The sequence below is a fragment of the Paenibacillus sp. J22TS3 genome, from assembly GCF_018403205.1.
In the GTDB taxonomy this organism is placed as follows: domain Bacteria; phylum Bacillota; class Bacilli; order Paenibacillales; family Paenibacillaceae; genus Fontibacillus; species Fontibacillus tuaregi.
The window spans coordinates 403,700-461,370 of the sequence record NZ_BOSF01000004.1 but is presented as its reverse complement, the minus strand read 5'-3'; the positions used below and the strand labels follow the sequence as shown (position 1 = coordinate 461,370).

General features: G+C 50.1%; 45 protein-coding genes (2 of these 45 running past the window's edge). 38 read left to right on the top strand and 7 right to left on the bottom strand.

Annotated elements, in window-relative coordinates:
- The 4 genes from KJS63_RS15550 to KJS63_RS15535 form a co-directional block, all read left to right on the top strand.
- Positions 1-491: the 3' portion of a response regulator transcription factor gene (locus KJS63_RS15550; RefSeq protein WP_213619925.1), read on the top strand. 298 nt of this gene lie to the left of the window's left edge; the window shows 491 of its 789 coding nt (coding positions 299-789); its start codon lies off the left edge, out of view; it ends in the stop codon at positions 489-491.
- Between the two features lie 182 nt (positions 492-673).
- Positions 674-2,011 (top strand): extracellular solute-binding protein, encoded by a 1,338-nt coding sequence (locus KJS63_RS15545; RefSeq protein WP_213619924.1) that lies wholly within the window; start codon positions 674-676, stop codon positions 2,009-2,011.
- A 54-nt stretch (positions 2,012-2,065) separates the two neighbouring features.
- Positions 2,066-2,947, top strand: coding sequence for a carbohydrate ABC transporter permease (locus KJS63_RS15540; protein ID WP_213619923.1), 882 nt, complete (start codon positions 2,066-2,068; stop codon positions 2,945-2,947).
- A gap of 33 nt (positions 2,948-2,980) precedes the next feature.
- Entirely contained in the window at positions 2,981-3,850 is an 870-nt protein-coding gene (locus tag KJS63_RS15535; protein ID WP_213620083.1) for a carbohydrate ABC transporter permease, read from the top strand.
- A 146-nt stretch (positions 3,851-3,996) separates the two neighbouring features.
- Here KJS63_RS15535 and KJS63_RS15530 read toward each other — a convergent pair whose 3' ends face one another.
- Positions 3,997-4,377, bottom strand: a complete 381-nt coding sequence (locus KJS63_RS15530) for a DUF1259 domain-containing protein (RefSeq protein WP_213619922.1) — start codon at positions 4,375-4,377, stop codon at positions 3,997-3,999.
- A 231-nt stretch (positions 4,378-4,608) separates the two neighbouring features.
- On the opposite strand from KJS63_RS15530, the gene KJS63_RS15525 reads away from it, so the two are divergent.
- From KJS63_RS15525 to KJS63_RS15505, 5 genes are all read left to right on the top strand, one after another.
- Entirely contained in the window at positions 4,609-4,716 is a 108-nt protein-coding gene (locus tag KJS63_RS15525) for a sporulation protein YjcZ (RefSeq protein WP_213619921.1), read from the top strand.
- Positions 4,717-4,868: 152 nt separating this feature from the next.
- Complete coding sequence (locus KJS63_RS15520) at positions 4,869-5,513, top strand: TetR/AcrR family transcriptional regulator (protein WP_213619920.1); 645 nt, start codon at positions 4,869-4,871, stop codon at positions 5,511-5,513.
- 169 nt (positions 5,514-5,682) lie between these two features.
- A complete protein-coding gene (locus KJS63_RS15515) occupies positions 5,683-7,215 on the top strand; it encodes a carboxypeptidase M32 (RefSeq protein ID WP_213619919.1) in 1,533 nt (510 codons plus the stop codon).
- An 18-nt stretch (positions 7,216-7,233) separates the two neighbouring features.
- Positions 7,234-8,118, top strand: a complete 885-nt coding sequence (locus KJS63_RS15510) for a GNAT family N-acetyltransferase (protein ID WP_213619918.1) — start codon at positions 7,234-7,236, stop codon at positions 8,116-8,118.
- 27 nt (positions 8,119-8,145) lie between these two features.
- Entirely contained in the window at positions 8,146-8,700 is a 555-nt protein-coding gene (locus KJS63_RS15505) for a GNAT family N-acetyltransferase (protein WP_213619917.1), read from the top strand.
- A 123-nt stretch (positions 8,701-8,823) separates the two neighbouring features.
- On the opposite strand, the gene KJS63_RS15500 is transcribed toward KJS63_RS15505, so the two are convergent.
- Complete coding sequence (locus KJS63_RS15500; RefSeq protein ID WP_213619916.1) at positions 8,824-9,588, bottom strand: carbohydrate-binding protein; 765 nt, start codon at positions 9,586-9,588, stop codon at positions 8,824-8,826.
- A gap of 331 nt (positions 9,589-9,919) precedes the next feature.
- Here KJS63_RS15500 and KJS63_RS15495 point away from each other — a divergent pair, with 331 nt between their 5' ends.
- Both KJS63_RS15495 and KJS63_RS15490 read left to right on the top strand, forming a co-directional pair.
- A complete protein-coding gene (locus KJS63_RS15495; RefSeq protein ID WP_213620082.1) occupies positions 9,920-10,342 on the top strand; it encodes a GNAT family N-acetyltransferase in 423 nt (140 codons plus the stop codon).
- Positions 10,343-10,528: 186 nt separating this feature from the next.
- Positions 10,529-10,984, top strand: a complete 456-nt coding sequence (locus tag KJS63_RS15490) for an acyl-CoA thioesterase (protein WP_213619915.1) — start codon at positions 10,529-10,531, stop codon at positions 10,982-10,984.
- 314 nt (positions 10,985-11,298) lie between these two features.
- Here KJS63_RS15490 and KJS63_RS15485 read toward each other — a convergent pair whose 3' ends face one another.
- Positions 11,299-11,583 carry a DUF4183 domain-containing protein gene (locus KJS63_RS15485; protein WP_068614876.1) on the bottom strand — a complete coding sequence of 95 codons (285 nt, stop codon included), beginning with the start codon at positions 11,581-11,583 and terminating at the stop codon, positions 11,299-11,301.
- Positions 11,584-11,703: 120 nt separating this feature from the next.
- Positions 11,704-12,414 carry a DUF4183 domain-containing protein gene (locus tag KJS63_RS26440; RefSeq protein ID WP_213619914.1) on the bottom strand — a complete coding sequence of 237 codons (711 nt, stop codon included), beginning with the start codon at positions 12,412-12,414 and terminating at the stop codon, positions 11,704-11,706.
- A gap of 547 nt (positions 12,415-12,961) precedes the next feature.
- Between KJS63_RS26440 and KJS63_RS15475 the strand changes: the two genes are divergently transcribed.
- The 18 genes from KJS63_RS15475 (at position 12,962) to KJS63_RS15390 (ending at position 42,793) form a co-directional block, all read left to right on the top strand.
- Entirely contained in the window at positions 12,962-14,668 is a 1,707-nt protein-coding gene (locus tag KJS63_RS15475; RefSeq protein ID WP_213619913.1) for an amylo-alpha-1,6-glucosidase, read from the top strand.
- A gap of 143 nt (positions 14,669-14,811) precedes the next feature.
- Positions 14,812-16,554 (top strand): sensor histidine kinase, encoded by a 1,743-nt coding sequence (locus tag KJS63_RS15470; RefSeq protein ID WP_213619912.1) that lies wholly within the window; start codon positions 14,812-14,814, stop codon positions 16,552-16,554.
- Positions 16,541-17,758, top strand: coding sequence for a response regulator transcription factor (locus KJS63_RS15465; protein WP_213619911.1), 1,218 nt, complete (start codon positions 16,541-16,543; stop codon positions 17,756-17,758). Before KJS63_RS15470 ends, KJS63_RS15465 begins: the two co-directional genes overlap by 14 nt.
- Before the next feature lie 115 nt (positions 17,759-17,873).
- Positions 17,874-19,136, top strand: coding sequence for an ABC transporter substrate-binding protein (locus tag KJS63_RS15460; protein ID WP_213619910.1), 1,263 nt, complete (start codon positions 17,874-17,876; stop codon positions 19,134-19,136).
- A 26-nt stretch (positions 19,137-19,162) separates the two neighbouring features.
- Positions 19,163-20,149 carry a carbohydrate ABC transporter permease gene (locus KJS63_RS15455; protein ID WP_213619909.1) on the top strand — a complete coding sequence of 329 codons (987 nt, stop codon included), beginning with the start codon at positions 19,163-19,165 and terminating at the stop codon, positions 20,147-20,149.
- Positions 20,149-20,961: a carbohydrate ABC transporter permease gene (locus KJS63_RS15450; protein WP_213619908.1), complete on the top strand. Its 813-nt coding sequence runs from the start codon at positions 20,149-20,151 to the stop codon at positions 20,959-20,961. The genes KJS63_RS15455 and KJS63_RS15450 overlap by 1 nt, the downstream gene beginning before the upstream one ends.
- A 290-nt stretch (positions 20,962-21,251) precedes the next feature.
- Complete coding sequence (locus KJS63_RS15445; RefSeq protein WP_213619907.1) at positions 21,252-24,566, top strand: glycoside hydrolase family 2 TIM barrel-domain containing protein; 3,315 nt, start codon at positions 21,252-21,254, stop codon at positions 24,564-24,566.
- Positions 24,567-24,580: 14 nt separating this feature from the next.
- Positions 24,581-25,363, top strand: coding sequence for an SDR family NAD(P)-dependent oxidoreductase (locus KJS63_RS15440; RefSeq protein WP_213619906.1), 783 nt, complete (start codon positions 24,581-24,583; stop codon positions 25,361-25,363).
- Positions 25,364-25,671: 308 nt separating this feature from the next.
- Complete coding sequence (gene gcvPA / locus KJS63_RS15435) at positions 25,672-27,075, top strand: aminomethyl-transferring glycine dehydrogenase subunit GcvPA (RefSeq protein ID WP_244862620.1); 1,404 nt, start codon at positions 25,672-25,674, stop codon at positions 27,073-27,075.
- Between the two features lie 28 nt (positions 27,076-27,103).
- The gene (gene gcvPB, locus KJS63_RS15430) at positions 27,104-28,663 is read left to right on the top strand and encodes an aminomethyl-transferring glycine dehydrogenase subunit GcvPB (RefSeq protein WP_213619904.1); all 1,560 of its coding nucleotides are present in this window, start codon (positions 27,104-27,106) and stop codon (positions 28,661-28,663) included.
- 328 nt (positions 28,664-28,991) lie between these two features.
- The gene (locus KJS63_RS15425) at positions 28,992-30,242 is read left to right on the top strand and encodes an MFS transporter (RefSeq protein ID WP_213619903.1); all 1,251 of its coding nucleotides are present in this window, start codon (positions 28,992-28,994) and stop codon (positions 30,240-30,242) included.
- 117 nt (positions 30,243-30,359) lie between these two features.
- Complete coding sequence (locus KJS63_RS15420; RefSeq protein ID WP_244862618.1) at positions 30,360-32,204, top strand: S-layer homology domain-containing protein; 1,845 nt, start codon at positions 30,360-30,362, stop codon at positions 32,202-32,204.
- Positions 32,205-32,506: 302 nt separating this feature from the next.
- The gene (locus KJS63_RS15415) at positions 32,507-32,773 is read left to right on the top strand and encodes a metal-sensitive transcriptional regulator (protein ID WP_068614914.1); all 267 of its coding nucleotides are present in this window, start codon (positions 32,507-32,509) and stop codon (positions 32,771-32,773) included.
- 268 nt (positions 32,774-33,041) lie between these two features.
- On the top strand, positions 33,042-33,764 hold the full coding sequence (locus tag KJS63_RS15410; RefSeq protein ID WP_244862617.1) for an HAD family hydrolase: 723 nt from the start codon (positions 33,042-33,044) through the stop codon (positions 33,762-33,764).
- Positions 33,765-33,811: 47 nt separating this feature from the next.
- Positions 33,812-35,578, top strand: coding sequence for an ABC transporter ATP-binding protein (locus tag KJS63_RS15405; protein WP_213619901.1), 1,767 nt, complete (start codon positions 33,812-33,814; stop codon positions 35,576-35,578).
- Positions 35,559-37,391, top strand: coding sequence for an ABC transporter ATP-binding protein (locus tag KJS63_RS15400; RefSeq protein WP_213619900.1), 1,833 nt, complete (start codon positions 35,559-35,561; stop codon positions 37,389-37,391). Before KJS63_RS15405 ends, KJS63_RS15400 begins: the two co-directional genes overlap by 20 nt.
- Positions 37,392-37,484: 93 nt before the next feature.
- Positions 37,485-38,111 carry a spore coat protein gene (locus KJS63_RS15395; RefSeq protein ID WP_068614926.1) on the top strand — a complete coding sequence of 209 codons (627 nt, stop codon included), beginning with the start codon at positions 37,485-37,487 and terminating at the stop codon, positions 38,109-38,111.
- A 239-nt stretch (positions 38,112-38,350) separates the two neighbouring features.
- Entirely contained in the window at positions 38,351-42,793 is a 4,443-nt protein-coding gene (locus KJS63_RS15390) for an S-layer homology domain-containing protein (RefSeq protein WP_213619899.1), read from the top strand.
- A gap of 144 nt (positions 42,794-42,937) precedes the next feature.
- On the opposite strand, the gene KJS63_RS15385 is transcribed toward KJS63_RS15390, so the two are convergent.
- Complete coding sequence (locus KJS63_RS15385; RefSeq protein WP_213619898.1) at positions 42,938-44,077, bottom strand: zinc-dependent alcohol dehydrogenase; 1,140 nt, start codon at positions 44,075-44,077, stop codon at positions 42,938-42,940.
- Between the two features lie 213 nt (positions 44,078-44,290).
- Between KJS63_RS15385 and KJS63_RS15380 the strand changes: the two genes are divergently transcribed.
- The 3 genes from KJS63_RS15380 to KJS63_RS15370 all read left to right on the top strand — a co-directional run bounded on the left by KJS63_RS15380 (position 44,291) and on the right by KJS63_RS15370 (position 46,549).
- Complete coding sequence (locus tag KJS63_RS15380; protein WP_280520818.1) at positions 44,291-45,286, top strand: Gfo/Idh/MocA family protein; 996 nt, start codon at positions 44,291-44,293, stop codon at positions 45,284-45,286.
- Positions 45,287-45,394: 108 nt separating this feature from the next.
- Positions 45,395-45,838 (top strand): hypothetical protein, encoded by a 444-nt coding sequence (locus KJS63_RS15375; RefSeq protein WP_213619897.1) that lies wholly within the window; start codon positions 45,395-45,397, stop codon positions 45,836-45,838.
- A 114-nt stretch (positions 45,839-45,952) separates the two neighbouring features.
- Entirely contained in the window at positions 45,953-46,549 is a 597-nt protein-coding gene (locus tag KJS63_RS15370; RefSeq protein ID WP_213619896.1) for an SLOG family protein, read from the top strand.
- Between the two features lie 225 nt (positions 46,550-46,774).
- Here KJS63_RS15370 and KJS63_RS15365 read toward each other — a convergent pair whose 3' ends face one another.
- A complete protein-coding gene (locus KJS63_RS15365) occupies positions 46,775-49,381 on the bottom strand; it encodes a winged helix-turn-helix domain-containing protein (protein WP_213619895.1) in 2,607 nt (868 codons plus the stop codon).
- A 270-nt stretch (positions 49,382-49,651) separates the two neighbouring features.
- Positions 49,652-50,401, bottom strand: a complete 750-nt coding sequence (locus tag KJS63_RS15360) for an SDR family oxidoreductase (protein ID WP_213619894.1) — start codon at positions 50,399-50,401, stop codon at positions 49,652-49,654.
- A gap of 206 nt (positions 50,402-50,607) precedes the next feature.
- On the opposite strand from KJS63_RS15360, the gene KJS63_RS15355 reads away from it, so the two are divergent.
- The 6 genes from KJS63_RS15355 to KJS63_RS15330 all read left to right on the top strand — a co-directional run.
- Positions 50,608-51,423 carry a helix-turn-helix transcriptional regulator gene (locus KJS63_RS15355; protein ID WP_244862616.1) on the top strand — a complete coding sequence of 272 codons (816 nt, stop codon included), beginning with the start codon at positions 50,608-50,610 and terminating at the stop codon, positions 51,421-51,423.
- Between the two features lie 67 nt (positions 51,424-51,490).
- Positions 51,491-52,507, top strand: a complete 1,017-nt coding sequence (locus tag KJS63_RS15350) for a TIR domain-containing protein (protein WP_068621975.1) — start codon at positions 51,491-51,493, stop codon at positions 52,505-52,507.
- Positions 52,504-52,677 carry a hypothetical protein gene (locus KJS63_RS15345; protein ID WP_157692457.1) on the top strand — a complete coding sequence of 58 codons (174 nt, stop codon included), beginning with the start codon at positions 52,504-52,506 and terminating at the stop codon, positions 52,675-52,677. Before KJS63_RS15350 ends, KJS63_RS15345 begins: the two co-directional genes overlap by 4 nt.
- Positions 52,678-52,925: 248 nt before the next feature.
- The gene (locus KJS63_RS15340; protein WP_068614953.1) at positions 52,926-53,552 is read left to right on the top strand and encodes a DedA family protein; all 627 of its coding nucleotides are present in this window, start codon (positions 52,926-52,928) and stop codon (positions 53,550-53,552) included.
- Between the two features lie 283 nt (positions 53,553-53,835).
- Positions 53,836-55,830, top strand: a complete 1,995-nt coding sequence (locus KJS63_RS15335; protein WP_213619893.1) for a methyl-accepting chemotaxis protein — start codon at positions 53,836-53,838, stop codon at positions 55,828-55,830.
- Between the two features lie 294 nt (positions 55,831-56,124).
- Positions 56,125-57,671: the 5' portion of a transglutaminase domain-containing protein gene (locus tag KJS63_RS15330; protein WP_213619892.1), read on the top strand. Its footprint extends 835 nt past the window's final position; only the first 1,547 of its 2,382 coding nucleotides appear in the window; its start codon is at positions 56,125-56,127; its stop codon lies off the right edge, out of view.

Sequence of the window (57,671 nt, the reverse complement as noted above, 5' to 3'; positions counted from 1 at the left end):
TCAATTACCTGCTGAAGCCGATTGAGAAGCAGGAACTGTTGGAGGTTGTCCGGCAGGCATTGAAGCTGGAGGAGGAGCGCAGCCGGGTCGGCATGATGGAAAGGCTGGTGGACCCGAAGCTGCTGGAGCTTGAGGAGCAGCACGGAAGATTCGGCGAGCCGGTTAAGGAGGCGGTTGAGTACATCGAGAAGCATCTGGAGGAGCCGCTGACCTTGGCGCATCTGGCAGCACGCCTCCATTTGAATGCCAGCTATTTCAGTGTGCTGTTCAAGGAGCAGACCGGCATCCCGTATACGGAATATATAACCCGCAGACGCATTCAGCGGGCGAAGGAGCTTCTGGCTCAGACCCGGCTTCCGGTAGGTGAAATTGCGGAACGTGTCGGTTACCGGACGGATAAATATTTTATTAAAGTGTTCAAGCAGCAGGAGCGTGTCAGCCCGAGCCGTTACAGACAGGAAATGAGCGAAGAATCCGAACGATTAGGTTAATCCGTCTCTTGCATATCGTTCTTGAACATAACTGGCTCACCACCTTCAGGGTGGCCCGCCACAATCCAATCATAGTGGAATTTTACCTAATCACAGTGACCTTATAGGGCGGGAATCCCTTTGCTACAATCAAATTGTTAGCGGTTACACGAAGATTGATAATCATTCAAGGGGGTCAATCCATGTTCAAGAAAATGACGGTGTCCGGCCTGCTGCTGGCTTTAAGCATCCTGGTAGTCTTATCGGGATGCGGAGGAGCGAAGGGGACTGACGAGACGGGGAATACCGGCTCTAGCTCCGGCGGATCTGGAAGCGATCGGGTTACGCTGAAGATGATGCATCTGTGGCCAGCAGGCAGCTCGGCACAGCAGAACAAACTCGTGACGCAAATTATTGATCAATACCAGAAGGACCATCCCAATGTAACGATTAAGACAGAGATTATGGATAACGAGCAGTACAAGAACAAGCTCAAAGTTCTGTCGGCCTCCAATGAGCTGCCGGATGTCGGGATCACCTGGGCGGCGGGCTTCCTGGAGCCGTATGTAAAAGGGAATTTGTTCGCGCCGTTGGACGATATCCTTGGTGGGGCACAGCTGAAGGACAAATTCGTGCCCGGCACAGCCGAAGCTTATGCGATTAACGGCAAGACTTATGCGCTGCCGATTGAGCTGAATATCACGCCAATCTACTACAACAAGGATTTGTTCGCAAAGCACAATTTGCAGGTCCCAACCACCTATGAGCAATTTAAGCAAGTGGTTAAGACGCTGTCCGAGGCGGGAGTGGAGCCGATTGCCCTCGGCAATAAGGACCGCTGGACAGGTTCCTTATGGTACATGTATCTGGCTGACCGGATTGCCGGCAGCGATACGTTGAAGAAAGCGATGGACGGTTCAGGCAGCTTCGAAGATCCGACTCTGATTCGGGCTGCCAGCGAGGTGCAGAGCCTCGTGGACATGAATGCCTTTAATAAAGGGTTCAACGGCTTGTCCAACGATGAAGGCAAATCGGAATTTATGAACGGCAAAGCCGCGATGTATCTGATGGGGACGTGGGAGATTCCGAACTTCACCACAAATCCGGATATTCCACAGGAGTTCAAGGATAAGGTAGGCTTCTTCAAGTTTCCTACTGTCGATGGCGGTAAAGGAAATGGGGACAGCTGGGTTGGCGGGCCGGGTGTGGGGTTATTTGTGGCCGAGAACTCGAAGGTGAAAGAGGAAGCCAAAAAGTTCGTAGAGTATTTCGTCGCCAAATGGGGTGAGCAGTCCGTGAAGGATGCTGGTGTGATTCCGGCAACGAAGGTTGATACGGCGAATATGAAGCTGCCGCAGATGTATGTGGATCTGCTTGGTGAACTGAACAAGGCAAGCAATATTACCTTATTCGCGGATGTCCAGTTGAAGCCTGATGCTGCACAGACGCATCTGGACATGATTCAAGCCCTGTTCGGCAAGGCTGTGACGCCGGAAGAATTCGCCAAGAAGCATCAGGCGGCGGTGCAGGCGGGCAAATAGCCCGCCCGCTTCGCTGACCAGCCGAGTCCAAGTAGAGAAAGAAGTGAATTCCCCATGGATAAAGTGATGTCCAACAAAGGCGTGATTGCGCTGTATGTGCTCCCGTCACTCCTGCTGCTGCTCTCCATTGTCTACATTCCGATCGTGCTGACAGGGTACTATGGACTTAACAAATGGGACGGAATCAGTCCAATGTCCTTTATCGGGTTTGATAACTACAAAACGCTGGTTCAAGACCAGGCATTCTGGCAGAGCGCGTATCACTCCCTGCTGCTGGCTGTGTTCTCTGCGATCAGCCTGATCGGGTATTTGGCGATTGCCCTGGTGCTCTCGGGAAAAATCAAAGGCGCGAATCTGCTGCGTAAAATTTACCTGATTCCCATGCTGCTCTCCTCCGTGGCCATAGCACAGCTGTGGATCAAAATCTATCATCCTTCAAACGGGGTACTGAACACGTTTCTGAACTCCATTGGAATCAGTGATCCGCCTTCGTGGCTGGCTGATCCCAAGGTTGTGCTGTTCTCTTTGTTCGTGCCCATTGTATGGCAGTATGCGGGATTCTATATCCTTATCTATTATGCCGGACTGAAGAATATCCCGGAAACGCTGACGGAAGCGGCGCGTATTGACGGGGCTAACAGCTGGCAGATTGCTACGCGGATCAAGCTTCCGCTTGTAACTGAAATTATTAAGGTAACCGTCGTGTTATCTGTGGTAGGTTCTTTGAAATATTTTGACTTAATTTATGTAATGACGGACGGAGGACCCAACGGCGCCAGTGAAGTCATGGCTTCGTATATGTATCACAAAGCGTTCCGCAGCTTTGACTTCGGTTACGGCAGTGCCATCGGCTTCTTCCTGCTCCTGATCTGTCTGCTTGCCACGTATCTGATCCGGAAGGCTACCGCCACCAAGGATACGGTTCAATTTCACTAGGGAAAGGAGAGGATATTCGTGAAGACGGAAGTGATGCCCGCGTATCCGCTCGGAGCCCCTGGTGCTGTTCGGCAGGCAGGACGCAGAGCCGGTATGGGGCTAATGTATTTGGCGCTTATTCTTGTGGCTGTTCTTCAAATTCTGCCGCTGATATGGCTCATGCTGTTCTCCCTGAAGAATAACCAGGAAGTGCTTGGCGCTCCACCGTTCTCGATTCCCACGAACCCTCATTGGGAGAATTATGTGAATGTGTGGGAGAGCGGGAACATTGGTGTTTATTTTCTCAACAGTGTATGGATTACGGCAGGTGCGCTGATTCTGACTGTACTGCTCGCCAGCTTTGTGACGTATGCGGTAACCCGGATGAAGTGGAGGGCACGCTCGTTTGTCCTGGGCTTGTTCATGGTGGGGCTTATGATCCCTGTACACTCCACACTGATTCCGCTGTTCAGCACATTTCAAAAGCTGCATCTGATTGACAATCCGAGCTCGCTGATTTTATCGTACACCGCCTTTAATTTGCCAACGACCATTATGATTCTGCTGGGCTTCTATTATGCGCTGCCCCGAGAGGTGGAGGAAGCCGCCATTATGGACGGCTGCTCGGTCAACCGGATGTTCCTCAGGATCATCCTGCCCATGACCTCTTCGGTGCTGGCAACCACGGGGATCATCAATATGATCTATAACTGGAACGAATTTATCTTCGTGAATACCTTCATCAGTTCGGATGTATACAAGACACTCACAGTCGGAGTTCAGAACTTTATCGGACAGTATACGACCGATTGGGGGGCGATCGGGGCCACATTAATGATCAGTATTCTGCCGATCCTGCTGGCATTCCTGATCATGAGCGAGCGGATTGTGGAAGGAATCTCTGCCGGATCGGTTAAAGGATAGAGCTTTGTGCAAGCTGGCGCAGGGAGGCTATACTCGCGCCAGTTTGCTTCATTACTTTGCCAGTTTGCCTCATTACCTTATAGTTATCTTCAGTCATAAATTAGGATCTGCCTCTAGAGAGCATAGTGATTCAGCAGTCCACGGGATTATTTAAGACGTCTAATAAGGGATGCTAATTTTCTGGCAAAGACAATCGGATTTTCGACTGACTCAACATGCACGTACATCAGCCGGGGTTTGTCAAACAGCCAGTGATTGTGCACTGCGGTTACCTTTAACCCTAATTTCACGGCTTGACGGATAAATGACTGAACTTCCCTCTGCAATAAGGTGATTTCCCCCGTATTCAGAGATTTTCCATTTTTCAAGGACTGAATTACAATTTCATGCTCGGTATCGTACTTCTTTCCCAGGATCGTGGCATTCAGATTGCGTTTAACTGTGATAGAGCATTCGTTACTCTCATGCTGTCCTTTTCCACCAAGAATACGTGCCAGACGCCGGCAAAGAGTCTCTGTAATCCCCATTCAGCTCAACCTCTCTCTTTCAGAAGTAATACAGCATACTCTTCCGAAAAAGATAGAGTGCTAGACAGAATTATCATCTTTAACTATTGCATAGATTTCAGCATTCAACTGGTATTTGCGGGTACCTAAAGTTCCGGATTTATGTTAAACGCCTTTACCAAAAGTATATGTCCTACATAAATTGTATAGTTCCCAAGGGGACATAAGCAGAGCGTAAAGGAGGAGAGGTTGATGAGTGAAGTAGCTGGAGGATACGGCGGCGGAATGTTTACATCTACTGGAGCAATTCTGGTTCTTTTCATATTGCTTGTGATTGTCTCCAAAACAATTCTTTATTAATTACATTGATTAACTCATTGCTCGAAACCCAACCCCCGCTTGGTCTAATTCAGTGGGGGTTTTTATATGCCATGCGCTTTGGCAGGGATGGAGATCCAGAGATGAGTGTTTGTACAGGTGTAAGTTCTGTGCTAAATTGAACTGGAAGATACATGATCGCTACCCAGGAAGAGGAGGTGGCTGATGTGCCGCCTGTGGTATCCGAGGATTATAAAGTGAAGAAGAAGCAGGAGATTCTGTCCAGCGCGCTGATTTGTTTTGCCAAGAAAGGCTATCAGCAGGCCACGATGGATGATATTGTAGAGCATTCGGGTTTTAGCAAGGGGGCCATTTATAACTATTTCAAATCAAAGGAAGAAATTTATTTTGAGGCTGTGAACGAGAACACCTCCAGCATGCATAATACGGTGAAGGATAAGCTGGCACAGCTGTCCACCTCATTGGATAAGCTGGCTTGCCTGTTCGATACTTATATTAACAATGATCATAGCGATCCGGCTGAAAAGGCCCTGTTCCAGGTGTATTACGAATTCCGCCTGCAGTCCTGCCGGGATGAGAAAATTGCCAGCTACCTTACGCGGAGGCGCCAGGAATCCTTCATCAGTCTGATCGTGGATATTGTCCAGGAGGGTCAGAAGAAGGGAGAGATCCAAAATGATCTTGAACCGCTCATCTTGGCGCATACGTTCTGGGGGATGATCGATGGGGCCTCCATCTGTATTGTGACAGACCCGGCATACCCATATAAGCAGGCTTTAAGTCAGATGAAAGAGATGTTTGTTGCTTATCTTACATGAATAGGACTGCACTCCAAGCCTAATTTTGGCGTATACCTGAATTAGGTTTTTTTGTTGTATATAACATTTGGAAATAAATTGAACACAGGTAAAAAATGTGATTAAATTAAATAGACTAATGAGTCTATTTTGGACCCCGGTCTAATTTTCTTTTTGGGAGGCTTATAATATGGAACAGAAAACCCTTGATCCGGCAGTTCAGGCAGCCGTTGACCAGTACAAAGCTTTAGAAGAGAAACTCGCTCATTTCCTCAGCATATCCAGTCTGCTCGAATGGGATCAGAAGGTAACCGCTCCCAAGAAAGGCAGACCGATCTTCGCCAAAGCGATTGGCACATTCCGTACAGAGGAGTTCAAGTTGTCCGTGTCGGATGAAATGGGAGAATTGTTGAATACGCTATCAGCTCCTGAGGTATACGCGAACCTGGATGAAATTACGCAGGCCCAAATTCGTGAGCGCAAGGAAGAGTACAGCCGTTCCAAAAAGATTCCGGCAGACATGTACCGGGACTATGTTGTGCTGACAGCCCGGGCCAATGATGCCTGGGAAGAAGCCAGGGAGACGAATAACTTCAGTATCTTTGAGCCCTTTTTGGAGAAGATTGTTGACTATAACCGCAAAGTAGCCGGGATCTTTGGTTATGAGCATCACCCTTACGATGCGCTGCTGCATCAGTATGAACCAGGCTTAAGCGTGGCCGTTCTGGACCCCTTGTTTGCGAAGCTCAGAGAGTCCAGTGTGGCTCTGCTGGAAAGGATTAAGCAATCCGGGAGCAAGCCGAATGCAGGGATTTTTGAGCAGTCTTATGATGTGGAGCAGCAGAAGAAATTCAATCAGTATCTTCTACCACTGATCGGGTTTGATATGAACGCAGGAAGACTTGATGAGACCGTGCATCCGTTCGCGCAGCCGATGAATACCGGAGATGTCCGGATTACAACAAGATATCTCAAGGATAATGTGCGGTCCGCGGTATTTGGTACGATTCACGAAGCGGGCCACGGCATCTATGAGCAAAATATTGATCCGCGCTTGGAGGGAACCGCTCTATCGACTGGAGCTTCCTTTGGGATTCACGAGTCCCAGTCCCGGTTCTTGGAGAATATGGTGGGACGCAGTGAAGCGTTCTGGCATCATTTTTACCCAACACTTCAGCAGCACTTCCCGGAACAGCTTGGTCTGGTCAGCCTTACGGAGTTCTATCGGGCCATTAACAGCGTGCAGCCGACAATGATCCGGGTGGAAGCGGATGAGCTTACCTACAATCTGCATATTATGATTCGTTATGAAATTGAGAAAGCACTGATTGGCGGAGAGATTGAAGTTAAAGACCTGCCGGAGATCTGGAACCAGAAGATGCAGGATTACCTCGGCATTACACCGGCTACGGACACCGAGGGCGTGCTGCAGGATGTTCATTGGTCCTTCGGAGGCTTCGGCTACTTCCCGTCCTACTCGCTTGGCAATTTGTACGCGGCCCAGCTGTTGAGTACAATTGTACGTGAGAAGCCGGATTTCTATGACCAGATTCAGGCTGGGAACTTCGCGGGAGTTCAGCAGTGGCTGAAAGAGAACATTCACCGTCACGGCAAGCTGTATACCCCTGAACAGCTTATCAAGAATGTGACCGGAGAAGATTTGAAGGCGGATTATCTGGTGAATTATTTAGAAGATAAATACAGCCGGATTTATCATCTGTAACGGATAGGAGACGGTTGTATGGAAATCAGACGCTTATCGGCATGTACGCTGGAAGAAGCGGTGCAAGCGTGGAATGACGGGTTTGAAGGGTACTATTTCAATGCCACGACAACTCCGGAAGCATTCATAAAAAGAATGACGGCGGAGGAGCTGTCACCCACCTTGTCTGTTGTAGCTTTCAAGGATAACCGCCCAGTGGGCATTGTGTTCAGTGGAGTCCGCGAAGCGGGTGGACGCAAAATTGCTTGGAATGGCGGAACAGGAGTGGCTATGCCGCTCCGCGGCTCAGGCAATGGGCGTACCCTTATGGAAGCCTCCATTGCTGTATTGAAGGAGGAAGGTGTGGTGTTGTCCACGCTCGAAGCGATCAGCGAGAATGCCAAGGCCATTGCTCTATATGAGAAGCTCGGTTATAAGATTGTGGATCAGCTTGAGCATCTCAATCTGAAAGGAGCGGCCCCTGCAAATCCGCTTCCTGGCGGTATCGGTATTCAAGGGTATACGGCAAAGAGGGCTGCTCCGGTGCAAGCGGGTCAGCTTCCATTTTATAGGGCAGACTACACATGGCAGACACAATGGCAGAATGCCAAGGATGGCGAGGCGGTCATTATTCGCGATGAAGCGGGGACACCCGCCGGATATGCGTATTTCCGCAAAACATACAGCCCGGCTGGGATACATACGGCTACCACGCTGTTTCAGTGTGAGGCCGCTCCGGACCATCCACAGGCAGCAGGGATTATCCGGTTGATGCTGGCATATGTGTTCGGCGATTTCAGTGACGACATTAATCGGGTCGTCCCGAATGTGCCGCTCACGGCAAGTGCTCTTACCTATTCGGTTCTCCGGGAGGCCGGCTTCACTACAATGGCGGCACAGGTTCAGATGGTCAAAGAACTGTAGGCCCGCCTAAACAAAGGAGAAGTTATGATGAGTGAACAGATTAAGTCACTTAAGTACTTAGATGGAGAAAGAATTTTTCTGCGCAGGATCACCGACACCGATGTGGATTATTTCCTAAAAGCCGTATCCGATCCAAAGATCCGGAGGCTGACCGGAACAACCTCCTTCTTCACCAAACCTCAGATTGAACAGGCAATTGAGAAGTGGAGCTTGGATGACAGCCGGATTGACCTTGTCATCTGCCTGAAATCCGATTTCAAAGTGATCGGGGATCTGGCAATTATGGATGTGGATTACCGGGAGCGGAAGGGCAGCTTCCGCATCGCGATCGCAGATGAGGCCTACATGAGTAATGGGTATGGAAGCGAAGCCCTTCATCTGATCATTCCTTATATGTTCAACACTCTGAATCTGCGCAAAATCAACATCAATGTGTATGCTTACAATGAGCGGGCCATTAAAACGTATGAGAAATTGGGATTTCTCCGGGAGGGCGTGATCCGGGAAGATCTATATTTCGACGGGGAGTACCACGATAATATCCTGATGGGACTCTTCAAGCATGAATATATTCCGCGTTGACAGAAGGGGCCGTCTTTGGAGACGGCCCCTTCTTATGGCTTTAGCCGGTTGAGTGCGTGAAACGGGCTAAATAAAAAAACCACCCGCTATGCGGGTGGAGGGATCATGTATATTTAGTTCGGATTATCTGTTAACTAGGTAGTTGCTGCCATAATTGTTATCCCAATAGGTTTGTCCATTAACAGTGTAAGAGATAGCGTATCTAATTTGGGACACACTGGAGTCAATATTGTTGAAACTGAAATGCCATTCTTGTACGCTGTTATCGGAGTTAGCCGGCCCATAGTAAGTGGCGTAGCCTTCTTTGGTTGTATTCCAATTATCTGTGGTATACTCGATTTTAACTGTTTTGTTGTAGTCCAGGTTTTTAACGTATACACTGCCTGAGAAGGTGTCCTGAGTTAAAGAATCGAAAGCGCGAAGAACGTTGGGTCCGCCAAGAATGGTCGAGCTCATATTATAACGGCTGACGGAATAGTTTTGTCCATTATTATTATCCCAGTACGTTTGACCACCGGTTTCATATTTAATTGCGAATTGAATGTTTTGAGCGTTTTGGAGCTGCGGGTTCGTAGTGTCCCCACTGTAAGTGGAAATTGCGAAGTTCCACTTCTCATGCGAAGAGTCTGTTGTACCTTGATAGGAAGCAGGCGTATCATACCACTGACCGTTTCCAGAAGTATAATGGATGGTTACGGTTTTCTGGTAGTTTAGGTTCTTTACTTCGACACTGCCGCTAAATCCCACATAACCATACTTGTAAGCATAGAGATTGGCCGAAATCAATTGAACCGGCTGGTCACTAGCAAAAGCAGATTGCGCAAACGTTAGCACCAAAATCGATAAAAAAGCCAAACTTGATAGATACTTCTTCATTCCTCGGAACATTTTTACCATCTCCTATAATTTTTAATATGTTACAAAGTAAAAATACCACTAAATTTTCCAAAAATAAACACCTTTCCGGAAAATTTTTGAAGTTTTTATGGAAACGATTGCACAAAAGGGCTCGAAAAAGAAAAAAGCTATGCTGCCGATGATATGCAACCTGGATATATCTGGTCAAATACACGATAGTGTATTATCCTATTTATGACTATTTCAAGAGGAGATGAACGACATGGAGCTGACAACAATTAACGGCCAATAACTATGGTGGTTGTTTTTAGAAGATACAGCCACCCTTACATTTAAATAAAGGTGGTTACCTCATATGAGTATGAATCATCCCTATGAAATTATAGATAGACTTCCAACGGTACAGGAGCATCAAGCTTTATGGGAAGCGGTAGGCTGGGGCAGCGTAAATACAGAGATGACAAAGGAATCACTCGCCCGCTCCCTATATGGAGTCGTTGTGGTTCATCAAGGGAAAATCGTTGGCATGGGCCGGATTGTAGGCGATGGGGCGATGTACTTTTACATTCAGGATGTGGCCGTTCTGCCGGAGCATCAAGGGAATGGAATTGGAGCCCTAATCATAGAGCGGGTTATGGAATTCATCGCCGAGCGCCGTTTTCCGAACGGGGTCGCTTTTGCCGGGCTGTTTGCCTCGGAGGGTAAGGACAAGTTTTATGAGAAGTACGGTTTCCAAGACTACTCACCAGGCATGACCGGCATGTTTAAGGTGCTGGACAAGTAAAAGGATTGCATTAGAGAGAAGCACTTTCTGGTCCTGTTGGGCAGAGGGTGCTTTTATTTGATTTGCCTTGGAAAGCTGCTTGTACTCAGGTCATCTTTATCCAGTAAATCCAGTCATGTTATGATGATGGAATATCCGGTTTCATACTAGAAGGTGCAATCCGGCACCGCGAGAGGGGTTTGTAGCATGCGCAAAGAATCTTTTGTCCAGCCTGATCCGGGAAGCTGGCTGGCTAAATTCCAATTCTTCATTCCGATTAAGGTCCGTTACTGCGAGACCGATCTGCTGGGACATGTAAATAATGTAAGTTATTTTATGTATTTTGAGCAGGGGCGTATTGAGTACTTTGAGAACCTGGGATTGACGCAGGACTTGTTCAGTGATGAACGCGTATCCGTTGTAGCTGATCTGGAGTGCCAGTATCTGGCGCAAATCTATTTGAGAGACCCGCTCAAGCTGTATATCCGGGTAGCCAAGCTTGGCCGTTCGTCCATTGATGTGGAGTATGCCTTGGTGGCTCATGATGAACTGAAGGCGGCTGGCAGGGGTGCAATTGTACTCATAGATACCAAAACCGGCAAAAGCACGCCGATTCCCGACGCGGCCCGCGAGGCGATCCGGGGCTTTGAGAAGATGGAGTAGCAACGTGCTGATTTGATTTTAGTAGAAAACAAGACAGGCATACCCGACCTATTGAGGCTGGTGTGCCTGTTTTTCGTATTGAAGATATCCCTGGTGTATAGGATTTAGGGGCTGCTGCCCCGTGAATATTCCAATCGCTGTATTGTCCAGGCACTCTCGGTAATCTTACTATGTCTAACCTCAATTTTGCTAAAATGTGTGCTGCGGAGATCTTCCTGGATAGAAAGGTAATCTAACTTAGTCTAAATAAAGACCCGCCCTGTAGAACAGAGCGGGTCTTGAAGAAACAAGGCTTACGGTAAAACTATTGCGGATTAAGAAACAACGAATTGAACTAGGATTGGTGTTCCGGCATCCAGCGCATCGCCACCAGGAATAGTTATCGTTGTTGTGGTAACGGTAGAAACATCAGCTGTCTGCATCACGCCATTCACATAAAGATTGTAATAATTATACGATGCCGGAAAAGCCGTAGCAGCTGTACCGGCATCGTTGGTGAACGCTGTTGCAGCAATTGCAAATGTTGCCCCAGTTCCTGTTCCAGCTCCAATAGTTGAAGTGAATCTTCTGCTGTTTTGATACGGTGTTACGATTGCCATCTTCACTACCTCCTTTTTTTCCTGAAGAGCATGCAAAGTCCAAGGTATAGAAACTTAGAAGCTTGCCTGATCTTCATATTTATTAAATTCAGAAGGTTTGAAAGATGCGAGGGCTAACTATCAAAAATTGCTAGACAATATAACATTTGCTGTTACCTGCACGATTTCTAATACAAAAGGTGTGCCAGCATAGATCGTGGAGTCCTGAGCGGATAGGTCCAAGGCTGCCGGATTAACACTGTATAAGTATCCTGGCTGAAGAATTCCGTTAATATAAAGATTGTAATAACTGTCGGGGCCGAGACCAGCAAAACCCTCAACAGGTGTCCCCGTGTCATTCGTGAATTGATTAGCAGGAATCGTAACTGGCATAGTTAAATCAAGATCGGTGTCCGGTTCATAAAAATAACGGTTTATTGCAGGAGTAACAGCAATCCCGGGAATAATTAATTCTCCAGGAGGCCCTTCGGGTCCTGTTGGACCTTGAGGCCCGGTTGCTCCTCGAGGCCCTGCTGCCCCCTGGGGTCCTGTTGCTCCTTGAGGTCCTGCTGCCCCTTGAGGTCCTGTTGCCCCTTGAGGTCCCGGTGGTCCTGATGGTCCCGGGATCCCTTGAATCCCCTGTGCTCCTTGGGGTCCTGGCGGTCCTTGGGCTCCCTCAACTCCGTGAGCTCCCGCAGCCCCGGGGACCCCTTGCAGGCCTTGGGCCCCAGCAGCTCCTACAGGTCCGATAATTCCTTGTAGTCCTCGGGACCCTTCAGCTCCGCCTGGCCCTCTCTCACCTGAGGAACCGGGGCCCGCTTGTGTCTCTGGAGGTCCTTGAATCCCGCACATTTTGGCTATTTCGGCCCGGATTTGGGATTTAGCTTCTCGTATGGCAGCTTGTAAAGCTTGCTGATCAATCAGAGTTCGAGGTTTTTGCTTTCTCCTTAATGGTTTCTTACAAAGAGGCTTCTTGTGAATACCTGCTCTTTTGATTCTTTGTGCATATCTGTATTTTCGTCCAGATCTCCAACTTCTGGGCCTTTGTGTTCCCGCATACTTCAATCCCGCCACCTTCCCCTAGGTAAAAGAGTGTGTGTAGATGTCATATCTATATGTCAAATGCACACTCCGGGAGTGGACGAATAGCCTAGATCCAAATAGCAAGAGACCGTTTCGAATGAAAATAGGCCTTACAATATTGAGGTGTTATCTTGCAGACTTTCTATATAAACAAGACAAAATTACACCTCACGCCTAACAAAAAGCCCCCTTCGTAACCATTCTCCATCTTTGCCCAACATTTTAACTCCCCATCCCAAACACCTGTCTGTTCCGAACTCATCCACCCTTAGATACAATGAAAGCGCATACTTCTTTTGGGAAGGAGTTAATCTCTATGTACTTTGATCTTAGTGTGGTTCCCTTCAGCCGAAGAGGAACGTTTTTGGCTATTTCCGAACTGCCTGAAGCTGGCGAGCGGACAGAAGGCCTTTATTTGCGGACCGTCCGCGGCGGGGACGATAAATTCGGGGAAGCTTTTCTTATTGAATTGCTTGATAAGCACGGTCAGTTCATTCCTTATGAAGCCAAGGCTTCCCCCGCACTGCTGCGTTTAGATACAGACTCGGCTCCGGTCTACGCAGAGGTCTGCATGACGGACGCCCATACGGTCCGGTTCCATACGAAGGGTTGCGGCCTCCGTCTGACCTTCCGCACTTCTGCATACGACTATGCTTACGAACACAGCGCTGGTAACTGGGAAGTCAACAGCTTCACCCATGAGTGCAGGTTCATGCTGGTCAGCTTAACCGGGAAGCTTCAGATGGAAGTCCCTTGGGACAAAATCAAGAACTCCCGGATTGTTGCAGAATTCTCTCCCGAGGAGGGCTCGGATTCGGTGGAGTTCGCGGTACAGGAGTTCCGCACCGTGTGGGAACCATGTGAAAGCTGGGTTCCTTGGGAGCAAGCTGCGTGTGCGGTTCGTGAGGAGTTCGGCGCTTGGCTGAATGCCAGCTTGACGGTGCCGGAGCGCTGGCAGGCCGGCCGCGAGCTGGCGGCGTATATTACCTGGTCTTGCCTTGTTCCTGCCGAAGGATGCCTGACCCGGCCTGCCATGTATATGTCCAAGAACTGGATGACCAATATCTGGAGCTGGGACCACTGCTTCAATGCCATGGCTTTGGTCAAGCATAATCCGAAGCTGGCCTGGGACCAGTTCATGATTTTCTTCGACCGGCAGGATGAGAGCGGCTTGATTCCCGACTTTATTAATGACAAGTATGAGCTGTGGAATTGCAACAAGCCGCCGATTCATGGCTGGACGCTCGCCTGGATGATGCAGCGTACGGACTTCATTAAGGAGTCTCATCTGCGCGAGGTATACGGACCCCTGTGCAGGTGGACGAACTGGTGGTTCTATTACCGTGACCACGATGGGGACGGAATCCCGCAGTACAATCACGGTAACGATTCCGGGTGGGATAACAGTACGGCGTTTAACAACGGTATACCGGTCGAAAGCCCGGATCTGGCTGCGTTCCTGATTCTGCAGATCGAGGTGCTTGCCGAGATCGCGGGGCTCCTTGGTCTTACTGACGAAAGCGCCGCCTGGCGGAGGCTGGGTGAGGAGACGTTGGAGCGGATGCTGCGCCACTTCTGGAAGGGCGACCGCTTCATCGCCTGCCGCTCAGGAACCCACGAGGTTTCCGAGGGGGACAGCCTGCTGCTGTTCGTGCCCATCCTGCTTGGGAAGCGGCTGCCAAAGCACGTTCTGCAATCCCTGCTGGAGGGACTGCGGGATGAGAGCCGCTTCCTGACGCCGAACGGTTGGGCCACGGAAAGCGTGAAGAGCCCTTATTACACGGCGGACGGCTACTGGAGAGGGCCAATCTGGGCACCTTCAACGATGCTGCTGGTTGAGGGGGCTGCAGCCGCAGGAGATATAGATCTGGCCCGTGAAGTGTCCCGCCGGTTCTGCAGCATGCTGGACAAAAGCGGCATGGCTGAGAATTTTGATGCCCTATCAGGCGAAGGGCTGCGCGACAGGGCTTTCACCTGGACATCAAGTGTGTTCCTGATTCTGGGACACGAGTATACAACCTGAATGTAATACGTGCACTTCCTCCCGGGACAACCGGGTCTAAAGGGAAGTGCTTTTACCATTTAACAGGATATTCCCCGACCAGCCCGTCCATGCTACACTTCAAATACATATGCGATATATAAAAAGTGGGGGATGAGAAGGTCATGTTCATTCGTCTAGGCAAGCAGCTCTACCAACGCTTCTCCGTTCACTCTTATCGCAGTATAAGGGCTAAACTGCTCTTTTGTTTCCTTATTGTGACGATTATTCCCCTTTTGTCTTTGGGGGCTCTAAATTATTATCAATCTGCCAAAGTCATCAATTCCCAATTCGGCAAATACGGGGAGAATACGGTCGCCCAGCTTGACCAGCAGATCAGTTCATCCCTGAACCGGATGAACCAGACGACAGGAACGATCTATTCGTACCTGCTGGACCCCGCCCGCGCTGGGCTGGGCAATCAAGTTCCCTCTACGTATCAGGAGATCATGGATAAGGATGATTTCGAGGCGCTGCTTAAGTCGCTTAAGACCGACAAGACAACCGGAATTTATTTGATTACGCGATCGGGGTATTACTATGGTGAGAACAATCTTGATGTGAGCAAGCTGGACAGCATCCCAGCCTGGCGGTTCATGACGAGCGTATCCAAGGGGGCCCACTGGCTGGGCTTCTACCCGATGAACCATGGCATGGGGGATACAGAGCATCAGGGTGAACCCGTTCTGGGTCTGGCTGTGAGGATTAACAACCCAAAGGGAGCACAGCATGGCAGCACAATTCTAATAGAAGAGAATGCCGAGGGGCTTCTTCGTATGTTCCATATGTTCGAAGGCGATACGAAGGCGCATCTGACGATCAAAGACCCGGCAGGCCTGACCATTTATGAGACCAAGGCTGCGTTCACCCCAAACAGCAGTGATGTGATCTGGAACCGGACACTTGCCGCCAACGGGTGGAAGATTGAGGCTAGGCTGCCCGCTCAGGCCTTCTATCTGTCCTCTAACCTGATCCGGTCCAATACCGTTGTTGTGGCCGTTGTCTCCTGCCTGCTAGCGTTCGGTCTGGCTTATATTTTCTCATCCAGGTTTACAGCCCGGATTAGAAGATTGAAGGATGCCATGCAGAAGGTCAGCTTTGGCAAGCTGCATACTAGAACGCTTGTAGAGGGCAAGGATGAGCTTGGAAGCCTGGATACCAGCTTCAACCGGATGGTCAGCGGAATTCAGTCGCTGATTCATGAGGTGGAGATCAGCGAGCGGCTGAAGAAGGAGGCCGAGCTTAAGGCTTTTCACTATCAGATCAACCCGCATCTGCTGTTCAATACGCTCAATTCCATCCAGTGGAAAGCGCGGCTCCAAGGGGCTGAGGACATACGTCAGATGATCTACCACCTGACGATGGTGCTGGAAGGGAATCTGGATATTTCCCAGGAGCTGATACCGCTTGGGCGGGAACTGCGGATGATTGAACATTTTCTGAAAATACAGGAAGTTCGCTACGGACCGGTGTTCACCTATGAGCAGGTATGCAGTGAAGATTTGAAGCCGTACCTGATCCCGCGTATGACACTCCAGCCGCTGTTTGAGAATATTTTCTTTCATGGTTTCGAGGATGGGCAGGGAACGATCAGGCTTAGGGTTGAGGAGGAAGGCGAGCGGTTGGTTCTCACCCTGTCCGATGATGGGGCAGGAATAACCGAAGAGAAGCTGAAGCAGCTAAACACTCAAAGGCCTAAGGAGCAGCCGAAGGGAAGGGGCGGACTTGGGGTGCAGAACGCGAACCAGAAGTTCAAGCTCCACTTCGGTCTTCAATACGGCCTGACGGTCTATTCCAGTAAAGGCGAAGGCACCACCATTATAATCCGTTGGCCCAAGAAGGAGGAACATCCGCATGGAGACAACTAAGATGATTAAAGTACTGCTGGCCGATGATGAGAGTATCGTTCGCAAGGGACTTCGATCCACGGTGCCCTGGCATAAATACGGCATGGAAGTGGTTGCCGACGCGCCAAATGGACTTAAAGCCTGGGAGGCTTATCAGACACACCGGCCACAGGTGGTCATTACCGACATTGTCATGCCGGAGATGAATGGAATAGATCTGCTGCGGAAAGTGAAAGAAGCCGACAAGGAGGCAAAAATCATTCTGCTCAGCTGCCACCGGGACTTCGAGTATGCCCAGCAGGGAATCAAGCTTGGCGCCTCCGGGTATTTGCTCAAGACCGCCTTTGAGGATGAGGAACTGGAGGGCATGCTTGAGAAGTTCCAGGAGGAACTGACGACCCCTGCTGCTGTAGAGACCGTGGTGGAGGACAGCCGGGAGGAGCGGCTCGCTTCCCTGCTGCTTGCCTGGCTCAGCGGGCATAGTGACAAGTTCATCGCCGAGATCGGCCGTTTTGTCCAGGAGGAGTGGATGCCTAAGGAGGGCCCGCTGTATGTATACCTGTTAAAGGCGGGCGGCTGTGGCGGCAATGGGGAAGTGCTGGCCACAGTTCAAGACCGGGAAGGACGGCTGCTGCGCGGTGTTGCCGTCATCCCTTACGGCGAGAAGCTGTGTTATTGGATTGTGCCTGCTTCGGCTGCCGAGACAGCCGATAGTCTGCTTCTGCAGATAAAGAGTAAGGCGGAGAAGCTGAGATGGGCGAAGAGAGGGCCGCTGCCGCTGGAAGATGTGGCTGGTATCAGCTCGGCCTTCCGTGAGCTGCTCAAGGAGGCTGAGCTTGAGAAGCTGCACGGCATCTCGTCCGGCGACTGGCCTGAGCCGATATGGAAGGCTGTGAAGCTGCTGTACGATAATCCGGGTGCGGATTGGTCGGTCAGTGATTTGGCGGGACAGGTGGGCCTTAGCCGCAGCCATTTCTCCACCTTGTTCAAGAAGACGGTGGGAGACAGCTTCGTGGCCTTCCAGTACAAGCGGAAGCTGAAGCTTGCAACCGAACTGCTTCGCGGCACCCAGCTGACGATGCAGGATATTGCCGAGAGGACGGGGCTTGGCGACAGCAAATATTTCAGCAAATGGTTCAAGCGGTGTACGGGTCTGACTCCCAGCCACTACCGGACCCAACAAAAAGACGCCCCATCCAGAACAGATGAACACCCCAAGGATTAAATCGGACAAAAATACGCAAACATTCGAATAGATATCGGTTTTGAACCGCTTTCATAAAAGTTAAGATGAAAGCGGTTCATTTATTATAACCTCATTCAAAGGGGAGGCTGCCACAATGAAAAAGAAAATTTCGCTTATTGTACTTGCCACAACGTTAATGGCAACCATGGTCACAGCTTGCGGGGGAACCGGTGAATCTTCATCCACGGGCGGTGCGAATTCGGGGCAGACGAAGATGCTCAGGTTTGCCACATGGGACACCGGTGACGCGCTGAAGATTGAGCAGGACATCGCCAAGAAGTTTGAAGCAGCCCATCCTGGAACGAAGGTACAGGTGGAGGCTTATGCCGACGGTTTCGACCAGAAGCTCGCAGCTGGATTTGGAGCGACCAACCCGCCTGATGTGATGTATATGTGGGATTTTCCAACGTATCATCAATCCCTGGAACCGCTAGACAGTTATGCAAGCAAAGATAAAGATTTGAATATTGATGATTTCTATCCGGGCCTGTTCAACTACGGCAAGATTGACGGCAAGCTGTACGGAATTCCGGCGGGCTTCACCACCCGTGTCGTTTATTACAACAAGAAGCTGTTCGATGAGGCGAAGGTTCCTTATCCGAAGGACGGATGGACCTGGCAGGATTTCCAAAGCATCGCAGCCAAACTCAGCGATAAGTCGAAGAAGCAGTACGGCTTTGGCGTGCGGGCTGAGAATGATACGTATGATCTTCAGGGCTTTGTCTGGAGCAATGGAAGCTCATTCATTTCGGATGACGGCAAGAAGATTGATGGTTATATGAACAGCAAGGAAACAGCCGAGGCCATTCAAATGCTCGGCGACATGGTCAAGAACGGCTCGGCTGTACTGACTGGCGGCAAAGGCCAGCAGAGCGGCGATGATATTTTCAAGGCCGGTAAAATCGCGATGTGGGAAAGCGGAATCTGGCCGCTGGAATCTTTCAAGACATCAGGTATTGACGTAGGCACCGTTGAAATTCCAGCCTTCCCAGGCAAACCGGTTAAGGGTGTGCTGGCAGAATCGGCCTTGTCGATCGCCAAGGATTCCAAGCAGAAAGACCTGGCTTGGGAGTTTGTGAAATTCTACGTGTCCAACGAATCTATCAAAATGCGTGTCGCGGATCTGCCGGTAAGAGTCAGTGTCGTGAACGAGCTGAAGAAGGATCAGGACCCACTGTATAAGCCTTACTACACGATGCTGGAACGCTCCAGCAACACACCGGCTTTCCTGCTGAATCCGAAGTGGAATGAAGTGAACCGTCAGTTGTCCGCAGCGGTGGAATCAGTCATGCATGGAAGCAATGCCCAAGAAGTACTGAATCAGGCTGTCAAAGACAGCGAGCGTTATTTGAAATAACACTAATACAGAAAGAGGGTTAAGAGATGGCTCAGAACTTTCTGCAGCAAGCAGAGGAACCCGTAGTCCAGCTCAAGCCTACACGAAAAAACAGATGGGGTGGGGCTATTCCCTACCTCTTCATTTTCCCGTGGATCTTCGGGTTCCTCGTGTTCACCTTGGGGCCGCTATTGTTCTCCCTGGTCATTTCATTCTTTGATTGGCCGATTGTCGGCCAAGTTCATTTTATCGGTTTTGGCAATTATGCGGATATGTTCACGGACGATCCTCTGTTCTGGACTTCACTCTGGGTCACCTTGAAATTTGCGGCTCTGTTCGTGCCGCTCAACATCATTGTGGCGTTGGGGCTTGCGATTCTCTTGAATCAGAAAACACGCGGCAGCGCAATTTTCCGGACCGCCTTCTATATCCCTTCCGTAATTTCCGGGGTGGCCCTGGCTATGATCTGGTCCTGGGTCTACAGCGGTGACTATGGAATTCTGAATTATTTCTTGTCCATATTCGGTATTCAAGGCCCTGATTGGCTGAATGATACCAAATGGTCGCTGGTTGCAATGGTGGTTGCGAGTCTCTGGGGACAGGGCTCGATGATGCTAATCTTCTTGGCCGGACTTAAAGGGATTCCGAAAGATCTTTATGAATCCGCTTCCATCGACGGTGCGGGCAAAATCAGACAGTTCTTCAGTGTCACCATCCCGATGATCACACCAACGATCCTGTTTAACTTGATTACTTCTATCATTGCGGCTTTCCAGCAGCTTACGCTGGCCCTCCTGCTCACCGGCGGCGGCCCGATGAAGGCCACATATTTCTATGCTATGTACATGTATGAGAATGCTTTCAAGTACTTCAAGATGGGTTACTCGGCGGCCAACGCCTGGTTCATGTTCCTGATTGTGCTCAGTCTGACCTTCATCGTGTTCAAATCGTCGGAGGCCTGGGTGTTCTACGAAGGCGAGATGAAGAAGAACCCTCAGAAGAAGATGAAGGCGCAAGGAAGGAGAGGTTCTTAGTGAAAAAAGTAGTCGTTTACGCACTGCTGATTTTTTTCTCACTGCTGTTCATCGCACCGTTGTTCTGGGCGGTTACGACCTCGTTGAAATCACCTACAGAGCTGTATCTGTTCCCGCCGAAGTGGATTCCTTCGGAATGGAAGTTCAGCAATTTCGCTGAGGCGTGGAACATTCAGCCTTTTAACACCTTTTTGAAAAATACGCTGATTATTACGGTTATGGCTACGATCGGCCAGTTGATCTCTTGTACGCTTGTTGCTTATGGCTTCGCTAGATTTACCTTCAAGGGCAGGGATTTCTTGTTTCTGATTGTGCTGGCTACCATGATGATTCCCTGGGAAGTTACCATGATTCCTCAGTACATGGAATTCAACTATTTGGGCTGGATCAACACGCTTAAGCCCCTTATTGTCCCTTCATTCTTCGGATCGGCCTACTTCATCTTTCTACTTCGCCAATTCATTCTCACGATCCCGAGGGAGCTGGATGAAGCGGCCACCATTGATGGGGCGAGCAAGCTGACAGTGCTTATGCGTATTATTGTTCCGCTGATGGGACCTTCACTGATTCTGGTTGCGGTGTTCCAGATTATGAGCTGCTGGAACGATTATCTGGGACCGCTCATCTTCCTGAATGATCAGATGAAGTACACGCTAACGCTTGGCCTGTCCCAGTTCAAAGGCATGTACGGGGTGGATATGCAGTCGATTATGGCGATTACCTGCCTGATCTCGATTCCGCCGTTGGCCATATTCTTCTTCGCCCAGCGCTACATTGTTGGGGGCATTGCGACCACCGGGATAAAGGGTTAGTTCAGCGGGGCATCTGGCCCTCGCACTGGCATCGATAAGGCAGAGATGCCGATCAAGGCAGGAATTTGCTGAGAGCTGCGTGGGCTTGTAGATGAGTAGAATCCGCTGTCCCCTAGGGATGATCTGGCTGGGCATTTGCGGTAAACAGCCTGACTAGTGTCGGTTTGTAGAAGAAGCAGTGAGAATAAACATCCGATACTTCAATATTTCAATAAGTATTGAAATAATAGTTGATGTTCGTCAGCAGGCAAGACAATTAGAGACATGAGAGAAGAGAGGAGAAACTCACCATGACACAGATCAATTTCGGGCGTGACTGGGATGACCTGAAAGTCCTTCAGCGCGGAAGGGCAAAGAGCCGGGCCTACTTCATCCCTCATGCCGAACGTTCCGTGGCTCTAAGCTACGATCGGGGAAGCTCGCCCTGGTTCAAATCGCTGAATGGCATGTGGAAATTCCATTATGCCAAGGGGCCGAAATGGGCGCCGGAAGGCTTCTACGAGATGAACTATGATACGAGCGACTGGGACGATATTCAGGTTCCGGGTCTCTGGCAGCTTCAGGGAGACGGCAAATATGGGCACCCACATTACACCGATTTGTACTATCCCTTCCCGGTGGACCCTCCGCATGTGCCGGACGACAACCCGACGGGCAGTTATGTAAGGGAGTTTCATATTCCCGAAACCTGGAGGGGCCGGAACACCGTCGTTAAGTTCGACGGAGTGGACAGCGCCTTTCACATCTGGGTGAACGGTATGCCGGTGGGCTACAGCCAAGGCAGCCGGCTGACCTCGGAGTTCGATCTGACTTCCTATGTGAAACCTGGGGTTAATACTCTGGCGGTTAGAGTGTATCAATGGTCGGATGGAAGCTATCTTGAAGACCAGGATATGTGGTGGATGAGTGGAATTTTCCGGGATGTATATCTGATCTCGGAGCCCGCGAAGCTGCGGGTTGCCGATTACCGGGTCGTTACAGAGCTGGATGAGGCGTACCGTGAGGGCGTACTGAAGGTTCAGGTTGACCTGCTTGGAGAAAAGGGGGCAAAGGGACGGTTGAAGTTGGAACTGCTTGACCGCAGCGGGGCGTCTGTTGCCGCAGCCGAAGCGGCCGCTTTAACTGGTGAAGCTGTGAAGCTGGAAATGCCGGCAGGCCAGCCCAGGCTGTGGAGCGCTGAGTCTCCTAACCTGTACCATCTGCTCATCACCTTGATTGATGAGCACGAGAACACCTTGGAGATGATAGCCCAGCGGGTCGGCTTCCGCAGCATTGAAGTACGCGGTGGCCAGTTCCTGGTGAATGGCAAGGCCATTCAGCTCAAAGGGGTTAACCGGCATGATCATCACCCGGACACAGGACGTACGGTGACGGTCTCCACCATGCTCCAGGACATTAAGATGATGAAGCAGCATAACATCAATGCGGTCAGAACGGCACATTACCCGAATGACCCAAGATTTTATGATCTATGTGATGAATACGGCTTATACGTGATGGAAGAGACGGACCTTGAGACCCACGGGTTCGAGCTGCTCGGCAACATTTCCAGACTCAGTGATGACCCTGCCTGGGAAGAAGCCTATGTGGAGCGTATGGAACGTATGGTGGAACGGGACAAGAATCATCCTTCCGTGGTCTTCTGGTCGCTTGGGAATGAGTCCGGCTTCGGCTGCAACTTCAGAGCGATGTCAAAGTGGTGTAAAGAGGCTGATCCAACCCGGCTCGTTCATTATGAAGAGGACCGTGAGGCAGAAGTATGTGATGTGGTCAGCACGATGTATTCTTCGGTGGAAAAAATGGAAGGATTCGGTCAGCTGACTGACCACCCGAAGCCGCATATTTTATGTGAATTCGCCCATGCGATGGGCAATGGGCCTGGCGGGCTCCGGCCATATTTCGATACGTTCGATAAATATGCCAGACTCCAGGGCGGTTTTGTCTGGGAATGGATTGACCATGGACTGAGCTGGAAGACGGCTGAAGGAAAACAGGACTATGCTTACGGCGGAGATTATGGGGACGAGCCGAATAACAGCAACTTTGTTATCGACGGATTGGTCCAGCCGGATCGCACGCCATCCCCGGGTCTTCTTGAATATAAGAAAATCATCGAACCCGTCCGGGTTGATTATAGAGATGTAGGCACGATAGGCGTAATGAACCGGTACGACTTCGTCACCTTGGATCATCTTCATGCGAGCTGGAACGTTTCACTGGACGGCCGGATCGTGCAGAGCGGCAATATGAAACTGCCGGAAATTGGTCCCGGCGAGCGAGCCGAGCTGCAAATTCCTTTTGACTTAGCTAAGGCCCCTCTGTATGGCAAATATACCGAAGAAGAATGGTGGCTAAACGTCCGGTTTACCTTGAAGGAGGACCTTGCTTGGGCTGAGCAAGGACATGAGGTGGCTTGGGCCCAGTTCCCTGTGAAGTCTGGGGAGCAAGTTCAAGGTCAAGAGCTTCATAAGAACGTGGAAGCGGGAAGTTTCGTCCCCGGACTGGTTCAAATTCAAGAGCAGGCTCAGGGACATGGTGTGGATTATCAGGATGGTCAGGGGTGTGAGGATAATCAGAAACCAGTCCGGCGGGAGGCTGAGGAGCAAGCTCAACAACCAGATCTGGAGCAGGTTCAAGAGTTAGATCTGGCTGCTGCAAAAGCTGTGGCTGTGTCACTCCAACCGAACCTTCAATGCAGAGAGGCAAATGCCAACTTTATCCTTTCCAGTAATGATTTCCGAATGGTGTTCGATAAGCGCAGGGGGCGGATCAGTTCCCTCCGCCTTGGTGGCAAGGAGCTTCTAACCGCTGGACCAAAGCTGAACTTCTGGCGCGCGCCGATCGATAATGACATGTATGTGCTGTCCGAGTGGCGCAAGGTCCATCTGGACCGGCTCACTGAGCGTATGGACGCCGTGGAATGCACCCGGCTGGATGCGGGTACGGTCCGGATCACAGCAAGCTCACGGATTGCTCCGCCGGTATTTGACTGGGGCTTCCGCTGCTTGGTGACGTATACGGTAACTGACAGTGGACTCATCACTATGGATGTCCAGGGCACACCAGAAGGTAAGCCGCCGGAGATGCTGCCTAAGATCGGCCTTCAACTTGAAGTGCCTGGAGATCTGGGTCATGTGAAATGGTACGGCCGTGGACCTGGAGAGAATTATTCGGACAGCAAGGAAGCGTGTCCGGTCGGTGTGTATTCGTCATCGGTGGATGGACTGTTCACTAACTACATTTATCCACAAGAGAACGGCAACAGAACTGACGTCAGATGGATATCTATCACAGATTCAGGCGGTCTTGGCTTGCTCGCGTTGGGGATGCCAACCCTTGAGTTCAGCGCACGCCGGTTCACCGACAGAGACCTTGAAGAAGCTAAACATGCAAGTGAGCTTACAGCATGTGATTTCGTAACGGTCAATCTGGATTGCAGACAGAACGGGCTGGGCAGCAACAGCTGCGGGCCTGCCCAGATGGCGGATCATAAGCTGACGGCTGATGCTTTCAGCTTCCGTATCCTGCTGGCACCGTATTTCTCCGGGGATCAATCTCCCGAGCATAAGCGCAGACAGATGCTGGCTGATGTACCAAAACGATGAGAGGAGGGAGCGGCATGCTCCATACACAGGATGTGCTCAATTTAAGCGGCAAGGTGGCCGTGGTAACTGGAGGGGCTTCAGGAATCGGTCTTGCGACGACCGGGCTTCTAGCGGATTTCGGAGCCCATGTGGTTCTGCTGGATATTAACGAGAAGCAGGGGGAGCGGGCTGTTCAAGGGATCAAGGAGCGGGGAGGGCAAGCCAGCTTCCACCGCTGTGATGTCTCATCCTCAGAGAACTGCAAGTATGTGGCAGAGGAGATTGAACGGATTCATGGCCATGTGGACATTCTGTTCAACAATGCGGGAATCATTCGCCGGAAGACCGTGGTCGAGCTTGAAGAAGCCGACTGGGATCTGGTGATGGATGTCTCGCTTAAGGGAGTGTATCTGCTCTCCAAGTATCTGATTCCAGTGATGGAGCGGAGTGGCGGTGGCAGCATTATCAATACCGGCTCCGGCTGGGGCCTGAAGGGCGGAGACCGGGCCGCTTCCTACTGCGCCGCCAAGGCGGGAGTGGTCAATCTCACCAGAGCAATGGCCATTGACCATGGTCCCGCGAACATCCGCGTCAACTGCGTATCTCCCGGGGACACCGATACTCCGCTCCTGCGGGATGAAGCCAAGCAGCTTAAGCAGGACGAAGCGGCCTTCCTGGTCGCCTCGGCAGGAGGGCGTCCGCTGGAGCGGCTGGGGACACCACGGGACATTGCCAACGCGGTGCTGTTCCTGGCCAGTGATTTGTCTTCCTGGGTTACCGGCAGCGTGCTGGTGGTTGATGGAGGCGGGATCGCTTAGGGAGCGGGATATTCAATCCGAGTTAAAACTCCCGGTCGGCTGGACTGTATCAGTGAGAGGTCTGCCCGATCTGGGGGCAGACCTACACTAAATCTTTTGCCGGTCGCAGCTGCCTGAGAGGGGAGAGAACGTTAGTGTGCTCCGGGTTATTCTAATGGTTATTTGCCCATCGGTCCATCACATGAAACGACCATGTTCATTGCTTGTCTTAATCATTCCCAGCATGTCACAACAGAATCTTAACTGTTCTATATAAACTCAACGCGAATTAGCAAAAACCTAAATTTTCAAGGATGGAGGCGTTAACCTTGTCTGAACACAGAACTTATGCCCACCCCTATATCCCGAATACAGTTCCGGAAGTACGGGAGGCGATGCTGAAGGAAATCGGCCTTGATTCCATAGATCAATTGCATGATGCCATCCCGGACAGCTTGAAGCTGAAGCGGGACATGAAGCTCCCTCCAGCCATGAATGAATACGAGCTGCGCCGCTATATTGGAGACCTGCTGGCGAAGAACAAACATGGCGCCGATTATATCAATTTCCTGGGTGCAGGCTGCTGGCAGCATTTCGTTCCGGCGGTATGCGACGAGATCAATCAGCGCTCCGAGTTCGTCACGGCTTATGCGGGAGAGCCCTATGAGGATCATGGACGGTTCCAGGCTCTGTTCGAATATCAGAGTCTTATGGCCGAATTGGTAGATATGGACGTGGTTAACGTTCCGACCTTTGACTGGGCTCAGGCCGCTTCCACCGCCATTCGCATGGCCGGGCGTATTACCGGCCGCAAGGTTGCCCTGATTCCACGGTCCGTAGATCCGGACAAAGCCAAGATTATTACGAATTACTGTACGCCGGTTATGGAAATCCGGTATGTCGAGATTGAACCGGAGACGGGCCGGATGGATCTGAATGATCTGCGCAGCAAGCTGGATGAGACCACGGCGGCCGTTTATTTTGAGAATCCGGGATATCTCGGCATCATCGAAGATCAGGGCGCGGAAATCTCACAGCTTGCGCATGGTGTGAATGCGGTCTCCATTGTAGGTGTGGACCCGATCTCGCTGGGCGTCCTTGAGCCTCCAAGCCGTTATGGTGCTGATATCGTCTGCGGAGATCTCCAGCCGCTTGGTATGCATATGAACTACGGCGGGGGCCAGGCGGGCTTCATTGCGACCAGGGATGAAGAGACCTACGTTATGGAATATCCTTCACGCCTGTTCGGAATCGTGCCAACCGAGGTGGAGGGCGAATACGGCTTCGGGGATGTGGCTTACGAACGCACCTCTTTTGCCCTCCGGGAAAAAGGAAAGGAATCGGTCGGAACCCAGACTGCTCTGTGGGGAATTACGGCAGGAGTGTATCTATCGCTTATGGGGCCGTCGGGCATGAGGGAAGTTGGAGAGACGATTATGCGGAAATCCCAATATGCCGCCAGCAAGCTCTCTTCTATACCTGGTGTTTCGCTGCTGTTCAAGGATACCCCATTCTTCAAGGAGTTTATTGTTGATTTCAATGAGACCGGCATGACAGTTGCTGAGATTAATGAGCGTCTGCTGGAAGCAGGGATTTTCGGAGGCAAAGATTTATCATCATCCTATCCGGCCTGGGGACAATGTGCTTTGTACTGTGTAACTGAAGTTCACATGCAGGCTGATCTGGATCGTCTTATATCAGAAGTTAGCCGTATTGTAGGGAAGCAATCATAAAAACAGCTTACAAGGAGGAGGAAAACCAATGAAACGGATTCGAAGAGACCATAAGGTACGCCGCTTCCATCAGGCTAAATGGGATGAACCGGTCATATTTGAGCTTCACCGCCCGGGCGAGCGGGGAGTTATCCCACCGGGAGTTGAAGCTTCCATGGAAGGCGATGCCCTGAAGGGAACGTCAGCCATTCCGGCATCCATGCGGCGGAAGGAAGCCCCAGGCCTGCCGGAGATCGGCCAGGCCAAGGTTCTCCGCCATTACCTGAGACTGTCGCAGGAGACGCTGGGCTCGGATCTGAATGTAGAGATCGGCCAAGGCACCTGCACGATGAAATACATTCCCCGCATCAACGAGATGCTGATCCGCACCCCGAATCTGATGGAGCTTCATCCGCTTCAGGATCCATCATCAGTGCAGGGTATGCTCGAAATCTATTACAAGCTGGATCTTGCCATGCGGGAGATTTCGGGTATGGACGCCTTCTCGTTCCAGCCAAGCAGCGGTACCCAGGCCTTGCTGGCGATGGCTTCCATCGTCCGGGCGTATCACGATTCGCGTGGTGAGGGAGACCAGCGCGACGAGATTATTACAACGATTTTCTCGCATCCGTCCCAGGCGGCAACCGCTGCAGTCAAAGGATACAAGATTATCACGCTGCATCCGGATGAGGATGGCTTCCCAGACCTGGAGAAGCTGAAGAACGCGGTATCGGAGCGCACAGCAGGCTTTGTCGTAGCTAATCCCGAAGACACTGGGATCTATAATCCCCGCATCCGTGAATTCACGGATGTGGTTCATGCAGCCGGAGGAATCTGCTTCTACGATCAGGCTAACGCGAATGGATTGCTGGGCATTACCCGGGCCAAAGAAGCCGGATTTGACATGTGTTTCTTCAATCTGCATAAGACCTTTGCCGCACCTCATATGTGCGGAGGACCGGCAACCGGAGCCCTCGGGGTTACCGAGGAGCTCAAGCGCTTCCTGCCGGGTCCGCTCGTGGACACCGATGGCAGCCGTTATTTCCTGGCTGAGCAGAAGGATGGCAGTATCGGCAAGGTCCGCAGCTTTCATGGCGTAGCCCAGACCGTGCTCCGTTCATACGCATGGATCATGAGCCTCGGTGCTGAAGGGCTGAAGGATGTGGCCCAGATCGCAGTGCTGAACAACAATTACTTGTATCACAAAATCCTGCAAATCCGCGGGGCAAGTGCTCCTTATATCAAAGGCCTCAGACTGGAGCAGGTCCGGTACAGCTGGAAGCAGCTTACGGATGAGACCGGCGTAACCACAGAGGACATTACACGCCGCATGTGTGATTTTGGTCTTCATTATTGGACCTCCCACCATCCGTATATTGTTCCTCAGCCGTTCACGCTGGAGCCGACGGAATCGTATTCCAAAGAGGATCTGGACGAGTATATCGAGGCCTTAAAGCATATCTCGAACGAAGCCTACACGCAGCCTGAGATCGTCAAGACAGCGCCTCACAGCAGCACGGTTCACAAGAATGTGGAATCCTCCCTGGACGATCCTGCACAGTGGTGTATCACATGGCGGACTTATCTCAAAAAGACTCATCCGGTATAACTTAACCACCTGAGAGCTGGACAGACCAGAAAATGAACTTTAAAAATCAACCGTTCGCAGCTTCGATCCCGAGTGATTCTGAAGAAGCGGAGCGTCCGCCTTTGTCTCCGAAATGCCCCTACTTGGATATCTAGTTCAAGGAATTAGGAGACAACAGGGGTCGTAAGAATACTCGGCATCGCAGCGCCCCAAAAGGGTAACCTTCATAAGTTCATTTTATACAGATACAAACCAGCTAAGGGAACACAACAAAATTTACTGCTGAAGGGCTCCTCTTAGATGGGGCCCTTCGGGTTTTGCCAGAACACCAAGGAGAGGGGAAATGGGTATGTCAGGCTATATAAGGGACTTGCTGTGTCTGTCCGTCGGCGTACGGCGGTTTCTTATGACTGAAGCTTTGTACGGCATCGGGATTGGAATGTATTCGCTTGTGCTTAATTTGCATCTGTTGTCCAAAGGGATGAAGGAGGATGAGATCGGAGCTCTAACCTCCATAGGTATTCTGATTATGGGGGCGCTCGCGATTCCTATATCCTTGTCAGCGGGCCGGATTGGCCGCAAAAGGCTTCTGGTATCCGGCATTCTATTCATTGCGGCGGGCAGTGCAATTTATGCTACTGGCGAGCACACCGGCATATTTTATTTAGCCCAGACCCTGGTCTCAATCGGCCTTACACTTGTTGAGACCACCGAGGTGCAGCTTCTTTTCCATTACTGTGCTTCCCGAAAAGAGGAGGCGCGCGCCTTCTCCTTGATGTTCGCCGTATTCACGGCCTTTACCGGGGCGGGCACGCTTGCTGCCGGGTATCTTCCGAGCGGTGCCAGCCACGGAGGGGGCTACAGCCTGACGCTGCTGCTCGCTGCGCTGGTCTTCGTGACACACTGTCTGGCCCGGGGGCTGTGGCTTCCTGCCGAGAGCGGACAGGTGAGACCATCCACATCTTTCCGGGGCCGAGGCCTGGACCATGAGATGTGTAGCAGCAAACCTGCAGGATGGAGGGACAAGCTCCCCTCCGGCACCCTCTGGCTGTTCTCGGTATTTATGGCCCTGCTTGGCGGGGCAATTGCAATTACGGGTTCTTTTCTTAATGTGATTGTGAAATACAGGCTGAATTGGATGGATGACAGGGTATCGGTACTGCTTGCAGTGTCTGGCGTAGTATTGTTTGCTGCTTCATTAATGACACCTTATATTCTGGAGCGCTTTGGCCATCATAAAGCGATTATGTCGGTTCTTTTGATGAATACAGCTGTATTTACGATATTGTATTGGGCTATGCCAGTCTGGATGTTCACAGTACTGTTTCTTGTTCGCGGCGGCGGGATGACAATGCTGTCCAATCTGCTCGACAGCCAACTGATGTCAGCCTTCAGGGAGCAAGAGAGAAATTTGTATGCGGGGATGAGATCGGTATTCAGAAGTATTGGCTCCTCAGGAGCCGCACTGATGGCGGGATGGATTTTGACTGAAAGAGATTATCGTATGCCCTTTCTCTTAACCTCTGCAGCACTATTGATCTGCTCGCTATATTACATCTGGTTCATCCGTCCGGTCTTGGATCATCAGCTTGAGGAATGAAGGACCCTCTCCCTTTCTATAGGCTTCCGAATACTCTTTGCCGAAAAATAGTTCGTAGGTATATGGTATGATATTCCTATTAATTCAAATTGCGCAAGATGAGAGGGAGAGATTTCAGTGTTGAGGCGAGTGAGTATCATCTTTTTATTCGTGATCACCGGGCTTGCGGCTGGTGTAAAATCTGCAGAAGCTTACGATTTCAATGTCCAATCAAGTAATGCATCAAAGACAAAGGAAGCCATAGTAGAGCAATGGTTGAAATATAGGCCTATGGAATCAGGTGGTTACTATATGGATGCCAAAAAAATATACGTGCAAGCCCCAAATGTGGAAGCTCCTTATGCCGCTGGGAGTATTAAGAAGGAATACATAGAGGATGGTGTAAGTGCTGTAAACTTCGTTCGTTATTTGGCAGGGCTTCCGAATGACATCGAACCCGATTGGAGTCTGCAGGAACAAGAGCAGATCGGAGCAATGATTAATGCAGTCAATAACCGTATGAGCCATTCACCCTCTAAGCCTGAAGGCATGAGCGAGGGAATGTACAAGTTGGGTGTGAAAGGTACAGGCAGCAGTAATCTGTTTTGGGGAAGCCCAACCTTTTATAGAAATGTACTAGGTTACATGTCAGACAGCGATTCAAGTAATATTGACCGGGTGGGTCATCGAAGATGGATTTTAAATCCGCGAATGAAGAAAACGATGTTTGGGATGGTCTATAGCAAACCGGGTACGCCGCATTCAGCCATGTATGCATTTAATAAGGACCGTTCACAGAATGAAGTTCAATATGATTATGTGAGTTGGCCTTCCGCGGGATACTTCCCCAAAGAAGTATTCGCGTCCCGGGATGCTTGGTCGGTGTCGCTGAACGATGAGAAATACGATAATGAAAGAACAGACCAGATCGCTGTGGAGTTGACAAGAACCAGGGATGGGAAGCAGTGGACCTTCGATAAGAAGGATACGAATAAGGATGGAAAGTACTTCAATGTTCAGACCAGCAATTATGGAATTCCGTTTGCGGTGATATTCAGGCCGGATGGGATCTATGGTTTCAATAATGATGAGAAATTTGATGTGCGTATTACAGGTCTTTACAAGGTGAATGGGGAGAGTGCTGAGATTCATTTCTCCACGACCTTCTTCACGCTGGAATCCACGCTAGCTCCGAGAAACAGTATCAAGATGTTCGTTGGGGACAAGCTTAAGCTGCGGCTAACCAACGGAGCCCAGTCCATCAAAAATATTTGCACCAGTAGTGATGCAAGCAAAGTACGCATTGATGAATCGGGAAATGTTCAGGCTTTGGCTGAGGGAACGGCTACGATTTCAATAAATAGTTATTTTGAAGATGCGGGCAGCTTAACCATTCATGTTGTGAAGCCGGATTCTTCTGAGAAAGTGAGTAAATGGGCATACCCTGATTATATGAAGGCAAAAAGCAACGGCCTTGTGGTTGAATGGCATGATCATGATTATCAAGGATTCGTGACGAGGGCGGATTTTACAACTATGGCTGTTTTGGCACTGGAAACGATAACAGAACGGACTCTTGTTAATTTTGACGATGCGGATACAAAGTCTCCTTTTAAAGACTACGAGGATAGCACTGTTGCCTGGGCCAGTCATCATGATATCATTAAAGGCACCAGTGAGAATTTATTCTCCCCTTACCAGACATTGACCCGCGAAGAGGCCGCCGTACTGCTCATGAACATGTATAACAAGGCAGTAGAGATTAATGGGAGTGAGAGTGAGGGAGCTGTAGCAAGTAAAGCTCAAGAAGCTTTTTCAGATGACAGCCAAATCTCTGCCTGGGCCAAAAATAAAGTATATCAAGCTGTAAACTTGTCCTTGCTTAATGGGACTGGCAAGAATCGGTTTGAACCTCAAGGCAAATTAACCTATGAGCAGACTTATATTATGCTTGAGAAGTTATATGAGAGGATTAACGAATAAAACTCAATCAAATTCAGCCTGTCTGGTGTTCAATATTTGGACAAAGACAGGCTGAATTTTATATATGGCAGGTTGGTTGGGATTCCGCTTACGTCATAAGCATAAGGCGTTAAATTTTCAAATATACCTATGGGGGTATAAGTGATTGTGGTTGTTGTGTTGGTAGTGGGGCTTCTTCTATGTCATAGAAGCTGTCTTGTCCCAGCCTCCAGTAAGGAGTCCGGCGTGAGCAGAACATGCGGATTGTCCCTATTTTGGTTATAATACCTGTATAGGTATATGGTTGAAAGGAGTGCTCGGATATGGGGTATGTCTATCATGATGATATCAAAAAACGCCTGCGCCGGATTGAAGGCCAGGTACGCGGAGTTTTGAGGCTGATGGATGAGGAGAAATCCTGCAAGGAAGTGATCAGCCAACTGTCGGCGATCCGCAATGCGGCAGACAGGGCGATTGCGCAGATTGTGGCCGAGAACCTGCAGCAGTGCATTCTGGAGGAGCAGGAAGCCGGACGTGATTCCAATAAAATGGTGCAGGAAGCGATCGAGCTCCTTGTTAAGAGCAGGTAACATCTTTAAGCAGCAGAAGTCTAGTATAAGCAGCATTCAAGCCCTCAGAACCTCCATGTTTCCCCCTTTTTTCAGTGATGAAAGAGGTGCGGCATTCATGGGGGATTTTATATTTTGTGCTTAACCCCTGGAAGGATTTCGGTAACTCCTGAATTGGCCCGGTTAATAAGAAGTATTGATGTTCTGGCAAGCTGTTGATTCCTTTGATAAACGCAGGAGGAAGGTTTAGAATCTTAGTTATATCATTATTTATATGAATCTGAGGTGTATGATGAGACAGAAGGCTGTATTTTTTGACGTGGACGATACGATGTATGATCATTTGTCTCCCTTAAGAGGCGCCCTGACGGGTGTGCTTGGACTGCCGGAGACGTTTGCATTTGATAGAGCCTATTACTTATTTCGTTACTATAGCGATCTTCTCTCGGAGGAGGAGGGACTGTCCGCCGTGCCGGAGAAGGCCAAGCTGGAGCGGATGCGCCAAAGACGCTTCATGCTGAGTCTTGCGGAGATGGGCGTAGAGGTGACGGAGGAGCAGGCTGAAGCGCTTCAGGCCTCTTATCTTCGGGGGCAATTTGAAATTAAGCCCTTTGAAGGGGCGACAGAGCTGATCCGTGAGCTGGATGAGGCAGGGGTTGTGACTGGACTAATTACTAACGGCCCGCCGGAGCATCAGATGAACAAGATTGCGGTTCTAGGTCTGGACAAGCTGATCCCTTCAGAGCGTATCTTTGTGTCGGGCGCGGTTGGTTATGCCAAGCCGGACAAGCGCTTGTTCAAGTATGTGAATGAACGGACCGGGACCATGGGCGGAAGCTGTTATTATGTTGGGGATTCCTGGCGCAATGATGTGGTTGGAAGTCTGGACGCGGGATGGACATCCATTTGGTTCAATCACAGGGGCGCGAAGCCTGAATCGGATCATAAACCGCATCATATTGCGGAAAGTTATGAGGAGATCCGTTGCCTGTATATGGGCCTTCCCGGATAATCCGGCGAGACTGCCGCGGGGGAGTTTGAATATAAGGGGGACGATGCATGGGCATGATACTTTCTTTTCTGAAAAAATACCGGGCCACCTCGATCGCCGCACTGTGTATGATGCTCATCGAACTGTCTGTGGAGCTGATGCAGCCTTATCTGATCTCCAAGATTATTGACAATGGCATCCGGGTTAAAGACATGGCTGTAGTGTGGCAGTGGGGAGGGGTGCTGCTTGCAAGCTCCGCTTTGGCTTTTATCGCTGGAATCTCCAGCTCCTTCTTCGCCTCCCATGCCAGCCAGGGCTTCGCCTTCGATCTACGGGACACGCTGTACCGGAAGGTACAATCATTCACCTATTCGGTCTTCAGCAGATTTGAATCTTCCTCTCTGATTACCCGGCTAACCGGGGACGTCACCCAGCTTCAGGATATGGTCTTTATGAGTCTGCGGTTCGCCACAAGGGTCCCGCTCGTTGTATTCGGAAGCATCTTGATGGCGCTTATTGTGGACGTGAAGCTGGGATTGCTTCTTTTGGTCACGGTGCCGCTGCTTCTCTTCATCGTGGTGTGGATTATGAGAAGAGCCGCTTCTAACTTTACTGCGGTTCAGCGGCGCCTGGATGCGGTGAATGGTGTGATTCAAGAGAATCTGACTGGAATCCGTCTGATCCGGGTGTTCGTCCGTATGGGACATGAGATTGAACGGTTTGCTCATTTCAGTATGGACCTGATGAAAAGGACAGTTAGGGCGCTCCGGCTGATGGAGACGACAGCCCCCTTCATTCTGCTGCTGATTAACTGTGCGATCATTGCGGTCCTCTGGTTCGGACGGATCGATATCAGGTCTGGCCATGCTACCGTTGGACAAGTGGTCGCGGTGGCGAACTATTCACTAAGAATAATAGGGGCACTTTCGGCACTTTCCTGGATTCTCATGAATTATTCGAGGGCGATCGCATCCTCTAAGCGTATACAGGAAGTAATGGATACAGAGGGCGAGGCTGAATTTCAGAACTATGGGAGTAATGAAGCTGAAGCTGAACGTGCCCAGGAGGGTCAGCGGCCGCTTTTGGGACAGGTGGAATTTAGCCGGGTCGGATTCCGCTATCCCGGCAGCGATATCACTGTTCTGGAGAACATCAGCTTCCGGGTGAATGCGGGGGAACGGGTGGCTATTCTAGGGGCCACCGGTTCGGGCAAGTCCTCGCTTGTTCAACTGATACCTCATCTGCACGAACCAACAGAAGGGGAGATCCGGGTGGACGGAATCGATATCCGGGAGATTCCGGACCCCCTGCTGCGGGCCTCTATCGGTTACGTGCCTCAGGAGGTTCTCCTGTTCAGCGGCTCGGTCAGAGATAATATCGCCTGGGGCCGGGAGGATGCAACGGACGCCGAGATCGAGTCTGCAGCCAGACAGGCTCAGATCTACGAGACGATTGTCCGCCTGCCCGGCGGATTCGGCACGATGCTGGGCCAGCGCGGCGTGAACCTGTCCGGCGGCCAGAAGCAGCGGCTGTCGATAGCCAGAGCACTGGTGAGGAAGCCGTCGATCCTGATTCTGGATGACAGCACCAGTGCGCTTGATCTGGCAACGGAAGCGGCTCTGCTGGACGCGCTCAAGGATCTGAGCTGCACGACCTTCCTGATTACGCAGAAGATCAGCTCCACCCTGACAGCGGACTTGATTCTGCTTCTGGATGAGGGCAAGCTTACCGCCTGCGGCAAGCACGAGGAACTGCTTGCCACCTCTTCCTTGTACCGCCAGATTTATGATTCCCAATACGGGGAGGGATCTCATCATGTTCAAAGCATTGGCTGAGCCGTTCCGCCAGCCGTTTCCAGAGATCGAGCTTCAGAATGGGGCTGGTGGTGGCCGGAAACCGAAGGCCAAAGCCAAGAATGCAGCCGGGACGATAAGGCGGATCTGGGGGTATCTGGCCCGCCGGAAGGCGAAGCTGATCCTGGTTCTGCTGATGGTTGTGGCCAGCTCAGGGCTAAGCCTGCTTGGTCCTTATATGATCGGTATGGCCGTGGACCATTATTTGACGGGCACCAGCGGACATTGGGGACTGTTTCTGACCGGGCTGGGGCTTGTATATGTGATGTACGCCCTTACTTCCTGGCTGCAGAACATCTGGATGATTGAAATTTCACAGGAGACCATCTACCGGATGCGGACCGGACTGTTCGCCCACCTGCATAAGCTGCCCATTTCGTTCTACGGCAAGAGACAGCAGGGCGAAGTGATGAGCCGGGTCACCAATGATATTGAGAATGTAAGCTCAACCTTGAACAGCTCAGCAATCGAGATTTTCTCCAGTGTGCTGACCTTGGTGGGTACGCTTGTGGTCATGCTCTATCTGAGTCCCGTTCTGACCCTGCTGACCTTTCTGGTCGTGCCGCTGATGATTGCAGGCATGCGCTGGATTACACGCCGTACGGGACCCTTGTACAAGCAGCGCCAGAATAACCTGGGCGAGTTGAATGGATATATCGAAGAGACTTTATCCGGGCAGCGGATTATCAAGGCCTTCTCCCAAGAGCCGAGGGTGATTCGGGGGTTTGAAGAGCGGAACGAGGCTATTCGCCGCTCAGGCTTCTGGGCTCAGACGATTTCGGGCTTTATCCCGAAGCTGATGAACAGTCTGAACAATCTGAGTTTTGCGGTTGTGGCGGGCATTGGGGGGATTCTGGCCGTCCGGGGTGCAGTTACGGTGGGCATCATCATCGTGTTTGTAGAATATGCGCGGCAGTTCACCCGGCCGCTGAACGACCTGGCCAACCAATGGAATACGATGCTGTCGGCTATTGCTGGGGCAGAGCGGGTATTCGAGGTGCTGGATGAGGATGTGGAGGCCAAGGACGAGGGGGCGGCGGTGAAGCTTGACCATGTTGATGGGAACGTGCAGTTCTCGCGTGTTTCTTTTGGCTATGAAGAGAATGGGGATACCCTGTCAGATATCAGCTTTGAGGCTAAGCCCGGAGAGATGGTTGCGTTGGTGGGGCCGACGGGAGCCGGGAAGACTACCCTGATTCAGCTCTTGTCCCGGTTCTATGATCCTTCCTCTGGAACGATTACAATAGACGGACGGGATATCACCACGATCCAGCGGGAAAGCCTGCGGTCTCATATGGCGTTTGTGCTGCAGGATTCGTTCCTGTTCCAGGGGACGATTCGTGAGAATATCCGGTTCGGCCGTCTGGATGCGACGGATGAGGAAGTGGAGGAGGCCTCCAGGCTTGCCAACGCACATGCCTTTATCATGCGGATGGACGGTGGTTATGACAAGATCCTGCAGACAGGTGGTGGCGGGATTAGTCAGGGCCAGAAGCAGCTGCTGGCCATTGCGAGGGCAATTCTGGCCGATCCGGCTATTCTGGTTCTGGATGAAGCCACGAGCAGCATTGATACCATTACGGAAATCAAAATCCAGGAGGGGCTTCAGCGTCTGATGCATGGACGAACCAGCTTTGTGATTGCACACAGGCTAAATACGATCCGTCAGGCGGATAAGATCCTTGTGCTTAGAGAAGGCAGGTTGATTGAGGATGGGCCGCATGATGAACTGATGGCCAGACAGGGTTTTTACAGCCGCCTGTATCAAGGCCGTCTGGAGCAAGAGGACAGCTGAGAAAGTCGGCTTTTTCCCTGAATAAATAGTTTCTTCCCAATTCATACTATGACAGTCAAACCATCACATTACATGAATAAGGGGAGCAGACTGATGCAGCAGCAAACAGGATCTCAACAGAACCAGGCCATTCCTGGCTTCAACCATGGCGGACACGAAATCTTCGAAGCTCAGGAGATTATTCAATGTACCATCAACATTCTGGATAACTATACGATTTACAAACAATTTGTCAAAGATCCGGATCTGATGGATATTCTGAATCGTCAAGCCGGCTATATTGAAACGCAGTATAACCTGACTGTGGAATGCTTCAAATCTGGACAAAAACCGAGCCAGGTTACAGAACCTTACCTGATTCCAGACATGAAGGAGCAGGTTTACGGCTTGAAGCCTGGCCAGCCGAAAAAGCCAGCGGCCTCGCAGGCCGAAATTGACGATGCGGCAATCAGCACGCTGATGCTGAACCAAATTAAACCGCACGCCTCCGGCCTAGCCAGATCGGCTACAGAGGTTACTAACCCTGTACTCCGCCGTGTGCTGGCCTCACAATCCCAGAACTTCGTTGAGATGGCTTACGAGCTGTATCAGTATCAGAACGTTCGGGGTTACTACCAAGTACCACAGCTGTCCGGTCAGGATCTTCACACCCTGCTGAACGGATTTGCTCCATCTTCAGGCATTAACCAAGGTTCCGCTGGCATGGGGCGGACACATTAAGAGAAGATCAAGCGGCGCCACAGGAATTTCCTGTTGGCGCCATTTTTGATATAAGGATGGTTTTCTTTTACTTGATTATATTTGTTTGGATTGTTCTGGAAGACTTACATTGCTCTTACATAAATGAGACACCTAATTAATACAGTTTGACTACAATCGCTTAGAAGAGAGCCTCGCCATATCCATTTTGCCTGATTGGAGAAGCAGCGAAGCTTAAGTCATTAAGAAGGAGTGTAGTCATGAAGCGATGGGGAAGGGTTTATTTCAAAGTTTTTCTGGCATTTGTTGTACTGTTAGGCGGATTAGGGACAGCCATCCCGGCCGTATCGGTTGGGGCTGAAGAAGGGGGCACAGCAGCTGGTACAGCTGGCCCGGATGTGCTGCTCGCAAAAAACTCAGAGTGGAGATTCTATGATGCGGGAACCGATCTCGGCCCACAATGGTGGGGATTGGACAAAACCCTGTGGGCGTCAGGTGCTGCCCCGCTGGGATACAAGGATAGTGATAAGGTTGTATCCACCCCAGCTTTCGGGCCGATACAGACCAAGGTTTCTTATGGAGAAGATAAGATGAACAAGCCCGTGACCACCTATTTCTCCAAAACCGTACATATTAATCAGGCCGATCCATATCTCAAATTTGTTGGTCAATTTGGGGTGGACGATGGGATCGTCTTGTATGTGAATGGGACCGAGGTTTACCGGGCAGGTATGCCGACCGGAACCGTTACTTACGACACCTATGCCAGCTCCGGTGAATCAGATCCGGTCATTTACAGCAATATTGATCTCACAAGCTCACTTAAGCCGGTTTTGAAAAACGGCGATAACGAATTTACGGCTGAAATTCATCAGCAAAGCAAATCCAGCTCGGATATTTATTTTGATATGGAGCTGGCGGGTTACAAGGAACTGCCAGGAGACCCTAGTGGAGGGACCGATCCGGGAACCAATCCAGGCGGGCCTGTCGTAGATGCTGCCCCACGTGCTGTATCGGTAGTATTCAATGGGAACCCGAAAACTGGTTTTGGCGCGGCCTGGTATACACCTAAAGAAATTACCGGAACCAAAATTCAGGTCGTTGAGGCTCAGAAGCTGAGCGGTGGATCAGAGTTTCCAGCAGAGCCGGATCTTATATTTGAAGGCTCAAGTGAGACTGTGGATGTGTATATGTCGAAGGCCGACAAAAGTGCAGGGAAACTCACAACATATAACAGCCATAAGGCTCTTGTGACGGGTCTTAAGCCGGGAACGGAATATGCCTACAGGGTTGGTGACGGCCAAGAAGGCCACTGGAGCGAGGTGGGCAGGTACACTACCGAGAAGCTGGATAATCAGGATTTTACATTCCTGTTCACCACAGATTCGCAGGGAACAACTGAAAATAACTTTGTGACCTGGGGGCACACACTGCAGGAAGGAATCAGCAAATACCCGAACTCATCCTTCATTATTAACAGTGGGGATCTCGTGGACAACGGGGATATTGAGGAGCAGTGGCTGTGGTTCTTTGAGAAAGCCAAAGCCGAGCTTCAGTCCCATCCACTGGTTCCATTGGTTGGCAACCATGAGAGCAAAAATTATAACAACTATGCATATCATTTCAATCTGCCAAACACCTCGGGAACCGGAGCGAAGCCAGATGGCTCGGTCTACGCATATGATTACGGTCCGGCACATTTTATGATTCTGAACACGGAGTACTCCGAAGCCAAGGGGACCGACGTGGTATATCAGGAGCAGGTGCGCTGGCTGAAGAATGAGGTTGCCAAGACGGATAAGAAGTGGAAAATTGTCCTGCTGCATAAATCACCGTATTCGGTGGCTAACCATTATAAGGACTCGGATGTATTATTCTTCCGCGACAAGCTGACCGCTGTGTTCGATGAACTGGGCATTGATATGGTGTTTGGCGGCCACGATCATACGTATACCCGCAGCTATCAGATGCTTGGTCATGAAGCGCAGAAGGATGTTCAGGCTGGCCAGGATGGCAGTGTGCTTAACCCTAAAGGAACTTTGTATCTAATTACCAATGCGGCCGGGGACAAGAGATACAATGTTAAGGATGATCAGGCTTCTTATGCTGCAAAGTTCGGCCAGCCGGGCAAAGAGATGTTTACAGGCGTTAATATTACAAAGGATCGTCTATCCTTCGAGGTTTATACAACGCAGCAGGGCGGAGCAACCGAGCTTTTTGACAATTACGGGATCACCCGGACAGATGAGGCACCAGCACCTGTTGAGAATGCCAAGTGGTCCAGAACATCGGAAGGCAAGATCAAACTGAGCTGGACGGCACCTTCCAAGGGAGCTCCAGTGAACGGATACCGGATTTATGAGAAGAACAATGCGCTCAAGGTGAATAATTGGACCGCTGTCGTAGCTCATACAGAAGGTACGAAGGAATACAGCACTGTTATTGATGAGACCGAAGCAGGCAAATCCTATCAGTTCGTAATTAAAGCTGTGAGCGGCCGGAACAATTCACCGGAGACGGTGGTAACCACGAATGAAGGCAATGGAGGCGATCCGGGAGCCGGGGCTTCTGTAAGCAAAGTTACCGTAACCTTCTATGGGGATGCGACCACTTCCAAAGGCTTCACTTGGTTTACGCCGCTTTCAGCACCGGGCAACGATGTTCAAGTGGTGGAGAAGAAAGGCGGGGAGGCCGACTTCACAGGCGCCCGTGAGTTTACAGGCATGAACGCGCAATCCACGAACTCGCCGAAGGAGCTTGTGCATAAGGCTGAAGCTACGGGCCTTAAACCGGATACGGTGTATTTCTTCCGGGTTGGGGATAAGGCCCAGGGCGTATGGAGCAAGACAGGCACGTTCCGTACAGCGCCTAAGAGTGGAGCGTTTACTTTTATCGATCTGACCGATACCCAGGCCAAGAATGAAGAGGAGGCTATTCTGTCCTCGGAGACCATTGCCAAAGCGTTCCGAGCGGTTCCAAACGCCGGATTTATGATGATCAATGGGGATATTGTGGATACCGGCAAAGACGAGAAGCAGTGGGACTGGTTATTCGGACATTCCGAAGGAAGTCTGCTGAACACCACGATTGTGCCTTCAGCGGGCAATCATGAGGATGATGCGAACAGCTTCATTGAGCATTTTAATCTCAATTCACCCGATAAATCGGATACGAGTACAGGAGCTTATTATTCTTATAACTACGGAAATACCCATTTTGCGATTCTGAACAGCAATGAGGATTCAGCCAATTATTCAAACTTCTCGGATGCTCAAGTGGAATGGCTGAAGAAGGATGTGAGGGAGGCCCGGGCGGCTGGGGCCAAGTGGATTATTGTCAATTTCCATAAGGGACCTTACACTACATCCAATCATGCAACCGACACCGATATTATGGGACCGACTGGTGTACGCACCAAGATCGCCCCAATTATGGCGGAGCTTGAAATTGACCTTGTATTCCAAGGGCATGATCACATCTATGCCCGCACCAAGCCGATCAAGAAAGACGGCACGGCTTCGGAGGCAAGCAAGATCACGGAAATCATCAATGGCAAAAAGATTGAGTATACGGTCAACCCGGGAAGCCCTATCTATTTGATCCCGGCTACAGCCGGACCGAAAGTGTACTACAAGAACACCAGTCCGAAGCTTGGAGACGCCTACTATCGTCTGTTCGAGGTTGCGGACGAGAACCATGCGGCCAAGTATGGGCCGGACCCGTCCGATAATAAGCGGCCTAAACGCAGTCAGGTTCAGAATTTCGTCGGCATCACGATTGACGGTGACAAGCTGACGGCTATCTCCTATGAGATCGATCAGAATCTGAACAACAAGGAGCCGTTCATTATCGATCAGTTCGGGATCGTGAAGAAGAGCAGTCCGGGCGGCAATCCGGGTGGCGGGAACAACGGTGGTGGTAATGGAGGAAATAACAACGGCGGGAATAATGGAGGAAACGGCGGCAATAACAACGGCGGGAATAACGGGGGAATCGGCAGTGGAAATAACGGTTTGGGAGGTTCAACCGGCCAGGGTAACACGGGTACAGGTTCAGATGGAAAAGGAACCGGAAGCACTCCGAACGGCACAACAGCACCAGGAGCCGGTAATGGTAATGCTAATGGTGGTACTGGAAATATAGGAACTAATCCAGATAAGGGACAGCAGGTTTCCCAATTGAATGATATTAAAGGACACTGGGCGGAATCTGCTATCAATCAAGCGCTGGCCAAAGGTCTGGTTACCGGCTATGGGGACGGTAAGTTCCAGCCTGACAAAGCGGTGAACCGTCTGGAATTCATGATTATGCTGGATCGTGTTCTTGGGAATGAAGCTGCAGGTTCAGGGCAGAAGCTGAATTTTAAGGATGCTGACAAAATACCAGCCTGGGGTCGCGAAGCTGCCCAGAGATTGGTGCAATCCGGTCTAATCAGCGGATACAGCGATAATACGGTCCGTCCAACCCAGGAACTCACCCGGGCTGAAATGGCGGTCCTCATCGCCAAGGCTGCTAAGCTTGAGACGAATCCTAAAGCCAAGCTTACATTCGCCGACGCGGCAGCCGTTCCGGCATGGGCCGTTCCGTATGTGGCCGCGGCTGTTGACGCAGGCCTGCTGAGCGGAGTCGGAGGCAACCGGTTTGCTCCGGGGGCGAAGGCAACACGGGCAGAAGCAGCTGTGATGCTGCTGAAGCTTTATTAAACTGAATAAAGCAAGATAAGACAAAAAGAGGGATTTCGCGGGGCGAAATCCCTCTTTTTTATAGAGATAGTACATTTAGTCAGAGAAGATGATCCTTATATTGTCACAGCAATGATATCTGAGATGATCTGGATTAGAAGATATTTAAGGCTTCAATATGACTTTGATACACTCATCCTCATGCTCGTAGAACGTCTTGTAGGCATCGCTAGCCTGATCCAGCGGTACTCTGTGAGTAATGATTTCCGTTGGGTCGAACTCTTGGGCAGTAATCATGCTGAATAACTTCGGCATGTAATGAATGACCGGAGCCTGTCCCATTTTAAGTGTGATGTTGCGCTCGAAAATATCTCCAAGCGGGAACATGTTATACATGGAGCCGTATACTCCTGTAATCTGCATCGTACCGAATTTGCGTACCGCGTGGATTCCAATATCAAGCGCGCTGAGCGTACCGCCTTGAAGCTTCAGCTTCTGGCCGATGGCCTCCATCACGTTCTTTTTCCCATCCATTCCGACACAGTCGATGACAATATCGCTGCCGCCCTTGGTAATCTCACGGATATATTGACCCATATCATCGAAGTCATCAAAGTTGTAAACTTCCGAATTGTTCATCTGCTTGGCCTTGTTCAACCGGTAAGGGAGGTTGTCGATCGCAATCACCCGCTTGGCGCCTTTCATCCAGGCGAACTTCTGCACCATCAGCCCGATCGGTCCGCAGCCGAGCACGGTCACCGTGTCGCCCGGCTTCACTCCTGCATTCTCTACGCTCCAGTACGCGGTGGGCAGCACATCAGACATGAACAGCAGCGCTTCGTCAGGAAGCTCACACGACTCCGGAATCACGAAAGGCATAAAGTTCCCATAAGGAACATGAAGCAGCTCCGCTTGACCTCCCGGATAGTTCCCGTAGCGTTCGGTAAAGCCGAAGTAGCCCCCGGTATCCATCTCTTCATTACGGTTGGAATGGTCACACTGGCTTTCCATGTCATGCTGACAGTAGAAGCATTGGCCGCACGAGATGTTGAACGGCAGGACAACACGATCGCCCTTCTTGACCCGGGTTACCTCGGGGCCGACTTCCTCTACGATGCCCATCGGCTCATGACCGATCACGTAATCTTTGGCTGCGGGAAGAGCCCCTTGATAGATGTGGAGATCGGATCCGCAGATGGCGGTGGATGTGATCCGGACGATAATATCGTCTTTCTTTTGCAGCTTCGGATCCTCGACCTGCTTAACTTCAATGTCCTTGGCGCCCTGATAGGTGACTGCTTTCATATAGAATGATGCCTCCTGTCGTAGGAATGGAATGAACTATAGACTGTGCAATCTAATCTGATAGCTAATAGTTGAAATATACCCTAAGTCCGGAATTTTAAACGAGAGCTATAGACCAGCTGTAAAATCATAAACCTTACCTGCCGAGGTAGACATCTACTATATAGAATGAGAGAATAATTGTATTGAAATTTTTGAGGGAAGGAATGAGTCATGTTGGTGCGATTCGGTATTATCGGAACGAACTGGATAACAGAACGCTTTGTGCAGGCTGCTTCGGAGAATGATCAATTTGTTCTGGCAGCAGTATACTCACGGACGGAAGAGAAGGGAAAGCAGTTTGCTGGTAACTTTAACAATCCGAGGGTGTTTACCGACTTAACCGAGATGGTTGCGGGTGATGAGGTGGACGCGGTATATATTGCGAGTCCGAATTCGTTTCATGCGGAGCAGGCTGTACTGTGTATGAATCATGGCAAGCACGTGCTCTGTGAGAAGCCGCTCGCTTCAAACACCGCCGAGGTGAAGAGGATGATCGAAGCTGCTGTTAAGAATGACGTTGTTCTTATGGAAGCTCTTAAATCTACCCAGATGCCCAACTTCAAAGTTATTAAAGACAATTTATATAAACTGGATCGGGTTCGCCGGTATACATCCAGTTACTGTCAATACTCGTCCCGGTATGATGCATTTAAACAAGGGACTATTTTGAATGCTTTTAATCCAATTTTCTCTAATGGCTCACTAATGGATCTGGGCATCTACTGTCTGTATCCGATGGTTGCTCTGTTCGGGAAACCGCAATCCATACAGTCTGTGGGAGTTATGCTCTCTTCGGGCGTGGATGGGGAGGGCAGCATCATCATGAAATATGATGAGATGGATGCGGTCGTCACCCATTCCAAGATCTGTGACTCCTACCTGCCAACTGAAATTCAGGGGGAGAATGGAACGATGGTTATCGATAAGATTAACCAGCCATACTCTGTAAAAATTCATTACCGTGACGGAACAATTGAGGATTTGTCGAAGCCCCAAATGCACGAATCGATGTATTATGAAGCCCGGGAGTTCATTGATTTAATCATCAGTGGGGAACGTCAGAGCTCTATAAATTCTCATGCCACGTCTCTTATGGTTGCCGAGATTATGGAGGAAGTCCGGCGTCAGATCGGGCTGGAGTATGAAGCAGACCGGCGTTCGAATTAGGAAATCAAGGATATATTTAGTAAGAAACTTGTTGAATAAAGGGAAATTTTGTGACATTATGTAAAATGGTACATATCATTTCTTTTTTATTCAAGGAGGAAGCAAGTCGTGGAAAGAGGGCAAAATTTAGTTTTATCTATTCTGGGGGCACTGGTGGCGGCAGTTCTGGGGGCTGTTTTATGGACTGTTGTCGGAGTATCCACAGAGCGGGAAGTGGGTTATGTCGCTTTGGGAGTAGGGGCATTAACCGGCTTTGCTGTTCAGCTGCTTGCACGTAAGCGTACGAGTCGGGTTCATCAGATTATTGCGGTAATCGCAAGTATCATTGGTGTTCTGCTTGGAAAATATCTGTTGTTCGCATACATCGGCAATGATGGAATGGATGGGATGTTCGACAGCTATACCATCAACATGTTTCAGAAAATGAGCGGGGATATCTTTGACGCTATGGATATCCTGTTCCTGGCCTTGGCTGTTATCCCGGCTTGGAAGATCGCCGCTCCAAAAGCGGCTCAGGCTGTACAAGCTGGGTCGCAGACCCCTGTGGAATAATGAAATCGAGACCGTCACCGTGGTTCGTCACGGGGCGGTCTCTTTTTTTAAGAGGAGCATGGTATAATAACCGGGTAAATGTGAGTAGAAGAGGAAACAAAGGGTGTGAGGCCAATGGCCGTCAAAAATTTGCTTGTCACCGGTTACCGGGCGCATGAGCTTGGCATTTATAATCAGAAGCACGAGGGCATTAAATATATACGCAAAGCTATTACCGGCAAGCTGCTGCCTCTGATTGAAGAGGGGCTGGAATGGGTCATTACACCCGGCCAGTACGGGGTGGATCTGTGGGCTTGCGAAGCGGTGATCGATCTGAAGAAGCAGCATCCTGGCTTGAAATGTTCGATCCTTTCCGCATATAAGAACCCGGAAGAGAACTGGAAGGAAGACAAGAAAGAATACTTCAGCCAGATTCTTAGAGGTGTGGACTATTACGGTTCGGTCAGCAATCAGCCATACAGCGGGGTGTGGCAGCTCACGGCCAGAGATGATCTGCTGCTCCGCAAGACAGACGGTATTCTGATGTTCTATGACGAGGATGCCGGTGAGGCCAGCCCGAAGTTTATGAAGAAACGTGCGCTGAAGAAGCATGAGGAGGAAGGGTATATATACCTCAGCCTCACGTCGGAGGATATTCAGAGCATTGCAGATGAAGAAGCGATGAACGAGTATCCGGGAGATGCCGCGCAGGATCTGCCAGAAGAGTGGTAACAATCGGTGAAAAAGTTGCTCTGGGCTCGGGCTCAGTGGAATTTGCACATACGGATCTTCAGGAGTGCATCCCAAACCAACCGGGATGGGATCCGGCATTCGTTCATGGAGCCTTTTGAACATTAACCGAGCTCCTAAAAATCAGGGGCCGTCCCGAAGGACGGCCCCATGTGGGTGTGTCGTGTATTGTTGCAGGTGGCTGCCGCCCAGGCAGCTTGAAATGGTTCATTCCCCTGACAGCGTAAGCTCTTGTGCGGCGATTATGGCCTGAGTACGGGTAGAGACATGCAGCTTCTCGTACATTCTGGACAGATAAACTCTGACGGTTCCTTCTGTCAGCCCAAGCTCGGCTGCAATTTGTTTATTCGCAGCTCCCTGCTGCAGCAGCTTTAGAATCTTCTGCTCACTTGGATTAAGTGATTCGGTCTGGCTCTTGGTTCGGCGGCTGGCAATAGGCTTGTCTGCCTTTGGGAATAACTCCAAGAGTGACTGAACATAGGCATCAGATACCCCTTGGGTCTGCTCCTTGTTCATTCCACCCTCCCGCAATCTGGAATACACGCCAAGCAGCTCGCCCATTTCCGGGCCTTCATCTGCGAAGCTGCGTTTATATCCGTTCTGTTCTCCAATAATGAGAGCCTCGTGCAGCAGCGTAATGGCCGTGGTTCTCTGCCCCCACTGATGCTGGATCAGCGCTTGAAGGACCGTGATTTCCACAAGGCTTGCGAGCTGCTGCTCCCTTGCCGCCTGCGGCTTCAGCAGTTCAAGCAGGCGCAGGGCTTCGGGCTCCTTATGCTGACTGCCGAGTAGACGGGCAAGGGTTACATAATGGTATTCCTGATTATAGGTTGGTTTGTCTTTGCCCGAGATGCCGAGCTTAGCAGCTTCCTTCCTGGCTTCTTGAACTCTATTTTCCCGCAGATATATTCGTACCCGAAAGGAGGCAAGCAGCTTAGTCCAAGGCATGCCCTGCCCGGAAGCCTCCGCTTTGGCGGCAGCCTCGTCAATGGTATGATGAGCCATATGGAATCGTCCCTCCGACATATACAGCTTGGCCTCCATAATAACCAGCGGGACGATTAACCCCCAAATGTTCTTGCTCGTGGCTGCCCTTTCAATTGCAGGCATCAGGCTGCGGCATTCAGCCAGCTTGTTCCACTCATAATAACCTTCACACAGCGACTGCTTCACATATAAGTTAATGAGAGAATCCTGCCAGCCATGGGCTTCCAGAGCGCCTGTGAACATTGTGCCTATCTTTTCCGTATCCTCTGATAATACGCCGTTTAACCCCATTGGCGTACGCCTTACAAGTGGCTCCGTAAGGTTGTAATTAATATTGTAATAGGTCGGGTTCTCGGGAATTATGTTATCCAGAATGCCACCGATAAAAGCAAACCATTTGGCAAAATCCCTGTTCATGAATACCAGATTCGATCTTACAAATAAAATTCCACTCTGGAGCTGCGCTCTCCGCGCGGCATCTTGGACACTGCCCAGTGAGGTTTGGATGCGTTCAAGCTGGTATTCCGCCGTTTCGAGTTGTTTTGTCATCACAAGGACAAAGGTATGAAACAAAGACATTTCCAGCGATAAGTCATAATCAGCGGGAATGTTTCCGAACCAGTACAGAAGGGTCCCAAGCTCCCCCCGCTCAAGTGCGGCCGGAATGTGCCTGCTCAAATATCCCTCGGTTAAGGCATAGTCCTCCGCTGCAATCGCGTGTTCGATCGCCTCCTCCATTGCCCCGCGCCCAGCCAAATAATGGGCCGCTCTCACATGAAGACGGAGCCACTCCTCCCGGTCATTTCTCTTCAGCTGCTCCTGCAGAAATTGCGCAAACAGATGATGATAACGGAATTCATGATGCTCGGTATCCAGCGGGATGACAAACAGATTGAGGTCTTTGAGTGTTTCCAGCTTCTCCGGGCTGCCGGGATCGCCTGTTACATGCTCACAAAGCAGGGGATCAAGGCGGCCTAAGACCGATGTGCTCAATAGGAAATGGCGGATATCGGCGGGCAGCTTGGACAAGACCTCATGGAAAAGGTATTCAGCCACATCATGGCGGCTTCCCTTAAATTCCTCTATAAGCTTGCTGAAATTTCTATCCGAACGCAGGGACAAGGACATCAGCTGCAGACCCGTGGCCCAGCCTTCAATATGTCCTGAGAGCTGCCTGGCCTGATCCGCGGTAAGCTCAAGTCCGGCAAGCTCGCTATAGTACATCTGTGTTTCCTCATTGGTAAACTGTATATCCAAGGTGCGGATCTGGGTGCTCTCCTGCTTGGCAACCCATTTCATAGTAGAGAATGGCAGCTCGGCCCGGGTAGAAATTACCATATGCAGATGATCTGGCAGATACTCGAGGAAATAGGCTGTCTGCTCATGGATTTCCGGATTGGAGATGCACTGATAGTCATCACAGATCAGATCAACTGGACGAGGCAGTTCATACAGCTCGTTGTTTAAAGCATCCAAGAACGTAAGAGCAGACATACTGGGGAATGAGCTAGCCAGCTGCCTAATTCTTCCGGCGGATTCCTCACCGACCACTGCACACATGGCGTGGGCGACATAGCGCCAGAACCTGACCGGATCGTTATCCAGCTCGTCCAGACTTAACCAGGCGCAGGCTTGTTCGCGGCTGTGAACCCACTGGGACAGAAGGGTGGATTTGCCAAAACCGGCTGGGGCGCTAATCACGGTTAGACGCCCAAGGGTTCCTTGATCAAGGGCTTCCGTAAGCCGGCTGCGGGTGATCAGCTTCTCTTTGGGGGCAGGGACGGCAATTTTGGCTTTTAAAATAACGGAGTAGTCTGAAAGATTCATAGGTTCCCCTTATATGTTGATGAAATCTATCTTTAATATCAATGAACTAGTTCTATTCTCACATTAATCCCATTATATGAAAAAGTTGCCGAAAAGTTAACGTTTGTATATCGTTATACGGAGAAGCTAAACCGGATGATTTAGGCGATAGATATACTAGCTGCCGGAGAGAAGCTGAAATAATGGAGAAACAGAAGGGTACCGGGATAATTCCGGCACCCTTCTTCTTGCTGGTTTCAGCTTGGCAATACACCAAGAAGAAAAAAATAATTATACCAATATGGAGCCGCCATCCACCACTACAACCTGTCCGGTGGAATATTTCTCCTTCATTAAATAGAGAAAGACCTCAGCTCCATCCCCGGGCTCTCCCAAATATCCAACGGGAAGCGAGCTGGCAGCTGCTTCATACATGGCATCCCGCTCTGCTTCTGGAACCGTGTCCCATAACTCTGTACGCATTACACCAAAACAGGCCGTGTTGACCCGTATCGGGCCTAATTCAACCGCCAGCGCACGGGTCAGCGCTTCGATTGCCCCGCAGACGCTGGCGGCTACGGATAGACCCTTTGGGGGGCGGGTTCCGGCAACCCCAGAAGTGAACAGGATCGATCCGCCAGGATTGATATGCGGGCTGCCGTACTTCGCTGCCCAGAAGGCTCCCCAATAACGCAGGTTGAACATTTGACGTGCCGCCTCCGTATCCATGTCATGGAGATTTGTAAACTGTAATGAATCGCCTGCTGTATAGACCAAATGATCAAATTGACCTATCCCGTTGAAAAATGTGCTGATCTGCTCCTCACTCGTTAAATCAACGATATGTCCTTCAGCGCTTTGAGGGAGGCGGGAGAGAGCGGCATGCACTTTCTCCTTGCGGCTGGATACCACAACAACGGAGGCCCCTTCACCTGCAGCTTTCTTAGCGGTTGCAAATCCAATTCCTGAAGTTCCTCCAAGAAAGATAATACGTTTGCTGTTCAGCCCGCTTGTGGGTTGGTTAACTTCTTGGCTTGCCATATCAAATCTCCTTTATGTCTGTTGTTTTGGAAGGTTTAGGGTGATCTAGTGTTTACCTGTGCACGGCCCCTCCTGTACCGTAGGGGGATGAGTCGATTATAATCGGTTGTATAAACGGTACATAGAACTGCAGTTATAGTACTATTCAAGATATTAGTGGTATTTATACTGGTATGAATTATAACTGGATAAGAAGGTGTGTCCTTATGGTGAACCATGAAAAAAGACGCAAGGAGTTAGCTGATTTCCTGCGTACCCGGCGTTCGCGTCTGTCCCCGCAGCAGGCAGGTCTGCAGGTTGAAGCTTTGCGACGCCGTACTCCTGGTCTAAGAAGGGAAGAAGTAGCTAGTCTATCAGGTATTTCTTTACCCTGGTATACTGCATTAGAACAAGGGCGGGATATTCAAGTGTCCGATCAGGTTCTTGAGAGCCTGGTCCGGACACTCCGGCTGAGTAAGGATGAACGCAGGTATCTATATACACTGGCGAATCCTTTTATACAACAACCAGATCTCCACACAGAGGATGAGCATACGGCGCTGCCAGGATTGCAGCCTATTCTTGACAGGCTGGGGAACTACCCTGCTTATATCATCGATAATAGGTGGAACGTTACGTCCTGGAATCCAATGATTACTTCGTTATGCGGGGATTTAAAACGAAACACGGGGATCGAAAGGAACCTTCTTTGGCGTGTCTTTATCATGGAGAAAGTCAAAAAACAAATTCTGAATTGGGACAATTTCGCCGGTAAGCTGCTGGCCCATTTCAGAAGCCAGTATGCGATGAATCTTCAGGACCCATGGTATGAGAAATTGGTGGATGAGCTGTTTGAGCAAAGTGATGAATTTAGGTTATGGTGGGCAAAACATGAGGTTTCGGACAGCTTTGAGGGTGTGAAAATTATGGATCATCCCGATGAGGGTCATCTCACGTGGCATTATCACACGTTTGCTGTCTCCGAAGGTGGCAATTATATGCTAAGAGTCTACACGCCAGCGGTAAATTCGGGAGATGAATAAGTCATGATACCCATGTCACCTGTGATATAATGTAAAAAAGGGAGATTATGGTGACATGGGGGAAACAATGAGTAGACCATCCGTTTTTATCGGCTCATCAAAGGAAGCCATTCCGATTGTAAATGCCGTTCAGGAGGAATTGGAGCATTATGCGTTGGTTACGCCATGGCACCGGGGCGTGTTTCAGGCGGGCCGTTATACGATGGAAGACATTGAAATTCAGATTCGTGAGAGCGATTTCGCGGTATTTGTATTTCATCCTGACGATGTCACAATGATCCGGGGAAAGTTATATTATACGGCAAGAGACAATACGATATTTGAAATGGGACTCTTCTGGAGCCGGCTTGGCAGAGAGCGGGTATTCTTCCTGATGCCGGCCAATATTCCCGTTCAGAACCAGGAGGATGAAGAGCGGATTGAAGGCTTCCGCACCCCATCGGATCTTCTGGGAATGACCACACTGACGTATCAGTTCAACCCGAAGAATTGGAATTCCGCAGTGGGAGTAGCCTGTGGGAAGATGGGGACGGTCATTGAGGAGCTTGGCTGCAAGAACGCCGATCCGGCAGAGCTTATCCGCCGTTTGGAGGACGAACGGGAACGGCTGCTCAGAATCGTGGGCTTCTTCGAAGAGCTTCACTATAAAGCTTCGCTGGATACGGATTTGTATAACCGGATCTGCCGTGCGCTTAGGCTGTCTTTTGTCGCCGCTCCATACACGGTTAGCGGTTCGGCACTGTTCCGTGCCGATGAGCTTGTGATCCGCCAGGTTGGCAGTGACGGGGTTGGAGAGATTGGACGCGAGTATTCGCTTGAGGTTAATCAGGATAAGAAGCCCGGGCATGAGGTGATCCATGTCGTTGATGTCCATCTCAGCGGCAATGTATCTTTTAGCCAGCGTAACCGTAAATCCATTGTGAAGGAATATATCTTATGTTATCCTCTAGCTAAGAGGTATGTGTTCACTATCCATCTGAAAGGCACGGTTCAGGTGAATGAGACGCTGTTTGAAACGATTTGTTATGTTAACAAGACGCTCTTAGATTCAATCCACGATTTGCTGGGAGGGGAAACGACATGAAACCAAAATCAAGGCTGACTTTCGGAAGATACAGACTGAAAAGTCCGGTTCACCTGCCGGGTCACTTGAAGATCGTGCTGGCTCCTACTCTGGATGGGGTTGAAGAAGAGGCCTTTACGGTTCTCTTCGAACGTAAAGCCGAATACGATAAGCCGGTATACCGTATCTAGCCATGGCTAGTTAATAGAAAGGGTTGTCCCCGCTCACAGGATGAGCGTAGTGGACAACCCTTTTTTTTGCTTGTTCCTATGTGGGGAGGAATCGCTTTCCCGCTTCAACTGGCGCGGTAGGGTCTGGCAAGCTCCAAGACCAAAGTCCAGTACAAAGACTATACCAGAGCCAATTCCACAGTCTTCTTACAGAAGATACACTAAATGTATAATTACTGAGCAAATGAGGCTGTTAGGAGCGCTTATACATGGAATGGATTAGCAATTTGTTTGACTTGTATGGTTACTATGTGTTATTTCTCGGTTTGTTTGCCGAATCGGTTGCACTTCCTTTTCCGGGGGAATTGGCGATGGCTATTTCCGGTCATCTCTCCAGCGGAGGGAGCTTCAATCTGCCGTTAATCATCGTCTGTTCATATACAGGAGCAATAACAGGGACCCTGCTGACCTATGCCCTCGGCTACAAGCTGGGCACACCCTTTTTTGAAAAGTACGGGAAATACTTCTTTTTGAATCAGAAAAGATTGGATACCCTGTCCGTATGGTTCGACCGGTATGGCAGCCGGCTGATCTTCATCAGTTATTTTGTGCCGGGTCTAAGACACTTTACAGGCTATTTCTCAGGTATTCTCAGAGTTAAGCTGCGCACGTTCCTGATCTATAACTGTACGGGAGGCTTTCTCTGGGTTCTCACGTATGTGACCATTGGCAAAATATTAGGGCCAAGCTTTGAGCGTCTGCTTCACCTGGCTACGCAATATACGGGTGCTGCTGTGGCTGTAGCGGGAATTCTGCTTGTTCTATTCATCTTGTTTAAAAGAAACAAAGAGGCGATTCTAGGACGTTTCAGAAGACGTGGGCGCCAGAAGGGGTGAGGTAGCGTTCACTTACCGTACCCCTTGCGATTGTCCAGGTACACTCTTTAACATAACAAGACATACAAATGTTACATATTTTGGAGCTTTTAAGGCTGCATGCGGATTTATCTGTGTGAAGTCTTTTTTTGTATGAAACAGGCTCGGTATTTAGGTATGAAAGTCGAATTTTGAAGAATTTTAGCGAATTAATATACAATCCGGGGAAGCTCCACCCGATAAACAAATAGTCTGTTTATTTACATAACAAGAAATGTTTATTGGATCAGAGGGGGAACTTGGTTTGAAAAAGAGAGAGAAAAGATTCACGGTTCGGATGCGGCTTATACTTGCATTTCTCGGAGTGCTGTTGATTCCAACCACAGTGATTGGCACTTCTATTTTCGTTGCGTCAGCCGCTTCAATCATGGGGGATGTTACGAATAGTGCCAAAGAAGGCGTGAAAGTGGCCAGTAAGTTCGTTGATGAGAAGATATCGGCAAAAATGAGAAATATTAATTATCTGTCTACCCGAATTACATCGGATATGCTGAACCGTGAAAATACCCGCCTGCTTGATATTCTTCAGGAATATTTGGGAGTAAATGAGGATGTCGGAAATATCTTTGTAGGGACTACAGACGGGACGATGATCAGGGGAAAAAGCAAGAAAACGGATGATCCCAAATACGACCCGAGAGAACGTGTCTGGTACAAGGAGGCCATAGGAGGGAGCAAGACGGTTATTAGTCCGGTCTCCCTGAATACAGATAAGGTACCGGTTGTCTACATATCCCGGAGGCTGTCGGACGGGTCTGGCGTGATCGGGCTCACGGTGAATTTGCAGAGCCTGCAGAAGTCTATTGATATTAAGCTTGGAAGCACCGGGTATATCACAATCCTAGACAGCCAGAAGAACTATGTCATCAACCCGAAGGGAACTCCAGGGGAAGCAGCCAAGGAAGAATTTATTAACGAGATCTATAAGGCCAACGGTCAAATGACGGAGCTTGCTTCTAACTCCGACAGCAAGAATGTCAAAATTGAGACAATGACCAATGCGGAGACAGGGTGGAAAATAGCCGGAATTATTGATCAAGATGAGATCACGAACTCCGTCTCAGGTATATTCTACATCTCGTTATGTGTTCTTCTTGGAGCGATTGTGGTTACAGGCATCGTGGTCTACTTCGTGATTCGTTCGATCACAATCCCAATCCGGCGTCTGCAACAAGAAACACTTAGTGTAAGCCAGGGTGATCTGACAGCTGAGGTTAAAGCTGTCCGGAATGATGAGATAGGTGATCTTGCGATCAATTTCAGGACCATGGTAGAGAACCTCAGGGAAATGATCTTCCAAGTGCAGGATACGACCCGCAAAGTATCATCCTCCGCAGAGCAGTTGTCTGATGGTGCTGAACAAACCACACACGCGATTGAGCATGTCACGATCACGATTCAGGAAGTAGCCTCTGGAAGCGAGCAGCAGCTGCGCAGCGTTCAGCAAGGGGTGGAGATTGTGGATCAGATGAGCCAAGAGGCGGCTCATATTTCTGGAAATATGCAGGAGGTTACAGCCACCATTGAGGCAGCTTCCCAGTCAGCAGAAGCTGGTAACATGGCTGCGGATACGGTGGTTCAGAAAATTGACAGCATTCATATGACGGTAGAACAGCTTGGCGGGGTAATTCAGACGCTGAATGAACGGACAGAGGAAATCGGGGGGATCGTCAGTGTCATTGCAGGCATCGCCCAGCAGACCAATTTGCTGGCCCTGAATGCTTCCATTGAGGCGTCAAGAGCAGGGGAGCAGGGCCGGGGATTCGCGGTTGTGGCTTCAGAGATTCGTAAGCTTGCCGAAGGTTCGGCAGAATCGGCGCAGCAGATTTCTGAATTGATAGGCTGGATACAGACTGAAATGAAGCAGGCGATATTGGCCATGAAAGAGGCTAAGGAGCGCGTTGGAGAGGGGGTAGCCGCTGTTGATATTTCAGGCAGATCGTTTGCGGAGATTCGTAAGGCAGTTCAAGCTGCCGCAGACAAAATGAAGGCGATCGCGAATGCGGCTGTTCATTTAACTGAAGGAGCCGCTGGTGTGTCGCAATCGATTCAACATATTCAGGGCATTTCAGAGGAAGCGGCCGAAAGTACACATACGATTTCCGCTGCTGCTGAAGAGCAGTTGGCCTCGGTTGAAGAGATTGCATCATCATCTACGGAGCTCAGCCGGATGGCAGAGGAACTTGAGCAGCTGGTTGGCAAATTTAAGATAGACCATACTCAGGCGGAAAACAAGTAATGCAGGACTCGGACGAGAGCTGTTGAGAAGAATATTCGTACAAATGGAGTCAGCCGATCGGCTGACTCCATTTTTTTTAACATGACTAATCGTTACAGAATACGGCACTCTCAGTTTAAGTCTAATTCAGGGAAATCAAAGGGGATTGTGTTGGAATATATCAAAAATTACTTGATTTTGGAATCTTCCTAGTAGTAAAGTAGATTGGTATAAAATTCTATATACTTCTTAAGAACTCACAAAATCGTAAAGTTGTAGCTCTTGGGAGTGGACTGCTGAGAGGGGCATGAGAGTATGAAGAGATTGTTAGGGGGATTCTTGATTGCAGCGCTGCTGTTATCTGGCTGTGATGATGGCTCTGGACAGAACGCTGCAAAAAAAGCTGAAGCGGGCACAGGTGCCGCAACCAGATTGGCCAGCGGTGCGAAGGTCGCGGATTTGAAGAAGAAATATGGGGCACAGCCTTCTGACAAGGCAATTATGCCGCTCTATAACGTGGATCAGAAACAGGTATTGGAATTTAAATTTAATACCAAGTTCAAAGACCAGATTGCGGCAGACGTAGTAAGTATACATACGGATAGCAAGGCGTTGAAGGAAAGTGAGATCTTTACGCTTAGGGATTTTAAGGATAAAAACGCCGCGAAAGATACCGTAGAAGTAAAACCAACGGTTGGGGTTCTTGCCTCGGATGATAATCCGGCAGCATATGAGAAAGCGTGGGGCAATGCTCCAATTTATTACGCAAGAATCAACTACGATTTGAATGCGGATGTGCCGACCAAACTGGATCAGCCGCTGATTATACCGTTTACGATCAAGTCGGAGGTACCTGTTCCAACAGTTAAATATGAAATCAGCCAGGATGGCCGATTTAGGCTGAAATGGAACAAGGTGGAGGGCGCGGAAGGATACAGAATTTATAACCGCAGCAAAACTACCCTTATGAAGAACGAGAATAAGCCGCTAAGAGGGGCGGAAGAAGGGTATGCAGGTAACATTCCTCAGCTGGTGACAACAGTTACCGGGACTGAATTTGACGACTTTATGAAGGATGGACGTGGGGGACTCGGACAAAGCAGTGATGCGACGATTTCTCTACAGAATATGCTGGTTAAAGGGGAGTACTACGTAACTGCTATAGCAGGTGGCAAGGAGTCCAATTTCAGTGTGGGCGTCAGCACCGCTGATCTGTCAGAGCGTCTCCCGGCTGGGCTTGCGAAGTCTGACAATATTTTTCTTAAAGAGTATGACCAGGTTTCAGATATTCCCAGATCTGTAAGTGTGGAATTTATTGACGGATCTCACAGTCAACGGGATCTGATCTTTGATACAGCAAATCTCAAAATCCAAGAATACGGCTCAACAGAAGTACACTTCAAGGTTAAAGGAACAGCACTTAAAGGTTTTGTCCTTGTTAAGAAGGCAACTCCTGATGATGTCAAGCTGCTGGAAAGCAATGGGCCGGTTCAGGATACAAGCGGTTATGTTGAGCCGGAGAATACAACGGATTACGTCCCATCACCGGATGTCCCGACAATCATTGATACCACCAAGGGGAAGGAGGAGCCGAAGAAGGAAGAGGCTCCAGCTCCAACCGATAATCTGGTAGATGCCCAGAAAGATAACACCAAGAAACAGGTGGAGGAAGGAAACAAGCAGGAAGTTCCTGTACCGGAAGTTACTTCAGAGGCAGGAGTAAATGCAGACTCTGCTCTTGAAGAATATCTGGCTCTGAATATGGTTGATGCCAAGAAAGAAATTTCACTTAGCGCATTTCCGGAAGCTCAGAACTTTGAAACCCTGTCAGATGTGCTTCAGAAAGTGGTTTATCAGAATCC

Bases quoted from the DNA above. Each gene is read 5' to 3' on its own strand.
- KJS63_RS15540 (WP_213619923.1), top strand. From the start codon at position 2,066: ATGGATAAAGTGATGTCCAACAAAGGCGTGATTGCGCTGTATGTGCTC.
- KJS63_RS15410 (WP_244862617.1), top strand. From the start codon at position 33,042: ATGATGAGACAGAAGGCTGTATTTTTTGACGTGGACGATACGATGTAT.
- KJS63_RS15440 (WP_213619906.1), top strand. From the start codon at position 24,581: ATGCTCCATACACAGGATGTGCTCAATTTAAGCGGCAAGGTGGCCGTG.
- KJS63_RS15370 (WP_213619896.1), top strand. From the start codon at position 45,953: ATGGCCGTCAAAAATTTGCTTGTCACCGGTTACCGGGCGCATGAGCTT.
- KJS63_RS15485 (WP_068614876.1), bottom strand. From the start codon at position 11,583: ATGGCAATCGTAACACCGTATCAAAACAGCAGAAGATTCACTTCAACT.
- KJS63_RS15460 (WP_213619910.1), top strand. From the start codon at position 17,874: ATGAAAAAGAAAATTTCGCTTATTGTACTTGCCACAACGTTAATGGCA.
- KJS63_RS15400 (WP_213619900.1), top strand. From the start codon at position 35,559: ATGTTCAAAGCATTGGCTGAGCCGTTCCGCCAGCCGTTTCCAGAGATC.
- KJS63_RS15500 (WP_213619916.1), bottom strand. From the start codon at position 9,588: ATGTTCCGAGGAATGAAGAAGTATCTATCAAGTTTGGCTTTTTTATCG.
- KJS63_RS15405 (WP_213619901.1), top strand. From the start codon at position 33,812: ATGGGCATGATACTTTCTTTTCTGAAAAAATACCGGGCCACCTCGATC.
- KJS63_RS15445 (WP_213619907.1), top strand. From the start codon at position 21,252: ATGACACAGATCAATTTCGGGCGTGACTGGGATGACCTGAAAGTCCTT.
- KJS63_RS15390 (WP_213619899.1), top strand. From the start codon at position 38,351: ATGAAGCGATGGGGAAGGGTTTATTTCAAAGTTTTTCTGGCATTTGTT.
- KJS63_RS15525 (WP_213619921.1), top strand. From the start codon at position 4,609: ATGAGTGAAGTAGCTGGAGGATACGGCGGCGGAATGTTTACATCTACT.
- KJS63_RS15520 (WP_213619920.1), top strand. From the start codon at position 4,869: ATGATCGCTACCCAGGAAGAGGAGGTGGCTGATGTGCCGCCTGTGGTA.
- KJS63_RS15425 (WP_213619903.1), top strand. From the start codon at position 28,992: ATGTCAGGCTATATAAGGGACTTGCTGTGTCTGTCCGTCGGCGTACGG.
- KJS63_RS15515 (WP_213619919.1), top strand. From the start codon at position 5,683: ATGGAACAGAAAACCCTTGATCCGGCAGTTCAGGCAGCCGTTGACCAG.
- KJS63_RS15415 (WP_068614914.1), top strand. From the start codon at position 32,507: ATGGGGTATGTCTATCATGATGATATCAAAAAACGCCTGCGCCGGATT.
- KJS63_RS15355 (WP_244862616.1), top strand. From the start codon at position 50,608: ATGGTGAACCATGAAAAAAGACGCAAGGAGTTAGCTGATTTCCTGCGT.
- KJS63_RS15455 (WP_213619909.1), top strand. From the start codon at position 19,163: ATGGCTCAGAACTTTCTGCAGCAAGCAGAGGAACCCGTAGTCCAGCTC.
- KJS63_RS15495 (WP_213620082.1), top strand. From the start codon at position 9,920: ATGAATCATCCCTATGAAATTATAGATAGACTTCCAACGGTACAGGAG.
- KJS63_RS15470 (WP_213619912.1), top strand. From the start codon at position 14,812: ATGTTCATTCGTCTAGGCAAGCAGCTCTACCAACGCTTCTCCGTTCAC.
- KJS63_RS15545 (WP_213619924.1), top strand. From the start codon at position 674: ATGTTCAAGAAAATGACGGTGTCCGGCCTGCTGCTGGCTTTAAGCATC.
- KJS63_RS15530 (WP_213619922.1), bottom strand. From the start codon at position 4,377: ATGGGGATTACAGAGACTCTTTGCCGGCGTCTGGCACGTATTCTTGGT.
- KJS63_RS15475 (WP_213619913.1), top strand. From the start codon at position 12,962: ATGTACTTTGATCTTAGTGTGGTTCCCTTCAGCCGAAGAGGAACGTTT.
- KJS63_RS15365 (WP_213619895.1), bottom strand. From the start codon at position 49,381: ATGAATCTTTCAGACTACTCCGTTATTTTAAAAGCCAAAATTGCCGTC.
- KJS63_RS15350 (WP_068621975.1), top strand. From the start codon at position 51,491: ATGAGTAGACCATCCGTTTTTATCGGCTCATCAAAGGAAGCCATTCCG.
- KJS63_RS15395 (WP_068614926.1), top strand. From the start codon at position 37,485: ATGCAGCAGCAAACAGGATCTCAACAGAACCAGGCCATTCCTGGCTTC.
- KJS63_RS26440 (WP_213619914.1), bottom strand. From the start codon at position 12,414: ATGTGCGGGATTCAAGGACCTCCAGAGACACAAGCGGGCCCCGGTTCC.
- KJS63_RS15465 (WP_213619911.1), top strand. From the start codon at position 16,541: ATGGAGACAACTAAGATGATTAAAGTACTGCTGGCCGATGATGAGAGT.
- KJS63_RS15380 (WP_280520818.1), top strand. From the start codon at position 44,291: ATGTTGGTGCGATTCGGTATTATCGGAACGAACTGGATAACAGAACGC.
- KJS63_RS15505 (WP_213619917.1), top strand. From the start codon at position 8,146: ATGAGTGAACAGATTAAGTCACTTAAGTACTTAGATGGAGAAAGAATT.
- KJS63_RS15535 (WP_213620083.1), top strand. From the start codon at position 2,981: ATGCCCGCGTATCCGCTCGGAGCCCCTGGTGCTGTTCGGCAGGCAGGA.
- KJS63_RS15340 (WP_068614953.1), top strand. From the start codon at position 52,926: ATGGAATGGATTAGCAATTTGTTTGACTTGTATGGTTACTATGTGTTA.
- gcvPB (WP_213619904.1), top strand. From the start codon at position 27,104: ATGAAACGGATTCGAAGAGACCATAAGGTACGCCGCTTCCATCAGGCT.
- KJS63_RS15345 (WP_157692457.1), top strand. From the start codon at position 52,504: ATGAAACCAAAATCAAGGCTGACTTTCGGAAGATACAGACTGAAAAGT.
- KJS63_RS15510 (WP_213619918.1), top strand. From the start codon at position 7,234: ATGGAAATCAGACGCTTATCGGCATGTACGCTGGAAGAAGCGGTGCAA.
- KJS63_RS15360 (WP_213619894.1), bottom strand. From the start codon at position 50,401: ATGGCAAGCCAAGAAGTTAACCAACCCACAAGCGGGCTGAACAGCAAA.
- KJS63_RS15385 (WP_213619898.1), bottom strand. From the start codon at position 44,077: ATGAAAGCAGTCACCTATCAGGGCGCCAAGGACATTGAAGTTAAGCAG.
- KJS63_RS15490 (WP_213619915.1), top strand. From the start codon at position 10,529: ATGCGCAAAGAATCTTTTGTCCAGCCTGATCCGGGAAGCTGGCTGGCT.